The organism is Thermincola sp. GK-1 (assembly GCF_059412445.1).
This window is the reverse complement of sequence record NZ_JBSQAT010000011.1, coordinates 57672-103305: the sequence shown is the minus strand read 5'-3', so window position 1 is coordinate 103305 and position 45634 is coordinate 57672. Positions and strand designations below refer to the sequence as shown.

Here is a 45634-nt window from a genome sequence, read left to right as displayed (position 1 = left end):
GTGAGCCTTTAGGCTCAGCCTGTAACATGCCCTTATAGGGCTAGAGCAAACCACCCGCTGAGCGGGTGGTCATGATTGTGAATTTCTTATCAAATTGAAATAAGACAGTTTACTTTGCGGGTGGAACATGTTACCATAAACAAAAGGTCAAAGTAAAAAAGTGAAGGGGGAATCAGAATGAGTACAGAAAAAAATTTACAGGCAGCCTTTGCCGGTGAATCCCAGGCCAATCGTAAATACCTGGCTTTTGCCAAGAAAGCCGATGAAGAAGGTTATCCCGGCGTGGCCAAACTGTTCAGAGCTGCCGCTGAAGCAGAGACAATTCACGCCCACAGCCATCTGCGGGCTTTGGAGGGAATAAAATCTACTGCGGAAAACCTGCAGGCAGCCATTGACGGAGAAACTTACGAATTTACCGAAATGTATCCCGGTTTTATAAAAGAAGCTGATGCTGAAGGGGCCAAACAGGCAAAACGCTCCTTCGAACTGGCCAATGAAGCAGAAAAGGTACACGCTGAGCTTTATAAAAAGGCTTTGGCTTTGTTGGAGCAGAAGGCTGATACTGATTATTTTGTCTGTGAAGTTTGCGGCTATATTCATGAGGGCAGCGCTCCCGACAAATGCCCGGTATGCGGCGCTCCGTCAAATAAATTTAAAAATGTGGGTTAACGGGAAAAGCTTTACCGGCGCTTTGCGCCGGTAATTTAATGCTATTTAATTCGCATAAGGACTGATTTATTATGAGCTTTGTAAGGCGGACATTCCCGGTGTGGGTTGTCGGTGTTATTTTTCTTTTGTCTATTTGCAGGATTGGCTTAAATAAATACAGGGAATACGCTTGGCAGGAAGAAATGTATCACCGGGGAATAAAAAACAAGGTTATTGTAATTGACCCCGGCCATGGCGGGGCAGATCCCGGGGCCATGGTCGGCTCACTGAAGGAAGCAGATATTAACCTTAGCCTGGCCCGGGAACTGAAAAAGGAACTGGAAGGAATGGGAGCGAAAGCGGTACTGACAAGGGAGGAAAAGGGGCCGCTGGTGCCGGACAAGAAAATGAGTTACGTCCAGTGGATGGAAAACCTGCGGAGGAGAAGAGAATTTGCTCTTGAAGAGAAGGGCCATATATTAATAAGTATTCATAGCAACGCTAACAACAGCAAGCAGGCTTCGGGAGGCATAGTGTATTATACTCAATTCAACAAAAACAATATGAGACTGGCTTCCAATATCCAAGAGCAGTTGAACCTGTATTGGGGCGCTGATAACGACATGCTGGAAAAAGGATTGTCGGTCATAGCCTGGGACAAAATGCCCTCTGTTTTGGTGGAAACAGGCTTTCTGACGAACCCACGGGACCGGGAAGTACTGTCGAGTTATGCAGGAAGAAAAAAGTTAGCCCGGGCAATAGCAGTAGGAATAAAGCAGTATTGTGACGGATTACCGGAACAATAGCAAGAGCAGTAGGGAAATATAGCGGTGTTGCTTGAGGCATCGCTTTTTTTGCTGATTTTTCACAGGAGGAAGATGGATGGAAACAGAGAATATAAAAACGGCGGCAGATTTGAAATTATTCGGGGAGGGCTCAACTATTTACCTGGCTGATTATCACGTCCATCCCAATTATTCCATAGACGCAGACGACTATTCCATCGAAAACTATTGCGAAAAGGCCCTGGAAATAGGTTTAAAGGAAATATGTTTTACGACCCATTTTGAATGCGACCCGCAAAGGGCACATCTTGACTGGTTGGTCCGCTGCCGCGGTACCTTGGCGCCCATGACCGGGAACTGGCTGGACAGTTATTTTGAAGAAATTGTCCGGGCCCAGGATAAATATGCGCCGATGGGACTAAAGGTGAAGAACGGTTTGGAAGTGGGCTATGATTTGGGGTTGGAGGACGCCATAGCCAGGGTACTCAGGTATCCTTTTGATTTTGTTATCGGGTCTGTACATTGTGTAGATCACGTAGCCATTTCATCGGCCCGCGAGAGTTATAACTATTTTCCGGGAAAACAGTTGACAGATGTGGTGCGTAAGTATTTCACGACTTTACTGGAAGGGGTGAAGACAGGTCTTTTTGATGTTGTAGGGCACATGGACTTGTACAGGCGGCATGGATTGAAATTCTTCGGTATAGATGTGGAAAACGCCCACGAAGGTTTGGTGGAACCCGTGCTTGAGGAGATGGCTAAAAGAAATATTGGGATGGAAATAAATACGTCAAGCTTAAAGCATGGCCAGAATGAATTTTATCCGGGTAAAAAAATTCTTTTATTGGCAAAAGAATTCGGGGTTTCTGTATATACGACGGGCTCTGACAGTCATAGAATCAGTGAATTGGGCCGGGGTATTAAAGAGGCTGTGCTGCTGCTGGAGGGTATGGGATTAAAATTATCCACCTTTGAGCGGCGCTGTTCCAGTATTATCGAGTGATGTAACAAGATAAATGGCCACGGTAAATAATGTTTTAGAAAAAATCGGAATATTGGTACTTCTGAAAAGAATGGCAGGATTTTGCCACAACATGTAGAATTCAGTCATATTGGCAAAAGGTTTGTCAACTGTACATTGTTGGAGGGAAATCGATGAAACAATTAAAGGTTGACCAGTTAGAACCGGATATGATTCTTGCGGAATCGGTTTATTCTGCAAGTGGCAAAGTTCTGTTAGCGGAAGGCACCAAGTTGACCCCGGACCTTATAAAACGATTAATGGAAATGCAGGTTCCCCGGGTATGTGTCAATGATGAAAATACTATTCCTATTGACCCCAACGAAGTTTTAACCAACCGAGTACATACCCAGGCACTCAGAATTCTTGGAACTGTTATACCTGCCGACCTGTGTGGTTCCCGGCTGGAGGATGCGCAGTTTAGATACGAACTGGTAGCGGAGACAATTGCCAAGATAATGGAAACAAAAGAGGTACATGAGCTTTTTCTGGACTTGCGCACTATAGATGATGATACGCTGGACCATTCCATAACAGTATGCGTTTTGTCCCTTATCGTTGGCGCCGCGTTAAAATTTACGCCTGACCGGCTATATATGCTTGGCATTGGGGCAATGGTCCATGACATCGGGAAGAAAGCGGTTCCGCCTGAGATACTGGCCAAAAGAGAAGATTTGACGCCGCAGGAAACGCAAATGTTTCAGGCACACGTAAAAGAAGGCTACCGTATTTTGCGGGAACATGGGTTTGACGTACCCATAGCCAAGGTAGCATTATATCATCATGAAAGGTGGAACGGCAGCGGTTATGTAAACAGGCTGGCCGGCGATAATATCGACCTTTTTTCCCGGATAGTGCAAACAGCCGATGTTTATGATGATTTGATCAGAGGTCTCACGTACAAACAAAAGTACCTGCCTCATGAGGCCATGGAATATCTTTATGGCGCCGGAAATTTCTATTTTGATGTGCGGGTGGTAAAAGCCTTTACCAGCAGTATATCGGCCTATCCCCTGGGTAGTCTGGTCAAACTCAGCACCGGTGAAATCGGGGTAGTTGTGAACGTACAGAAAACTTCAGCGCCCAGGCCGATAGTCAAGATATGTTACGACAAAAACAATAACCGGCTCGACTATCCACGGCAGATAGACTTAAGCGAAGAAAAAACAATATTTATTACCAAGATTTTATAATTGTTAAATCGTTAAATAAATTTATGCGCTGGAAGGGAGTTTACATAGATGCGGTTAGGCGGAGAAAAAAAGGGGAACATTACTGCATCTTTCGGTAACGATCTGGTTTCCCAGGGTTATACGAGCATACCTAATTTGGTGTTAAAGTATTATTCCAAGATAGGCGTAACTGACAGCGAAATGATGCTGATTATTCAGCTTTTAAGGTTAAAATCCTTTGATAATAAGCCTTTTCCTTCCCTTGACCAGTTGGCGGAGTGTATGACCGGAGATTCCTTTAAATTAAAGAGCGACCTGGCCGGTTTGATAGAAAAAGAAATTATATCTGTCTGCTATTATTATGATGAAGAAACGGGCGACGTAATGTCTACCTATAGTTTGGAACCCTTATTTGAAAAGATCTCGGAGTTTTGGGCCTGTGAAAAAGTAAAAGGCCTGCAGCAGATGAAAAAGGCTTTAAAAGAAAAGGAATTAAAGGAGACAAGAAGTTCTACCACCATTGCCAAGACGGAATATGCCAAAGTCTGCAAGACCTTTGAAAAGGAGTTTGGCCGGCCTATGTCTCCTATGGAGCTGGAACAAATCGGTACCTGGTTGGAAGATTTTCACGGTTCTTCGGAATTGATTCTGGAGGCACTAAAAAGAGCCGTATTCATGGGCAAACATAATTTTAAATATATAGACAGTATTTTGCTGGAGTGGCAAAAAAATAATTTAAAAACTGTCAGAGCTGTTCTGGAATATGAAAATAACTTCCGGCAACGTCAGGCAAGTAAGGGAAAAAGGGGCAAACAGGGTGAAGCTGAGCAGAAAGCGAAGGATAAATTCCGTCTTTTATATCTTTGATTATGTCTCGCATGTTTCAATGCAAAAGAGAAATTTTTCACCAGTGTGTAGAATTGTCATTGTTTAAATAGGAGGATGTCAATGGACAAGGTTTATTCTGTCCTGGAGAATTTACGCAAACCTGGACAGGAAAAAAATATCAATCTACCAGGTAATGGAAGTGCTCCGGTCAACAATGTGCAGACAGGGGGGTGCCCCCTTTGCCATGACCGGGGTTTAATTATCTCTGAGAGCGGAGAGAGCGCTGTTCCCTGCCAGTGTATGAGACAGAGAAGTCTGCTGGCCAAAATTAAGAGCGCCAAGATAAGCCTTTCCATGCTGAAATGCAGCTTTAGCCAGTTCAACCCCAACTATTATGATAAAAATTCTTACGATAGTACCCGTGGGCGTTCTTATTACGAAAATGCGGCTATCGCTTATCGGCTGGCCAGGCAGTTTGTTGACAGGGCGCTGAAGGGGGAACGCCCGGACGGTATCATGTTTACCGGCAATGTGGGTAGTGGCAAGACATTCCTGGCCTGTTGTATCGCCAATGCTTTACTGGAGCATGGTGAAGAACTTTTATTTCTGGTTGTTCCGGACCTGCTTGATGAAATACGGGCAACTTATGACAATGGAGTTCACGATGTCACAGAACAGGAACTGCTGGACACGGCCCGGAAGGTAAAATATCTTATCCTGGATGACCTTGGTGCGCATAATTATACAGAATGGACCAGGAATAAACTTTACTCAATAATAAATTACAGGTTAAATAACCAACTCCCCACAGTTATAACAACTAATCTGGACCTGGCTGAACTGGAACAGCACCTGGGAGATCGGACCACTTCCCGCATAGTCCAATTGTGCCAGGTGGTGCGGTTGTTGGTTGATACTGATATCAGGATACAAAAGCGCAGGTCCAAAGACCAAAACACGGACAGAGAAATTTAGAATAAGAACAAAAGTTTCTGCCCAAACCTCAGGGATACTTTTGTTGATATCCGGAAATCATGCTTTGAGGTTATCCACAATTTTACCTCAAAGCATGTTTTCTTTGATATTCAAAAAATAATTACACTTTGGCAGGAATTTTTCTTTTGTGGTAGAACTTAATATTAAAATGTGTTTTCAATTTAATAGTCAGGAACAGGTGACTCTTTACGAGTTGAAAAGGGAAGTTTGGTGAGATTCCAACGCGGTCCCGCCACTGTAACAGGGAGAAACCTTGCATTTTGCCACTGAGCGGTTTGCCCGGGAAGGCGCAAGGGGACTATGAACTGTGAGCCAGGAGACCTGCCTGTTCCGGTCTGCCGTCAAACCTTCGAGTGAAAGGCTGGGAGACGAGATCAGAGTCTGTTTTTTTATCTGATCAGTTAATAACCTCAGTTGAAGGCTGGGGTTATTTTCGCTTATAGGGGGTGGGGGAAATAAGCAAAAAAAGCCACAACACCGCCCTGCGTTGCGGAATTACAACAGGAGCCTCGGCGGCTGCCGCGGCCGGCGCTGCAACAGCGCTGTTAAGCAGGGGAGAAAGGTTGGAGTTTTACAAGGTTGTAAACCCTACCGGCCAGGAATTGGTGGTTAAAATTAAATCGGTAAGGCTCGATGGGGACAAAGCTACTGGCATTGTGGTAAAAGACGGAGGAGATGATCCCGATACAACCCACGGGCTGGATATAGTGGCCGAAGTATCGTTTATCCCCGGCACCGGTGTGGAAATTACGTCCGGGCCAGGGGTAGGGACAGTGACAAAACCCGGGCTGCAGGTTCCGGTAGGACAGCCGGCCATCAATCCTGTGCCCAGGCAGATGATAACGGAGGCAGTAAAAAGGGAACTGCCGGAGGGCTTCGGAGCCAGGGTTTGCATTTCCATCCCTATGGGCGAGGAAGTAGCCAGAAGAACCCTTAACCCGAAACTTGGCATTGTCAATGGACTGTCTGTGCTGGGGACCACCGGGATTGTCGAACCCATGTCCGAAGACTCCTTTAAACGTTCATTGGCGCCCCAGATTTCCATAGCTAAAGCAAACGGTTTTAGAACGATATGCCTGACCCCTGGCCGGCTCGGCGAGAAGTGGGCTGTGGAAAAGCTGGGCTTGCCCGTTGACTGCGTGGCGCAGATGAGCAACTTTGTTGGCTACATGTTGGAAGTCTGCGTTAAAGAGGGAATTGAAGGCGTCATATTGGTTGGCCACCATAGCAAGCTTACCAAGATAGCGGCCGGCTGTTTTCATACCCATAACCGGGTGGCCGATGCCAGGCTGGAAACCCTGGCGGCTCATGCAGCTTTGATGGGAGCTTCCCGGCAGGTGGTGGATACATTGATGCGCAGTAACACGGCGGAGGAAGGTTACCAGGTATTGAAAGAAAACAATCTGCTGGGGGTTTTCAATTGCATCGCAGATGCTGCCAGCCGCCGGGCGGCAGAATATGTATACGGCGACCTGCAGGTGGGGACGGTTCTCTTTACCATGCAGGGTGATATTGTTGCTTATGATGCTAATGCCCGTGAATTAGGAAAGAAGTTGGGGTGGAAGATTTGTTAACGGTAGTTGGTGTGGGCCCGGGCAGCGAAAGCTATCTGACTCCCTTGGCCCGGCAGGTCATCGATGAGGCAGAGGTAATTGTTGCCGGAGAACGGTTGTTAGAAGCTTTTGCAGGCGAAGGGAAATCCACCTTTGTTATCAAAAACAATTTAGAGGATGTAGTGAACTTTATCAAGAAAAACTTAAAGGAAAAGAAAGTTGCCATTTTGGCTTCCGGCGACCCCGGCATGTACGGTATTCTAAATTTTCTGTTAAGGCATTTCTCTCCTGAACAGATGGAGGTCATTCCGGGTATTAGTTCTGTCCAGTTGGCCTGTGCTAGGCTGCGCATATCCTGGCATGATGCGGTGATTACCAGTGTGCATGGCCGGGAAATCAAGGGTCTGGTTGACCTGGTGCGCAACCACGATAAAGTTATTACCCTGACAGATTACCGGCTGACGCCGGCGGTGGTAGCGCAGGAACTGATAGTCGCCGGTGTGGTGGGCAAAAAGGTATGGGTGTGCCAAAACTTGTCATACAGTAATGAGTTTGTCCGTGAGTTTAGCCTGGAAAGCCTGGCCAAATCGCCGGGGTACCCGGGAAGTGTTATGGTGATAGTAAATTATGAGCATAAAGTTGGTGGTCCGGATGAATGAAAAAAGGTGGCCCTACAGTACGCCGGGAGTGGATGATGCACTTTTTGTCCGGGGCGATGTGCCGATGACAAAAAAAGAGGTCCGGGTTATTTCCTTGGCCCAGGCTAAAATACAACCAAACTCTATTATCTACGACATTGGGGCCGGTACCGGTTCTTTTACCGTAGAAGCGGCAATTTGTGCTCCGGAAGGCCGAGTTTATGCTATAGAAAAAGAGCAGGCCGGTATTGATTTGATTTCCCGCAATATAGATAAGTTTGGTTTAACAAATGTGGAAATAATCCACGGGACCGCTCCACAGGCACTGCACGGTCTGCCCAGGCCAGACGTGGTCTTTCTTGGCGGCAGCGGCGGAAACCTGCGGGAAATCTTAACAAGAATAACAGAGGTTTTGCTTCCCGGAGGCAGGTTAGTGGCTAATATACTGGTGTTGGAGCATTTGGCCGAATTGGTAAGTTTTTTGAAGGCCGGAAGTTTTACAGGAGTGGAAATTACCCAGGTTGCTGTTTCTAAGGCGGCTCCGCTGGGCATAAAACATATGTTCAAAGGCAGTAATCCAGTTTATGTGATTTCTGCCCGTAGGGATAGTTCCCAATAAAAACCGGAGAGGGGAAAACAATGGCAGGAAAACTTTACGGTTTGGGGGTAGGGCCGGGCGACCCCGAACTATTGACGCTCAAAGCCTGGCGGGTTTTACAAAGCGTCGATGTGCTGTGTGTACCGAAGTCAAGAGCTGAAAAAGAAAGCCTGGCATTATCCATTGTCAAAAAGGCTGTTGACAAACAGTTTGACATTCTGGAATTACTGTTTCCCATGTCTACCGACAATGAAGTTTTGGCCAGACACTGGGACCAAGCCGCCGTACAGGTAATAAGCGAACTGCGGAAAGGCAGGCAGGTAGCTTTTATTACTATTGGCGATCCCATGTTTTTCAGTACATACGCCTATTTATTGGAACGCATTAAAGGCAGCCACCCGGAAATCGAGGTAGAGACAATTCCGGGAGTGACGGCATTTGCCGCTTGTTCTGCCTTTATAAATGAAGCCCTAACGGAAGGCGAAGAAAAGCTAGCCGTTATTCCGGCAGCTTACGGCATAGAAGAGCTCAAAGAGATTGTCAAAAAATTTGAAAACATTGTTCTGATGAAGGTAAATAGAATTTATGATGAAGTGGTACAACTGCTGCGGGAGGAAAAACTGCTGGACAAAGCAGTTTTTGTAAGCAGGTGTGGTTATCCCGACCAGTTTTATACAACAGATTTGGAATCGTTAGTCGGCAAGGACAAGGACTATATGTCCATTATGATTATCAGGAAAGCAGGTTGGAGGAGATTATAATGAAAGTATATTTTATAGGCGCCGGGCCGGGCGACCCGGAACTGATTACTGTCAAAGGAGCTAAGGCCATAGAAAGCGCCGATGTAATCATCTACGCCGGTTCTCTTGTAAACAAGGAAATACTTAAATATGCGCGCCCGGAAGCCAAAATTTACAACAGCGCCCATATGAATCTCGACGAGGTTTTGGCGGTAATGAAAGAGGGCTGCCGCGAAGGAAAAATCATTGCCCGGGTGCACACCGGTGACCCCAGCATATACGGCGCAATACAGGAACAGATGGATGCTTTAAAGAATATGAATATACCTTACGAAGTGATCCCCGGCGTAAGTTCATTCGTCGCGGCAGCGGCTTCGTTGAAGCAGGAATACACGCTGCCCGATGTAACGCAAACAGTGATCCTGACCAGGCTGGAAGGAAGAACTGAAGTGCCGGAAAAAGAACGGCTGCGCAAATTAGCCCGTTACCGGGCGACAATGTGTATTTTCTTAAGCGTGCATGCTATTGAAGAGGTAGCAGAGGAATTAAAAGAAGGTTACCCGCCTGATACACCTGTAGTCGTAATTCAAAAGGCATCCTGGCCGGACGAGAGAATTGTCCGGGGGACCCTCGATGACATAGCCGGTAAGGTAAGGGAAGCCAATATCACCAAGACAGCCCTAATTATAGTCAGTGATGTCTTCCGGGGACAGTATGCCTTATCCAAATTGTATGACAAGAATTTCAGCCATGGTTACCGGGAGGGACAGAGTTGAAAGTTGCCGTAGTTGCATTGACCAAGCAAGGCATCCAAAAGGGGGCGGAAGTTGAAAAAGCCCTGACAAAACGCGGACACCAGGTTATGTTTTTCGTACCCGGTAAATACAGTCTTTTGAAGCTGCCCGGACACCGCAGCCCTTTCAGAAAACCGTTGCGTGACCTAATGGCTGAACTGATGCATGAATATGAAGCAATTGTTTGTATAATGGCCCTGGGCATCGTGGTGCGATTAATTGCTCCCCATCTGCAGGATAAGAGAACAGACCCGGCGGTAGTAGTGCTTGATGAAAAGGGATGCAATGTGATCAGCGTACTTTCGGGGCACTGGGGTGGGGCCAATGGCCTGACCAGCGAACTGGCGCGGGAAATGGGCGCTAACCCTGTTATCACAACGGCCACCGACGTTCAGGGGCTACCGGCTATTGAGATGATGGCCAAAGAAAAGGGATGGGCAGTGGGCGATTTTTCTCTTGTAAAAAAGGTCAATGCGGCTATAGTTAACTGTGCCCTTGTTCATCTCTATTGTGATGAAGAAATAAATACGTCCCTGCCGAAAAACGTCGTACAGTTTCCTGTGTATCAATTCAAACCCACTGAGGATGCGGGGGCACTCCGAGTGGTGGTAACCAACAGGTTTTTGCCGGGTAATTCAGATGATACATTGTTCCTGCGGCCAAAGAACCTGGTATTGGGCATCGGGTGCCGAAAAGGGGTCAGTAAAGCTGCTCTACGTGACGCGGTGATTGATGCGCTGGCAAAAGCCAATGTGGTTTTTGAAAGTGTGCGGGCCATTGCTTCGGTGGATTTGAAAGCGAAAGAACCGGCCTTGCTGGAACTGGCCGGGGAATGGAATATACCGGTGCAATTTTATTCCCCCGCTGAACTGCAGAAAGTCTTTAGTGGCAAGGAATCCGGGAAACTGACCAGGTCAGAATTTGTAAAAGAAAAGTTAGGAGTTGATGGAGTATGCGAACCGGCGGCTTTGTTGGAAACGGGCAATCAGGGCAAACTGATTTTGCCGAAAACCTCCGGGAAGGGTGTAACGGTGGCAATAGCAGAGGATATTTAGCAGTAATCGGTATCGGCCCCGGCGATTTGGATCAGATGAGTATAAAAGCATACCGCACACTGCAGCAAGTGGAAGTCATTGTCGGTTACAAGACTTATATAGACCTGGTAGCAGAACTGGTCAAAGGCAAGGAAGTAATAAGTTCCGGAATGATGAAAGAAGTAGACCGCTGCCAAAAGGCCATTGAAATAGCTTTGCAAAAACGGTCCGTGGCTGTTATTAGCAGCGGCGATCCCGGTATTTACGGTATGGCCGGCGTAGTCCTGGAATTAGCGCTGAAAATGGGTGTTCAGGAAGCAATTGATATTGAGATTATTCCCGGGATTACTTCTGCCAATGCTGCCGCGGCATCTTTGGGAGCGCCCTTAATGCATGATTTTGCCGTAATCAGTTTGAGCGACCTCTTGACACCCTGGAAGACAATAGTTCAGCGGCTGGAATATGCTGCTCAAGGAGATTTTGTTACGGTGTTATATAATCCCGTGAGTAAAAAGCGGACAGAACAGATTAAAGAGGCGCAGCGAATTTTTCTTAAATATAAACCGGGTAATACTCCTGTAGGCATTGTAAGAAATGCCAAACGGGGTAATGAAGAAGTAACCGTTTCTACCCTGGCCGAATTCCTCAAGCACCCTATCGATATGTTTACCGTTGTTTTAATTGGTAACAACAGAACCTTTAGCTCAGCAGAACTCATGATAACGCCCAGGGGCTACAGCTTATGATCTTACTGCTTGGGGGCACTCAGGAAGCGGGTGTACTGGCCGGAAGGCTTAAGGCTGCAGGCAAGCCTTTTATAACAACGGTTACATCCGATTACGGCATGCAATTAGCCAGGGAACAATCTGCGCAAGTGGTTCGGAAATGCCTGGACAGACAAAGCCTGGTGCAACTGATTAGAGATAAAGGGATTAATATCATCATTGACATCACCCATCCCTATGCCGAGGAAATATCCAAACTGGCTTCGGCTGTGGCCGAGGAAATGGGTATAGAGTATTACCGGTACGAAAGGCCCGCAGTGGTCGGCGGGGACCCTTTGGTGGAGAAAGTTGATTCTTATGAAGAAGCCGCTGTAAAGGCGGTTCAATTGGCTTTCAAGAACAAAGGAAACATTTTTCTAACTATCGGAAGTAAAAGACTTGTGCCTTTTGTGGCGGAAGCCCAAAAACTCGGGGTGCGGGTGGTAGCCCGGGTTTTACCCGATGCCGATGTTCTCAGACAGGTTTTTGCCCTGGGGTTGACGCCAAAAGATGTAATTGCCGTTTTAGGGCCTTTTAGCCATAGTTTAAATAAAGCCATGTTTGAGGATTACGGGGCCGGGGTGGTGGTTACAAAAGACGCCGGTTCCGTCGGAGGGGCTGACACAAAGATATCGGCCGCCCTGGAACTGGGTATTCCCGTTCTGGTAATAAAAAGGCCTGAAACGCTGGGGAAAAATGTTTTTACGGTGATTGATGAAATATTAAGGAGGGTAATTTAATGGACAGAGGGATTATCATCCTGGGCCACGGCAGCAAGGCCCCGGAAGCATTGGAGACCTTAAAGAAAATAGCGGAAATGGTCAGGGTAAGCCTGGGTGACGGTATTGTGGAAATAGCATCACTGCAGTTCAACAAGCCTGACCTGCCGGAAGCCATACAAACTGTGATAGCCAAAGGGGCGCGAAAAGTCATCATCTTACCGCTGTTTCTGTATAACGGAATACATATGCAGGAAGATATTCCGGCAGTAATTGCCGAACAAAAAGACAAGAACCCGGGCGTAGAAATAGTGCTTGCCAAAAACCTGGGCGCCGACGACCGGATTGTCGGTGTACTCCTGGACCGGATTAAGGAGGTATCCTGAGGTGGATTTTGTCAGGGACCCGATTGATATTGAAAAAACGAGCATGCAGATAATCGAAAACAGTCTCCCTTTTCTGAGGAAGATGCCGGAAGGAGAACGGGCAATTATCAGGCGTATTGTCCATACTACCGGCGATTTAAGCTGCCCTGAATTAATAAAGATAAGTCCCGATGCCGTTGAGGCCGGGCTTAAAGCTATCCGGGCCGGAAGGCCTGTAGTTACCGATGTGCATATGCTGCAGGCGGGAATAAATTCGCGGAAGCTGGCCCGGTTTAACATGACCACGTACTGTTTTATCAAAGACCCCATTGTCATTGAAGAGGCCAAAAGAACCGGTGAGACCAGGGCGATGGTGGCCATGAAAATGAAAGCGGAACTGCTTGACGGAGCGATTGTCGCCATAGGCAATGCACCTACAGCCTTGTTTACTTTATGCGAGATTATCAAGCAGGATAAAATAAAACCGGCCCTGGTAGTAGGTACGCCAGTTGGGTTCGTGGGGGCCAGGGAATCCAAGGAAGAACTGATGAACACCCCTGTTCCATATATTACCATGATCGGTACGAGGGGCGGCAGCACTATTGCTGTGGCGGCAATAAACGCGCTATTAAATCTGGCGGAAGAAATATTTTAAGGTCCTCGACCGGTTTAGAAATTGACTGCGGGGTTAAGAAAATGAAGGACCTAAGAAAATATAAATTAATAGTTTCCGATCTGGACGGCACAATTTTTGACCAAACTTACACCCTGGCTGCCGAATTGAAAGAAGCGGTTATAAAAGCGCGCGGCAGGGGCTGTGAGTTTACTTTTGCCACGGGCCGGCTCTATCCATCGGCAGTTCAGTATGCCAGGGAACTGGGGCTAAAGGTGCCTTTAATCACCTATAACGGCGCTTTGATCAGAAACCCCGTTACCGATGAAACGATGATGGAAGTACCTCTGCCGAAAGGCAAAGCGGGAGAAATTGTTGAATTAACTGAAGGGCAGCCTGTGATGCGGTTTATTTTCAGGGATGATATTGTTTTTACCGATACAGAAGAGGTTTTTACGCGGCCTTATGCTGACGCTTTGGGCGTGAAATTTGTTTATGTCAGGCGTCTTGCTTCCGTATTGGATAAGGACCCGATTATGATAACATTAAGAGCGGAGCCGGAAGAAATAAAAAAATGGACAACCATATTCAGGGACCGTTTTGCGGGCCAACTTTATTTAGCCAATTCCCGCCCTTTTTTCCTGGATGTAGCTCACCCCAAGGTTTCGAAGGGTTTTGCCGTGGCAGAACTGTGCCGGGTAATGGGGATAAGCCCCGCGGAGACTATAGCCATTGGTGATGAAGCAAATGACGTGGAGATGATGGAGCGGGCCGGGCTGGGAGTAGCAGTAGGCAATGCGGCGGCAGGGGCGAAAAGATATGCCGATTACGTGGCCAAGGGTAAATACTGGCGGGGAGTAATTGAGGTTATAGAAAAGTTCGTCCTGTAACCTGTACTTCCGGATTAGCAGTGCCCGTAAGGGCTTAAGGGGCATAATATTAAACAAAGAAAGGTAATCCGGAGGAACAGATATGATTATAAGGGTAATGACTTATAATGTTCATTCCTGTATAGGGTTGTCCAAAAAAGACTCTTTGCCGCAAATTAACAACCTTTTTGAGGTTTACAAGCCTTCCATAGTCGGCTTAAATGAAGTCGAAAAAATGAGCCCCCGTACACTGTTTGTGGACCAGGCCAAAAAGCTGGCCCAGAACGGGTTTCCATACTATGTTTTTGGCCCTGCCATCAAAATCGGGCCCTTCGGTTTTTTCGGTAACGCCATTTTGTCAAAATTTCCTATCATAGCCTGGGAATGTATAAAACTACATTCCAAAATAGAGTTCCGGGCCTGTATTAAGGCCAGGATACAACTGCCCGGTACTGAGCTGACAGTCGTGGTTACCCATTTAGGCTTAAACAAGGAAGAACGAGTCGGGCAGATAGAAACCCTGGCCGGTCTTATCAGGGGTGAACGTACACCGGTTATTTTAATGGGGGATTTTAACGCCTTTACTGATGAACTGAGACCTTTGGAAGGTTTGGTCAGAGATCTGGGCGTAAACAGCGGACCCACCTTTCCTGCCGACAACCCGACTGCCCGTATAGATTATATACTGGTTTCCGAGAATATTGTGGATTACAGTTTGGAAGTGATCAATTCCGATGCGTCAGACCATTTGCCGGTTTTAGCGACCCTGGAGGTATAAGTACCAGAAAAAAACAAAATGGTTAAAAACTCCCTGAATTGACCATAATAATACTGGGTACAATCATGCAAGGAGGTTGAATGATGAGAAGAATTACTGTTTTACTGATTGTTACCCTTATTATGGTTACCGTGACAGGGTCTGCGTATGCCGGTACTGGCTATAAAGTGAGATTTGGCGATAATTTGTATAAAATAAGTAGATTAATGGGGGTAAACCATCAGGAAATAATGGCCGCCAATGATTTGGGCACTACGGTAATTTATCCGGGCCAGGTACTGAAAATCCCTTCGCAAAGCCGGGTTTACGAAGTAAAAAAGGGTGATAATCTTTTTAGAATTGCCCGGAAATATAAGATTTCGTTGAATGAATTGATGTCCGTAAACGGAATGAATAATACTTTAATATTCCCGGGGCAAAATTTAATAATTCCCGGTAAAAAAAGAAATATGACGGAGCCGGCTATGGGCAATAAGGTCAATACCTATATTTCACAGGAAGATATAGAATTATTGGCCAGGTTGATCCACGCCGAAGCCCGGGGCGAGGATGATATAGGCAAACTGGCTGTAGGGGCCGTTATCCTGAACCGGCTGGCCAGCGACCGGTTTCCCGACAGCATACGGGAAATCATCTATCAGAAGACCAATGGGGTATATCAATTTACTCCCGTAAGTAATGGAACCATCAATATGGAGCCAAGTGAAGCAGCAATTAAGGCTGCTCAAGAGGCCATCGAAGGAAAAGACCCTACTTCAGGGGCTTTGTTCTTCTATAACCCGAAAACGAGTACGGATAATTGGATTAGGACCCTGCCGGTAACCAGGGTAATCGGAAATCACGTATTCGCCAAATAACTTGCTTAGAGAGGCCATTGTTGATGGCCTCTTTTGCCTTTTTACCAATTTTAAAAGAGGAAAAGTCCGATTAAAGCAGAATACTTTATTATTTAACAAATAGTAGCCAGCAAGCGAGGAGGGATCAAATGGCTGCCGATGTATATTTTACAGATATGAGAGCCAAAAATGGAGAAAGCCTGTTGGACAAAGTGGAAAAGTTATTTGACAGGGCTGGGTTTAAAAATATAATTCAGCCTAAAGACCTGGTAGCTGTTAAATTACATTTTGGCGAATCAGGAAACACCGCCTATATCAGGCCGCAGTTCTTCAGGCGATTAGTGAAAAAGGTAAAGGAATGTGAAGGAAGACCCTTTTTGACCGACGCCAATACTTTATATGTAGGGACTCGTTCAAACGCTGTAGACCATCTGCGGACAGCCATAGAAAACGGATTTGACTATGCTGTCGTGGATGCTCCCCTAATAATTGCCGATGGTTTAAACGGCAAAGACTACGTAAAAGTCAAGGTAAACGGCAAACATTTCAGCGAAGTTAATATTGCCAGCGCCGTTTACCATGCTGATTCAATGTTAGTGGTTTCACATTTTAAAGGACATGAAGCATCGGGTTTTGGCGGAGCAATCAAGAACCTGGGTATGGGTACGGGCAGCCGCAGTGGAAAGCAAATGATGCATTCCAGTGTCCTGCCTAAAGTTGATGCTGACAAATGTATTGGCTGCACCAAATGCACCCATTGGTGTCCTGCAGATGCCATTACGGTAAACGAAAAAGTTGCCCGTATCTCTGAAGAAAAATGTATTGGCTGTGGCGAATGCACCGTTACTTGTCCAGCTCATGCGATAGCAATTAACTGGAAAACGGACCCCGATGATTTTCAGGAAAAAATGGTTGAATACTGTATTGGTGCAATGGCTAACAAAAAAGGCAAAGTGGGGTTTATTACCTTTGTAATGAATGTTACGCCGGACTGCGATTGCTGTGGGTGGAGCGATGCGCCTATTGTAAATGATGTAGGTATTCTGGCCTCCATGGACCCTGTGGCTCTTGACCAGGCCTGTGTAGATCTGGTAAATAAACAAAAAGCCCTTCCCAATACCAGGCTGGACGGTTACCATTTCGATATAGACGATAAATTTGGCGGCGTACACCCCATGATTGACTGGGCCGTGCAACTGGCGTACGGTGCGGAAATTGGCCTGGGTACAAGGGAATATAATCTGATTAAAGTATAAAAAAGCGCCTGCACAGGCGCTTTTTTTGCGTGCACCCAAATTCGGGAAAATTTCTCATAAATCAACATTTATTTTAACCAAAATTTAAAGGAATTAAGGCATTGGAGGTAGAAAAAGATGTAAGTTTTTTTGAATCAGAGATACATGTAAAAGGTATAAAATGGAAAGAGAGGTTTTCGGTGATAATTATGGTGGGTACAGCAGACCGCATACTCAGTCAGAAATTAGCCACATCGATGGAAGGGAAAAAACACCAAATAGGACAAAAACAATGGGAAGAAATAATACTTGCTTTGGGGGAGGTTGCCGCCGGTATTGCTCACGAAATAAGGAATCCCTTGACCGGGATCAAAGGTTTTAGCCAATTACTAAGACAGCAATTCGAAAAAGGGTGCAAAGAATGGCAGTACATAAACAGAATATTGAAGGAAACAGAAATTATAGAAAACCTGATAGAGGAGTTTTTGTTACTGACAAAACCTACTTTTCCCAAAAAACAATGGGTACATTTAAGCAAACTTGTGGACGAAATACTGCCATTACTGGCTAAAGAGGCCGTTGATAACCGGGTTCAGGTTATAACAAAATTCGAAGATACCTTGGCCTATGCTAAGGTGGACCTTGACCAGATGAGAATTGCTTTATATCACCTGGGGAAAAATCTGATTAAGGCGATGGCCGAAGGAACTGTTTTGTTTATTACTGTTGAATCTAAAAAGGAAGCAGGCTATAATGAAATCATTTTTAAGGTTTGCAGCAATGAGAAAAAAGATTTCGAAAAAAAAATATTTAAGCATGGATTTGATGTTTTTGAATGCCATGACAGCCTCAGTATAAGGGTTATTAAACAGATTATAGAAAACCACCATGGAGACCTGATTATGGCTTTAAATGATGACAATTCCCGCGTAGTTGTTAAACTGCCTTTCAATGACTAAAGGTGTGCTAAAATATGCACACCTTTTAATTTATATTTCCATGGGTTTGCAAATAATTTGTTTGACTTGAGTATCAAAAAAATGGTTAGAATGAGCAGGTCTTACCACAATAGCCGTGTCAGCGCCGGTACCGCTGCCGCCGATGGCTATGATATCTTCGCCATGAGGAATAAGTCCTGCATCCAAAGCCATACCAGCTATTTCAACACATACTTTCACGCCCTGGCCGAACATACGCAGGGTTTGGGCCATAATTTCCGTGGGGTACACTCCCCCGAACTTGTTTCTGATAGCCCGGTCCAGCCCGGCAAATAGGTGGGTAGTGGTTAATACCTTGCATCCTGCATCAAGTAACTTTTTGCGCACTTCCGGAGTCATTTCATCGATTCCGGGACCCGAAAAACCTACATGGTGGGTGACACAGACAACTTGAACCCCCTTGTTCAACAGTTTTTCGGCTGTTTTGCCCCTGTGCGAAGCGACCACAAAATGCTTTATCTTTAGTTCAGCCGCCTTTTCCAGAGCTAACCTGATGGTTTCATCGGTATTTATTTCACCTTTTCTTGTAAAGTACATACCCATACCTCCATTTCTTGAAACAAATTTTACCATTGTTTGATTAGGAAGTCAAAGGGGTTCATGTACATTTTTGATCATCGCCCAGGTGATAATAAAGTAAAGGCAACTAAAGCAGCAAAAAGATTCCGGTTAAAATATGAAAAACAAAGAGGGTGGGTGTGGTATGCGGACCTTATGGAAGGGGGCCATCAGCTTCGGGCTGGTGCATGTGCCGGTAAAGATGTATACAGCAACAGAAGATAAGGATGTGAAGTTCAATTACCTGCATGAAAAATGCAAGACACCTATCAAATATGAAAGGGTATGCCCAACCTGTGAGACGACAGTTCCACCGGAAGAAATCGTACGAGGATATGAATACGAAAAGGGGCGCTATGTAATTTTGCGGGACGAGGATTTTGAGAAACTGCCTCTGGAGACAGCGAGGTCAATTGATATAATAGATTTTGTGGAGATGGAAGAAATAGACCCCATCTATTTTGACAAAAGCTATTACCTGGCTCCGGGTGACGGAGGGCAGAAAGCCTACGAATTATTAAAGAGCGCCATGAAGGAAGCCAATAAGATTGCTATAGCCAAAGTAGTGATAAGATCAAAGGAGGCCATTGTGGCATTACGAGTTTATAAGGACGCTATCTTGATGGCCACCATGCATTATCCCGATGAAATTCGTTCCGTGGATTTAATGCCGGAACTTAATTACCAAGTAAAAATAAACGAAACCGAGCGTAAAATGGCTTTACAACTTATCGGTAGTTTGTCAGAGCATTTCTACCCGGAAAAGTACACTAATGAGTACAGGCAAGCCTTGTTGGACCTGATCCAGGCTAAAATTGCCGGCGAGGAAATCGAAGTTGCGCCCAGACCCGAAACTGGGAAAGTTGTCGATTTAATGGAAGCCCTAAAGGAAAGTATAGAACTGGCCAAAACAGAAAAGGAAAGGCGGCAGGCCCAGAAGGAGCAAATAGAAGAAAAACCCAGGAAAAAAAGGGTCCGCAAAACGTCCTGAAAATGGTTTTTTTGTAAAAAAAGGAGGGGCACATGGAGTTTACACCGGTAGTTCCCTTTGAACCAGTCAGTGCAGTACAAATTCCGCACGGCGAACAATGGATAGCCCAGGTAAAATGGGATGGGGTCCGTGTTCTTACATATTATGACGGACATTCTGTCCGGTTATATAACCGGAGGCAACATGAAAGAACGGTACAGTTTCCCGAATTTGTTGAAATCAGGCGTTTTTGTACTGCTTCGTCAATAATTCTTGATGGTGAAATCATTGCTTTCCGCCGGGGAAAACCTTCTTTTCATGAAGTAATGAAAAGGGACGGCATAAGGCAGCCCGAAAAAGTGGGCCATGTCCGAAAAGCCATTCCTCTGGTTTATATGATTTTTGATGTTCTTTACTTTAATGGGGAATGGATTATTGGCCGTACTCTTGAAGAACGTCAGGAAATCCTGAACCGATGCATAGTTCCCCAAGAGGATGTGCAGTTAGTGGAAAATTTCCGCGAAGCGGAAATTTTGTTCGATGCCATAAAGGCCCAGGGCCTGGAGGGGATTGTCTGTAAGGATATCAGCAGCAGATATACCATCAAAGGTAAAGATGGCCGATGGCGTAAACTGAAAAACTATCGTGATTTGGTGGCCGTGATTGGAGGGGCAACCTATAGGGGTAATATCATTAACGCTGTTCTCCTGGGATTATACGACAGGGACGGTCAGTTATGGTACATAGGCCACGCCGGTACGGGTAAATTGACTAGGGCCGAATGGAGGGATTTGACTGAACGAATTAAACCCTTAGTAAGCGGTGAATGTCCTTTTGTCAATAAACCTGCACGGGTAAAAAATGTTACCTGGGTGAAACCGGAATTAACGGCTAAAATCAGGTATATTGAATGGACAGAGGGGCATACACTCAGGCAGCCAAGCATTCAGGCTTTTGTCGAAATTCCTCCGGCTCAATGTATTTTTGAGCAAAGTTAACTGAACTCATATTTTGTGGGAGTGATTGTTTTTGACCTGTCAGATCGTACAAATAGAAGAGAAAGAAGTGCGCTTAACAAATTTGGAAAAGGAAATGTGGCCCGATGGTTATACAAAAGCTGATTTGATAAAGTATTATGTAGATATGTCCCCTTACATTCTTCCTTATATCAAAAACAGGCTCTTTATTATGAGCCGTTACCCTGACGGAATCACCGGAAAAATGTTTTACCAAAAAGACGCTCCTGAATACACGCCCGAATGGGTGCAAACCTATCCGCTGGTTTCGGAACGTGAGAATAAAGTAGTCAATTACATTGTTTGTGATGACTTGCCTACCTTAGTATGGCTTGCGAACCAGGCCTGTATAGAACTGCATATTTGGATGGCTCAGAAGGAAAGGCTGGACTACCCGGACATTGTGGTGTTTGATTTAGATCCTTTTCCCCCGGCTACTTTTAAGGATACATTGGATGTGGCTATGTTGGTTAAAGAAGCCCTGGACCGGTTTGGTCTCCAAGGGTATCCGAAAACATCAGGTTCTACGGGACTGCATATTTTTCTTCCTGTGCGGCCTGAATTTACTTATGCCCAGGTAAGAGAAGGGGTCAGGTTTTTATTTGAACACATACATGCTGTTTACCCGGAAAAAACAACGCTCGAACGGTCTATAGACAAACGGGCAGGTAAAGTATATCTGGATTACGGTCAGAATACCAGGGGCCACACTATGACCTTTCATTACAGCCTGCGGCCGCACCCCGGAGCGCCGGTTTCCACTCCGTTGACGTGGGATGAGGTCCGGGCCGGTGATATTGAACCAGAAGATTTTAACATCAAAACTATTTTTCCACGGATTAAAAAGGTGGGTGATTTGTATCGTCCTATACTGCACCGGGAACAGTCCTTCGCAGGGCTTCTGACATTAGTCACGTAACAAAATTTTGCCTGCCAGGCAGGAAAAGTATAAATCATCCCGAAAAACAGTTAGCATGAGTTTTATGCTTACTGATTTTTAGAGGTGGATGATGGATAACCGGAAATTTTTATTTGGCCTGAGCAGATTACCGGGTATTGGCCCGCGCAGGCTGGAGCTGCTGATTTCCTATTTCGGGTCGGCGAAAGAAGTATGGCAAGCCAAACCAAGCTTGCTTTACTGTATTAAAGAAATTCCTACCAAGACAATTGATGAATTGATTAGTTTGCGTGAGAGGACCGACCTGGAGAAAGAGATTAATATTCTTGCAGAACAGGGTATATCGGTATATACTATTGAAGATGACTGCTACCCGGCCAGGCTAAAAAATATTGCCACTCCTCCCTACGTATTGTATGTTCGGGGCCAATTGCCTGATGACGACTGTTTAAACATTGCCATTGTAGGGGCGAGGAGGTGTACTCCTTATGGACTTAAAATGGCAGAAGAAATAGCCAGGGAATTGGCCGGAGCAGGGGTAACAGTAATAAGCGGTATGGCCCGGGGAATTGATTCTGCTGCTCACAAAGGCTGCCTCGAAGGCGGCGGGCGCACTGTTGCTGTACTGGGTACAGGGGTAGATATTGTTTACCCGAGGGAAAACAGAAGGTTAATGGATAATATAATCACTCATGGCGCCGTAGTTTCTGAGTTTCCCCCGGGGACAAAGGCACAACCGAGTCATTTTCCCATGAGAAACCGAATTATCAGTGGGATGGCCGACGGAGTTCTGGTAGTGGAGGCAGCTCAGAACAGTGGGTCCTTAATTACGACCGACCTGGCTTTGGAGCAGGGAAGGGATGTCTTTGCCGTGCCCGGCCCGGCAACGAGCCTCTTGAGCAAAGGCACCAACAGTTTAATAAAGCAGGGGGCCAAACTGGTTGAAAGTGCCCGGGACATTCTTGAAGAATACGGATTGGACAGGGGAAGGCAGGAAAAAAGGGAGGAGTTTGATCTAAATCCCGCTGAGCAAAGGATTTTAGCCTGTTTAACCTTGGAACCGGTCAATATAGAAGAGATAGTGGAAAAAGCCGGGATAAATCCCGCGGAGGTAAGCGCTGCGTTGACCTTTCTGGAACTGAAGGGACTTGTCAAACGAATTGACGGACAGTTATTTGTAAGCAACGTATAATTTATTTTTCAAATGATAATGGAGTTCTAAACCATTGATTCATTCTATATATGTTAAAAAAAAGGGTTAGTGGCTATAATAGCTATCAGATGAGGTGATTACGTTTTGTCCAAGGTTCTGGTTATTGTCGAGTCACCGGCCAAAGCAAAAACTATTGGCAAGTTTTTGGGATCACGATATAGGGTGAAGGCTTCTATGGGCCATATCCGGGATCTACCCAAAAGCCAGGTTGGCGTCGATGTTGAACATGATTTTGCTCCCAAATACATAACTATTCGGGGAAAAGGAGAAATACTTAAGGATTTAAAGCAGGCGGCCCAGAAGTCTTCCAAGGTTCTTCTAGCACCGGACCCGGACCGTGAAGGTGAAGCCATTGCCTGGCATTTGATGCATTACCTGGATATAAACGAAAAAGATAAATGCAGGATAGAATTCAATGAAATTACCAAGGATGCTATCGTCAATGCCATCAAAGAGCCCAGGACTATTGACCGGCACCGGGTAGATGCTCAGCAGGCGAGGAGAATTCTGGACCGCTTGGTGGGATATAACCTGAGTCCGCTGTTATGGCGGAAAGTAAAAAAGGGTCTCAGCGCCGGCCGGGTACAATCTGTGGCCGTACGGCTGATCTGTGACCGCGAAGAGGAAATCAAAGCCTTTGTTCCGGAAGAGTACTGGGATATTACCGGAGTTTTTACCGGGACAGATAAAAAATGGACCATAGAGGCAAAATTGCTGCAAAAAGGCAAAGAAAAGATCCACATCGGCAGTGAAGCGGAAGCCCAGGCAATACTGGACGATTTAAAAGATGCTTCTTTCCTTCTTACTAAATTAAGGAAAAAGGAAAAAAAGAGAAATCCGGTAGCGCCCTTTATTACCAGCAGCCTGCAACAGGAAGCCTACCGCAAGCTTAATTTCCCTGCGCGGAAAACCATGCAGGTTGCACAACAGTTATATGAAGGCCTGGATTTAGGGCCTGAGGGAACCGTTGGTTTGGTGACCTACATCAGAACAGATTCCACCAGGGTTGCTGAAACGGCCCAGGCGGAAGCACGAGAATATATAAAAGGGAAATTCGGTACTGCGTATGTACCGGAGAAAACGAGGCAGTTTACAACTAAGGGTAAGATACAAAACGCTCATGAGGCTATCCGCCCCACATCTGTTTTTAGGGAGCCGGACCAGATAAAGAATTTTTTAAGCCGAGACCAATATAAGCTCTACAAGCTTATCTGGGAACGATTTGTCAGTAGCCAGATGAGTCCTGCCGTCCTCGATACAACCAGTATTGATATAGAAGCAGGGGATTATACATTCCGGGCCCATGGTTCAATTATCAAGTTTCCGGGATATATGAAGATTTATACTGAGGGCAAAGATGAAGATGACAATGAGGAAGAAAAAACACTGCCGGAAAATTTGGAAGAAGGATTAAGGCTGATTGCCAAATCACTGGTGCCGAAGCAGCATTTTACCCAGCCTCCGCCCAGGTATACCGACGCAACTCTAATCAAGGCTCTGGAAGAACATGGTATAGGACGGCCAAGTACATATGCGCCTATCGTGGAGACAATTCAGAAAAGAGGGTATGTTGTCAAAGAACAGAAACAGTTTCATCCTACTGAATTAGGCATGGTTGTAGTCGAGTTGCTAAAAGAGCACTTTACTGATATTATTGATATCCAGTTTACGGCTGCCATGGAGGAAAAACTTGATTTAATCGAAGAAGGCGATATGGACTGGGTCCAAGTACTGAAAGACTTTTATCTGCCTTTCAAGGATACATTGGAAAGAGCTGAAAAGGTTATCGGCCAGGTAGAACTGGAAGACAAAGTGACAGAAGAAATTTGTGAATTATGCGGCCGCAACATGGTGGTGAAAATGGGCCGTTACGGCAAGTTCCTGGCCTGTCCCGGTTTTCCTGCATGCAGAAATACCAAACCTTTGTTGGAAGAAACGGGGGTCAAGTGCCCGCACTGCGATGGCCGACTGGTATTGCGCAGAAGCAAAAAAGGTCGTAAATTTTATGGGTGCAGTAATTATCCCGACTGCGATTTCGTTACCTGGGACCTGCCGACCGAAAAGAAGTGCCCGAAATGTGAAAGTATGCTGGTACAAAAGAAATTCAAGAATAAAGGCGCTGTTTACCAATGCATAAGCGAAAACTGCAACTATAAAGAAAAAGCCGAGACCATAACGATATAGGAAGTGATTCCAATGGAAACGGAATTAGTAATTATCGGAGCAGGACTGGCGGGGTCGGAAGCGGCTTGGCAGGCAGTTAACCGTGGTGTAAGAGTAAAATTATACGAGATGCGGCCTCAAAAAATGGCGCCGGCCCATACAACTGCATACTTTGCTGAATTGGTATGCAGCAATTCCCTACGGGCGGCAGGTATGGAAAATGCTGTCGGGCTGTTAAAGGAAGAAATGCGCATAATGAATTCGTTGATCATGAAGTGTGCCGATGCCAATAGGGTGCCTGCAGGCGGCGCCTTGGCCGTGGACCGGCAGAAATTCGCGGCCCAGGTTACTGCTGAATTGGAAAACCACCCCTTAGTGGAAATAGTCCGGGAAGAGGTCACATCGGTACCGAATGATGGTCCGGCAATTATAGCAACCGGCCCCTTGACTTCCGAAGCAATGGCGGCTAGCATTAAAGAGTTAACCGGCGAAGATTATTTGTATTTTTATGATGCGGCAGCTCCGATAGTCACCTATGAATCCCTCAACCACGACGTTATTTACCGGGCTTCTCGGTATGGCAAAGGTGATGCCGATTACCTGAACTGTCCGATGACCAAGGAACAATATGAAAGTTTTTGGCATGAATTGACTTCAGCCGAAACAGTCCCTTTAAAAACCTTTGAAAAGGAAATATTTTTTGAAGGCTGTATGCCCATTGAAGCCATGGCGGCAAGGGGGATGAAAACCCTTCTCTTCGGACCGATGAAACCGGTTGGCTTGGAAAATCCCAAAACAGGGGAGCGACCATACGCCGTTGTCCAGTTGCGCCAGGATGATATGGAAGGAACGCTTTACAATATAGTCGGTTTTCAAACCCACCTAAAATGGGGGGAGCAGCAGCGGGTGTTCCGCATGATACCGGGATTGGAGAAGGCGGAATTTGTTCGATACGGCGTGATGCACAGGAACACATTTATTAATTCACCTACAGTGCTGGAGCCAACTTTTCAGTTTCGCAAAAGAAAAGACCTGTTCTTTGCCGGACAGATTACCGGTGTTGAAGGTTATGTTGAATCTGCTGCAGCCGGATTGATGGCCGGAATCAATGCCGCCCGACTGGTAAAAGGGCAGGAACCGGTGGTGTTTCCCCCGGCCACGGCCCATGGAGCATTGAGCCATTACATTACTACGGCTAATCCGGCCAGTTTTCAGCCTATGAACATAAATTTTGGCCTTTTACCGCCTCTGGAAGAAAGAATCAAAGATAAAAAGATGAAGAACCGTTTGATTTCTGAAAGAGCAGTGATAACATTGGAAAATTTTAAAAATAATTTATAATAGTCCCCCTGAAAAAACGTACACCTTCAGTATCATGTTTATTAAGGGGTGACGAAATATGTACAATTATGTTGATGATTTTATGGTCTATTTACAGGTCGAAAAAAATGCTTCCGAAAAAACACTGCAGAGCTATCAGACTGACTTATTCCAGATGGTGGACTTTATAAGTGCTGAAATTAATATAACTCCGGAAAATCTGCAACCGGACCGGGTTGACCACCTGGTAATCAGAAAATTCCTGGCTGAACTACAGAGAAGAGGACTGTCCAGAAGTACCATAGCTCGAAAACTGGCAGCCATGCGGACTTTTTTCAGGTTTTTATGCCGGGAAGAAGTAATTACGTGGAACCCGTTGATTGAAGTTGCTACCCCGAAAGTGGAAAAACGACTGCCGCAATTTTTATACCAGGACGACATAAGAAATCTGATTGAAGCGCCGGAGAGAAACACTCCCAGGGGATTGCGAGACAGGGCCATTCTGGAAACCCTTTACGCATCCGGAATCAGGGTCAGTGAACTGGTCAATCTGGATATGACCGATATCGACCTGAACACGGGTTATGTGCGTGTAATGGGCAAAGGCGCCAAAGAACGAGTTGTTCCACTGGGTCAGTTTGCCATAAACGCCTTGAAAGCCTATCTTACTCACGGCAGAACCAGGCTGGCCTGCAGGTCAAAAGAACCTTCGGAGGCTGTTTTCCTGAACAAAGCGGGACAACGTATTTCCGTACGCAGTATTCGCGATATCGTTAATAAATACGTGCGTAAAATCAGCATCAGGCAGAGGGTAAGCCCCCATATTATCCGTCATTCCTTTGCCACCCATTTATTGGATGCTGGGGCAGATCTTAGAACAGTACAGGAATTATTGGGGCACGTTAAAATGTCTACGACACAAATTTATACCCATGTAACCAGAGAACATTTAAAAGAAGTTTACAAGAAAGCACATCCGCGGGCTTGAATAGGAGGTAATTAAATGTTCAAGGGAACCACTATTGTTGCGGTGAAAAAGGGCAGCCAAACAGCAATAGCCGGCGACGGTCAGGTAACTTTTGGCGGAAATGTAGTGTTAAAACATCAGGCCAGAAAGGTAAGACGGTTATACAACGATAAGGTTTTGGCCGGCTTTGCCGGTTCAGTGGCCGACGCATTTACCTTATTCGAAAAGTTTGAAGGCAAACTTGAGGAGTATAGGGGAAATTTACAGAGAGCCGCCGTTGAACTGGCTAAGGAATGGAGGATGGACAAAATTCTCCGCCGGCTGGAGGCGCTACTGATTGTTGCCGATTCAAAACATCTGTTAATCATTTCGGGCAACGGCGAAGTAATTGAACCTGACGATGATGTGGCGGCCATAGGTTCGGGGGGATCCTACGCACTGGCTGCCGCGAGGGCGCTTATAAAGTTTACTGAGCTGGATGCTGCGAAGATAGCCAGGGAGGCGCTGACGATAGCCGCCTCTATTTGTGTTTTTACCAATGATAACATTGTTGTGGAGGAATTAAACGGCCCTAACTAAGTAAACTGCCGGGCACCAACAGGCGTTCAGTCGTTGATGAAAAACTAGTTTTAGGAGGGATTTTGGTGCAGGATTTGACACCAAAACAAATTGTCGAGGAACTGGATAAGTTTATTGTTGGCCAGCATAAAGCAAAACGGTCTGTTGCGGTAGCGTTGCGAAACAGGTACCGCCGAAAAAAACTCCCCCCGGAATTAAGAGATGAAGTTGTTCCCAAAAACATAATAATGATTGGCCCTACCGGTGTAGGAAAGACGGAAATTGCCAGGCGCCTGGCCAAACTGGTAAATGCCCCCTTTGTCAAGGTAGAAGCAACAAAATTTACCGAAGTGGGATACGTGGGCAGGGATGTGGAATCTATGGTCAGGGATCTGGTGGAGACTTCCATCAGGATGGTTAAACAGGAGAAAATGGCCGAAGTGGAAGAAAAGGCCAAGGTTATGGCTGAAAAAAGAATTCTGGACATCTTGGCCCCCCTGCCGGAAAGGGAAATGGGATTAAAAAACCCCTTTGAAGCCCTTTTCGGCGGTGGACAAAGAAATGATGACCAGGCACAGGAACAGGCATTTACTGAGAGAGTGAACCAGGTCCAGCGGGAGCGGGACATACTCTGGGAAAAGCTGCAGAAGGGTGAATTGGAACAGGAGTACATAGAAATAGAAGTTGAAGATACCAACGTGCCTACAGTAGAAGTTTTTTCCGGGGCCGGAGTCGAAGAAATGGGCATCAACATCCAGGATATTCTCGGCGGCATACTCCCCAAAAGAAAGAAAAAACGTAAAACTACTGTAGAAGAGGCCCGAAAAATATTAACCAACCAGGAAGCCCAGAAGTTAATCGATATGGATGAAGTTATTTCTCAGGCCATAGAAAGGGCCGAGCAATCAGGCATTATTTTTTTGGATGAAATTGATAAAATTGCTGCCCGGGACGGCGGTGCCGGGCCAGATGTTTCCAGAGGCGGGGTGCAGAGAGATATATTGCCCATAGTAGAAGGTTCAACAGTTATGACAAAATATGGGGCAGTAAAAACTGACCACATTTTATTTATTGCTGCCGGGGCTTTTCATATAGCCAAACCGTCCGATTTAATTCCTGAGTTACAGGGCCGATTTCCCATTAGGGTTGAATTAGAAAGTTTGACCGAAGAAGACTTTAAACAAATCCTCATCGCCCCCCAAAATGCTATAATTAAGCAATATAAGGCTTTGTTGGAAACAGAAGGAATCATGTTGAAATTTACAGAAAATTCTCTTGATGAAATTGCAAAAATAGCTTATACTGTTAATGAACAGACAGAAAACATCGGGGCTCGACGTCTTCATACAATTTTAGAGAAATTACTTGAAGACATTGCCTATGAGGCGCCTGATACCGATCAAAAAGTCGTCGTAATTGATGAAAAGTATGTTCAGGAAAAACTTAGTGAAGTAATACACAATCGTGATTTGAGCAGGTACATTTTGTAGTATTTATACAATACGCTGTCAATTTTACCTTTAAGGGGGACAAGTAATGAGGAATTTGTTAGAAAAAACCAGATGTATTAACAAACTTCTTCAAAAAGCCGCAGGACATCCGGTAGACTTTCAGGAAATGGCTGACGTTTTGACTGAAAACATAAGGGCAAATACTTATATTATAGGCCGCCGCGGTAAAATTCTGGGCTGTGCTTTCATGGATAACTTTGCGTGTCAAACCATGAAAGACTTGATCGAGAGTTCGGACCGGTTCCCGGAAGCCTATAATGAGTCGCTGCTCCGGGTGAACGAAACCAGGGCCAATTTTCAGCAGAAAGACAATGTTTGTGTATTTGACGATGCCCAAGAATGTGTATTTACTGAAAAGGTAATGACGATTGTTCCCGTTGTCGGCGGCGGTGAAAGGTTAGGCACTCTTTTATTGGCCAAAAGTGACGAAAACTTTACTGACGAAGACTTGGTTTTGGCTGAATATGGCGCTACCGTTGTTGGCATGGAAATTTTGCGCATTAAAGCTGAAAGGGTCGAGGAAGAAGCTCGCAAGAAGGCTGCTGTGCAAATTGCACTGGGTACCTTGTCTTATTCCGAATTAGAAGCAATTGAACATATTTTCGATGAGCTTGAAGGCGATGAGGGATTGCTTGTGGCGAGTAAAATTGCCGACCGGGTAGGAATCACCAGATCGGTAATTGTTAACGCTCTCAGGAAGTTTGAAAGCGCTGGAGTGATCGAGTCTAAATCCCTCGGCATGAAAGGCACCTATATAAGGATTTTGAACGAACGTTTATTGGACGAATTGCAAAAGCTTAAGCATTGATTGGTCCATATTGTTGATTGACTATAAACCATAGATCTTCTATGGTTTATTTTTTTGCCAACAGATTTGCTAAAAAAAGGATTTTAAGTAAATATGACGAAATATAAAAAACAGTCAGTGATGTTGTATAAACTTCAGATAGATTAGCGAAAAAAGTCTAAAAATCTACAACTTAAAGTAGGAATTCACAAAAATATGACGAAATATAGGATTAATGCTTTGTAAAGTTTTCCTCACATAGTGTATCGTTACCATGAACAAAAGCAGTACCTAACTTTGATAAAGGCAACTTTATCGAAAGATAAAGGCGCAAAACTACGGGCCTAAAGCGACATAACGCAATGGTTGCCGGGTTGCCGAAGGAGGGTTTGCGTTTAGTAGAACCAAACTGCGGTTTCCCTCAGTTTGGATTTTATTTTGTAGGAGGCGTTTAAAGGTGATAGAGAAACTTATCACATCCGATACTATGGGTCTGCTACAGCGGGCTTTAGATGCCGCCAGTATGAGAAATGAAGCTATTGCTAATAACATGGCCAATGTCGATACTCCCGGCTATAAGCGCGTGGACGTGGCTTTTGAAGAAGAGTTGAAGAAAGCTATGGCTGCAAATGGCAGGTTACAAGGATTGACCTCAGACCCCAGGCATATACCCATCGGCGGTAAAAAACCAATAGAAATTAATCCCCGATTTGTTTGGGACACCGATACGACCATGAGAAACGATGATAACAACGTAGACATAGATAAAGAAACTGCTGCTTTGGCCAAAAATCAGATCATGTATGAGTTCCTGATTAACGGTATTAATGGAGATTTCAAAAAACTTAGGATGGCCATCAACGGAAGGGGGTAAATAAAACATGGGAATGTTTGATTCCTTTGATATCAGCGCTTCCGGTTTAACAGCACAAAGGTTGAGAATGGACCTGATTTCTGAAAATATTGCCAATGTTAATACTACCCGGACGGCTTCCGGGGGGCCATACAGGAGAAAGTTAGCTGTTTTTGAGGCAAAAAACGGTGATTTTGATAAGGTATTTCAAGAGCGGTTAGACAGTGTATCGCCGGGTAAGGGAGTCAGGGTGACGAAAATTATTGAAGACCAGTCACCTTTAAAACTTGTCTATAACCCGAACCATCCTGATGCCAACGCACAGGGATATGTGGAAATGCCCAATGTGAACATAGTTACGGAGATGGTGGATATGATTTCCGCTACCCGTGCCTATGAAGCAAATGTAGCATCCATTAGAGCTACAAAGGAAATGTTTGCGAAAGCTATGGAAATCGGACGTTAGGAGGTTTTTAAATGAAAATAGATCAGCTTCTTACCGCGCAGCCGGTTGTATTGACTGATTCCCGGCCGACTAATGAGGATAATTCAGAAACGGTATCTTTTGGTGAATTTTTGAAAAAAGCTCTCAACGAAGTTAACAACCTGCAGGTTCAATCAGAGGAAATGAAGCAGAAGCTGGTTACAGGGCAAATCGAAAATGTTCATGATGTTATGATAGCGGCTGAAAAAGCAAATTTGGCATTCGAGCTTACTTTACAGGTAAGGAATAAAATAGTGGAAGCATATCAGGAAATTATGCGCATGCAAGTATAATCTTAGTTAGAACAACATTCCTTATCGAGTGAGACGAGGTGGACCAGCTGTAATGGGAGAGTATTTGCTGCAACTCAAAACGAAAATAGTAGGGCTGTGGAACAATATGACCAGGAACCAAAAGATTGTCATTATTGTCTCAGCCCTCTTTCTGGTCGGAACCCTGGCTGTGTTAGTGAGGGGCGCTACCAGACCCGATTATGCGCCTTTATTCACTCAACTGGACCCGCAAGATGCTGGAAAAACCGTGGAATGGTTGAAAGAAAATAAAATACCCTACCAGTTAGCCGATGGCGGAACTACTATCCTGGTCCCAAGTAAGGATGTGGACCAAACGCGGATCTCCCTCTCCAGTGAGGGGTATCCGACAGGGGGGGTTGTCGGCTTTGAGGCTTTTGACCAAACCAAGTTCGGGGAGACAGATACTGATCGCCGGGCCAGATTCATACGCGCTTTACAGGGGGAATTGACCCGTACCATTGAGCGCTTTTCCGAAGTGGATAAGGCTCGCGTCCACATAGTCCTACCCGAACCTTCTCTTTTTTTGGAAGAACAGAAAAATGCCACAGCTGCAGTATGGTTGCAGTTAAAACCTACCAAAACCTTAGATGAAAACCAGGTCAAAGGATTAGTAAAGCTAGTGGCTAACAGTGTTGAGGGCCTTTCGCCCGAAAATGTCACAGTAGTGGATATGAACGGCAATATTCTCAGTGAATCGCTGGATTTTAGCAAAGAGGCCCAACAGCAAAAACTTTCCATGACCCAACTGGAAATACAGAAAACCTTCCAGGCAGATTTACAGCGTTCCTTGCAGTCGATGCTGGAGAAAGTGGTCGGTATTGGCAAGGTTGTTTGCCGCGTCAGGGCAGAACTTGACTTTGACCAGATACAAAAGAAAACGGAAAACTATGGAGACAAGCATGTTTTAAGCGAACAAAAAACTGAACAGAGTTCCAGCAGCTCAAACACTGCCACCCCACAAAATACGCCGGGAACAGCCGGTAACATTCCCGGATATGTGGCAACGGGAGGAAACAGCAACAGCCAAAGTTCCAGCAGCGATGTGATCAGAAACTATGTCCATGATAAGGAAGAAACGGTTCAAACGGTTGCACCGGGCAGTGTAAAGAGACTCTCGGTTTCCGTAATGATAGATAAGGCCATAAACCAGCAGCAGCAGAAAGCCATTGAAGAGGCTGTTGTGAACGCAGCAGGAATCAACAAAGCCAGGGGAGATCAGGTTTCGGTCATCGGTATGCCCTTTAATACCGAATATCAGCAGGAAATGGCCAGAGAGATGGCTCAGGCAGACCGGAAACAGACCATTATCCTCTTCGGGTCGTTGGGCGCTGTACTGTTGTTGATTATAGTTGCTGTAATTTTAAGAGTGAGAATGTTGAAGAAAGAACAACTGGAAGAACTGGGAGAAATAGCTACTACGCCATTGCCGCTGAAGGCGATGGAAGAGATAATTGAAATCGAAGAGAAAGAACTTACGCCGGAAGAAAAAGAGAAGATCAGGATTAAGGAGCAGGTAGAGAAAGTTGCCGGGGAGAATCCGGCAGATGTGGCGCAACTCTTAAAAACCTGGTTGGCTGAAGAATAGAGGTGGAATAAATGGCGAAAGGCTTAACGGGAAAGCAAAAAGCTGCAATTTTACTCATTTCCCTAGGCCCTGAAATATCAGCGCAAATATTTAAGCATTTAAGGGACGAGGATATAGAGCAGTTAACTTTGGAAATAGCCAACATACGTAAGGTACCTACAGAAGTGAAAGAGGAAATTATTAACGAGTTTCACGAGCTGTTGGTAGCAAAGGAGTATATTGCCTCCGGGGGCATAGATTATGCCAAAGAAGTCTTGGAAAAGGCCCTGGGCAACCAGAAAGCCCTGGAGATAATTAACCGGTTAACAGCCACCCTGCAAGTAAAACCCTTTGATTTTGTAAGAAAAACGGATCCTTCCCAGTTATTAAACTTCATCCAGTCGGAAAACCCGCAGACCATTGCATTGATTATTGCTTATCTAGAGCCTGAACAGGCGGCGGCTATTTTGGGAGCACTACCGGCAGAAAGACAGGCCGATGTGGCCCGTCGGATCGCTATTATGGACCGTACTTCGCCGGAAATAATCAGGGAAATAGAACGCGTGCTGGAACGCAAGCTTTCTTCCGTTGTATCCGAGGACTTTACCAGCGCCGGGGGTGTGCAGAATGTGGTAGACATTCTGAACAGGGTGGACCGAACTACGGAAAAAACCATTATGGAATCCCTGGAGATACAGGATCCCGAACTGGCGGAAGAAATCAAGAAAAGGATGTTTGTCTTTGAGGACATTGTGCAGCTTGATGACAGGGCTATTCAACAAGTTCTCCGCGAGGTCGACAGCAAAGACTTGGCGCTGGCTCTCAAAGGTTCCAGTGAAGAAGTGGCCGCCAAGGTCAGCCGGAATATGTCCAAGCGAGCTGCCGACATGCTCAGGGAAGATATGGAATATATGGGTCCGGTGCGTTTAAGAGATGTGGAAGAAGCCCAGCAGCGTATTGTTAATGTAATCAGGAAACTTGAAGAAGCCGGTGAAATAGTTATTGCCAGAGGCGGGGGAGATGAGATAATTGTCTAAGGTAATCAAGTCCGGACATTTGAAACTTGAGAGTCCGCGGCTGATTAGCCATACCTATTCTCATCCCGAGGAAACTGCAGCCATAAATGGGAAAGCTGCTTTGGAATTGGCGGCTTCCCGAGCGGATGAAACAAATGCAGCGGCTGGGGGAGAAACCTCCGGAGCTATAGACCTCCAGGAAGTTACCAGACAGGCAGAAGAAATTATCAGGGAAACGGAGGAAATGGTTAAAGAACTGCTCGAGACAGCACGGCAGGAGGCTGAAAAAATAGTAAAAAAAGCGAAAGAAGAAGCGGAAAACCTCGTTAAGGAGGGGCAGGAAAAGTTTAAGGAGATCAGGGAACAGGGCTATAACGATGGTTGGCAGGTTGGCCATGCAGAAGGGACCAAAAAAGCAGAAGAAGAAATGAAAGGGACCTTATTGGCAGCTCAAAAGACCCTGGAGGATGCCATTGAAGAAAGAAAAAAAATTATTCTTGGGGCTGAAGATGAGATTATACAATTGGCTGTCGCTATAGCCAAAAAGATCATTGGTCACGAGATAAGTACGAATCAGGACCTTATTGTCGGGATGGTGCAAAAAGCCCTGGAGAAAGTGCGGGACAGAGAGGAAATATCCCTGCGTGTCAATCCGCAAAATCTGGAGCAAGTTCTAAACGACCAGGAACAGATCATGTCCTCTGCTAAAGGAATAAAAAAAATGAAAGTTCTCGCGGACCCCGATATTCTTCCGGGCGGCTGCGTTATAGAGACGTCCAACGGAACCGTTGACGCGCGGGTGGAACGCCAGCTTCGGGAAATAGAACAGTCTTTACTGGAAGTGAATTCCAATGGTTGATTTAAATAAATATATTTCCGCTCTTGCTAATCTGGACCCCATTAAAATTAATGGGCAGGTTACGCGGATAATAGGTTTGGTAGTGGAATCACAGGGTCCGTCAGCTAATCTGGGAGAACTTTGCTACATATACCCCAATGTGGGTGATTGCAAGTTAAAGGCAGAAGTCGTTGGTTTTAAAGAAAACAGGATACTGCTCATGCCTTTGGGCGACCTTACCGGTATCGGACCAGGTTGCGAAGTTGTAGCCACCGGGCATTCATTTAAAATTGGCGTAAGCAATAAAATGCTCGGCCGGGTAATTGATGGATTGGGCAATCCTATTGACGGCCTGGGGCCAATAGAATGGGAGACAGAATACCCGGTAAGCGGACCGCCGCCAAATCCCCTGGAACGGAAGAGAATTACCGAACCATTATCAGTAGGAGTTAAAGCAGTTGATGGATTGCTGACCTGCGGAAAAGGCCAGCGGGTAGGCATTTTTTCAGGTAGTGGCGTTGGTAAGAGTACTTTATTGGGGATGATCGCCAGAAATACTGCCGCTGATATAAATGTGATTGCCCTCATTGGCGAACGAGGTCGTGAAGTCAGAGAATTTCTGGAAAAAGATTTGGGTGAAGAAGGATTGCGCCGGTCTGTTGTGGTTGTAGCTACTTCGGACCAACCTGCATTGGTCAGGTTAAAGGGCGCGCTGGTAGCCACCAGTATAGCCGAGTATTTCCGTGACCAGGGCAAGGATGTCATGCTGATGATGGATTCGGTCACTAGGTTTGCCATGGCGCAAAGGGAGGTCGGTCTGGCGGTGGGTGAACCACCTGCTACCAGGGGATATACTCCTTCAGTTTTTGCCATGTTGCCTAAACTGTTGGAAAGGTCAGGTACTTCCCGCCACGGGACAATTACCGGATTGTATACGGTCCTGGTTGACGGAGATGACCATAACGAACCAATTGCTGATGCAGTCCGGGGAATACTTGACGGGCACATAGTGTTATCCAGGGATTTGGCCATGCAAAACCAGTATCCTGCCATAGATATACTGGCCAGTGTAAGCCGGGTAATGCCGGACATAGTCAGCGAGGAACATAGGAAAGCGGCTCAGGAAATAAAAAGTATCCTGGCTACATACCGGGATGCTAAAGACCTAATTGATATAGGCGCCTATCACAAGGGAAGTAATCCCAAAATTGATTATGCATTATCAAAGCTGGATGATACCTTAAATTTTCTAAAGCAGGACGTAAAGGAACAATATGGTTTTAATGAAGCCTTGGAGTTGTTGCTGTCTATAACAGGCATGGCAAAAACAGCGTGAAAAGGGATGATATGGCATGAAACCTTTTAATTTCAGGCTGCAAACGGCTCTTGATATTAAGTTACGACAGGAAGAACTGGCCAGGGAAGCTTTGCAACGGGCTATAAGCAGTTACGAAAACAGTGTGGAAGTGCTAAACAGCTTTTATAAACAGATGGAATGGGTACAGGAACAGGTCAGGCGTAGCCAGGAAAAAACTGTGAACCTGGAAGACGTGAAAAGGTGTCAAGATTTTATTCCGGTACTTATACAAAAAATTGAAATTCAGAAGGCTGAAGTAGAAGAAAGAAGATCTGAGGTGGATCGAGTCAGAACTCAATTAGTCGCGGTGATGAGAGAACGTAAGGTAATGGAGAAAATAAAAGCCCGCTACTATCACCGGTACATAAGAGAAGTTCTTCTGGAAGAACAGAAGCTGATTGACGAGATGGCCACGAACAGGTTCATACTTAAAGATAATCCCATTTAGGAGGCCTTTATATAGATGCCAAAGTTTCTGCACAGTAAGCCCTTTCGCATACTAAAAAAAATACTGTTGATTCTGTTCCTCCTTGCTCTGATTTTTGGATTCATTGCAGCAGTCTTGTGGGCTTTGGACTTTACCGGCGTGTTAAATGTTCAGAAAATGGGCCAAAAGATACCGGTAGTCGGAAAATACATTGCTGATGACAATAATAAGCAATCTGAAAAATCCCCGCTACAACTGGAAAATGAGCAGTTGCGCATGGAAAACAGGCAACTGAAAGAGCAACTCGACAGACAAAAAAGACAGTTATCAGGGGAAATAGAGGATATTAAACACAAACTTGCTGTTGCCGAGGAGAAAAATAAAAAACTGGCAAAAGATAAGCAGTCTTTGCAGAATACGGTAGACTCCTTACAGGAATGGAAAGCCCAGCAGGAAGGGCAGACCCTTAGTTACGAAAGCCTGGGCAGGTATTATGCAGAAATGAAACCGGACAAAGCGGCCCAAATCATGAACAACCTGCCTGATGATGTAACGATAGGGATCCTGCTAAATTTAGAGGACGAACAGGTTACAGCCATATTGAGCGCCATGGACCCCAAGAAAGCAGCAAGTATTGTGGATCAGATGCGCAAATAAAGGTTGTAAAACTGTTCGCTATCCCTCGTGAAAGGAGGTGAGAAAATGCAAGCAGTAGGAACTTTTATGATTAATCCCACCGATGGAGCCGGGTGTGGAATCGGCAGTCAACTGAATAAGGTACGGAGCAACAAAGGGCCTTGCGGATTTGGCATGCTGTTGCAAAACCTGTTGGGCCAGGTAGAGGCCGGAGATATTACTTCCGTTTCTGCTGATGTGCCGGTAAATCCTGAAACCAGAGAAATTATATTGACAAAAGACAAACTGACCGATGCGATAATGGAGCTGTTGAAAATGTTGGAATCTGACGGCATTGCATATGCAGTATCATTTGATAAGGTGCCCAATGCAGCCGAGTTTAAACAAACATTAAATGAACTAATGGATATTATCCGGGATATTGCAGAAAAGCTGGTTCTCTTGTGCCCTTCGGCCAATCAATTAAATATTGCAGATCAGGCCATTGACGCATATTCCCGTGGCGCCGATACCGGTACCAATGTGGGCAGGTTGGTTGTCTACCTGGGGTGGGAAATAACCAATTTGTTGCGGCATATTAAAACACTGAATGGGGAACTGCAGGCCATCGTTAACAGGACTGGTAATAATGCTGTTCATTCCGATGGTGGCATGGCCAATATCCTGCGGGAATTTGACAGTATGTTCAGGGAAAACACTGCAGCCCTCGCCAAAGACCTAAAACAAATAGGCGCTTTATTGGCAGGGTTACACCTAAAACAGCAGGATCCAGTTGAAGGCATACCCGCGCAAAAAGTTAATGCCGAAGGTATGCCCCCGCAAGAAATCAATAAGACCGGAAACCTGCTGAGGGCAGAAATCAAAGGATTAATCGCCAATCCAGGGCAAGGGATTGCCGAAGATGCCGGAAAACCTGATAATTCGGTGCCCCAAAATCCGGAAATCGTTTTGGACAACCTGCGCCGTTCGGTAGGGAAGATAACCAATATTTTTGACAAACTTATCAAAAATATTGAAGCAAATTTAGCCGGTGGAATACAGGGTGAAACATGGGTTGTCCAGGCGGCAGGGAATAATTTTTCCATGTATGCTGCAAATCCGGTATTCTTTAACGGCCAACAGGATGCCGTACAGGTTTTCCATTCACTCATGAACATGATTGCCGAGAAGGCCAAGTTGGTTCAGATACCGGGACACTCAGAATTTACCATCCAACTTAAACCGGAAACCCTGGGGAAACTACAGATGAAGATTACAGTTGAGAACGGTCTGATCACGGCAAAATTCACCGCCGATACGCAACAGGTGAAAGAACTGCTGGAATCCAACCTGGCGAATTTACGGCAAAACCTGACCGACCAGGGGATTAAGGTAGACCAGCTTGAAGTTGCCCTGAATTCAGAAAGGGACTACAACTTGTTTGAAAGGGAATCCCAATGGAAACAAAAACAGGGGCACAGAAAATTCCATGTTGCTTCTGTAACCGACCGGCCGGCCGGCAGTATTCTGGATAACTCCTATTTAATGTATGATGACAACACCATTGACTATACCGTTTAAAGGAGGTGCGTAAAGAATGACCACAGTAAATAATGTATCTGATGCGGGTTCAACACAGAACCAGGAAGCGGTATCTAGGACGGTAAAAAATGTACTGGGGAAAGACGATTTTCTCAAACTGCTGTTGACCCAGTTAAAATACCAGGACCCATTGGAACCCACAGATAACAAGGACTTCATTGCCCAGATGGCCCAGTTCAGCGCCCTGGAACAAATGACCAATATGAGCGATGGTTTTGCCAAATTAGCGCAATTTCAGGAAACCCTTTTCAGGGAATCTACTATCAGCCAGGCTATCGGTCTAATAGGAAAACAGGTGGAGGCTACGCTGCCCGACCAGAATGAACCGCTGACCGGGTTTGTAACGGCAATGAAGATAGTTGATGGGGAACCAAAGGTAGTTGTAAACGGCAAGGAAATTGGCCTGGGATATATTTCTATGGTATTAGGCTCGTAATTACTTGCGCTGAAAAGGAGGGATTACAGTGGTAGACAAATTGTACTTCAATCAACCAATATTGCCTGTCAACCCTTCGCACAAAAAACAGCAGCCTGATCCGCGCGGCAGAGCTGAAGCGCCGCAGTCCTTCCAAAACATTCTGCTGCAGCAGATGGCCAAAGAGCCGGTGAAGTTTTCCCAGCATGCCCTGCAGCGGCTAAGCACCAGGAATATTCAACTAAGTCCGGCCGATATGCAAAAGCTTAATGATGCGGTTCAGCGGGCAGCTCAGAAGGGAGCAAGGGATTCGCTGGTTTTGATGAACAATATGGCTTTTATAGTCAGTGTGACGAACCGAACAGTCATTACGGCCGTGGATGACGCCAGCATGAAGGAAAATGTCTTTACGAATATAGACAGTGCAGTTATTGTTTAACGGGCCGGACCTCTATGAGGAAGCCCTGGGCCGCCGAACGACAGAGGCGGCCGGTGAAGTGCAGACTAATTAAGTAATGAATAGCTTATATGGAGGTCGATTGCATTATGATGCGTTCCATGTTTGCCGGAGTATCCGGATTGCGAAATCACCAGACCAGGATGGATGTTATTGGCAATAACATCGCCAATGTTAATACTATCGGCTATAAGAAATCCAGGGTTACTTTCCAGGATATGTTGAGCCAGAATATCCGCGGCGCCTCTTCCCCGACAACTACCAGGGGGGGTACCAACCCCATGCAGGTTGGTCTCGGTATGACCATCAATACCATAGATACTATTCATACCCAGGGCAGTTCGGAAACCACCGGCAAGGTTACTGATATGATGGTAGATGGAGACGGGTTCTTTATCGTAGGAGACGGCATGAACAGGTATTACACCAGGGCCGGCAATTTTGATTTTGATGCTCTGGGAAATTTAGTATACCCGAACGGTTTAAAAGTACAGGGGTGGCTGGCAGATAATACTGGCAAGATTGATACCTCGACAGCTATACAGGGAATTACCATTCCAAAAGGACAGTCTATCCAGCCTAAACAGACCGCCAACATTGATTTCATAAATAATCTTGATGCCGGTGCAGCAATAGGTACAGTACGGAATGTTTCTATTGAGGTTTACGATTCGCTGGGGAACTTATACACTATACCGGCAACTTTTACCAAAAGTAATACCAATGAATGGACCTTTGACTTGGGCACACTTCCATCGGGAATTACCAGTTTTACACTGACAAATAATGTTATTACGTTTAATCCTGATGGCACTTACAATAGCCCCGCTCCCGGCACATCCACACTTAACTTAAATTTAAACGGTTCTGTGGGCGCGAGTACGCCAATAACAGTTAAAATTGACTTTACAAAATTAACTCAGTTCAATGGTTCATCCAATGCTGACATGAATAGTCAAGACGGATATCCTTCAGGAGTTTTAAACGGATATGCCATCGATAAATCAGGTATAATTACCGGAAGATTTTCCAATGGTTTAACCAAACCTTTGGCTCAAGTAGCGCTGGCAAACTTTAATAACCCGGCAGGTCTGATGAAAGCTGGAGAAAACTTATACGTTCAGTCTAACAACTCCGGTAATGCACAAATTGGCGCTGCCGGCTCCGGCGGCCGGGGTAATATCTCGCCCGGCCAGTTGGAAATGTCCAATGTGGACCTGTCCCAGGAATTTACCGATATGATTATTACCCAGAGAGGTTTTCAGGCCAATTCCCGCATAATTACCGTGTCCGACGAAATGCTCCAGGAACTGGTTAACCTGAAGAGATAATTCATCTGGAGGGTTGGGGTAAGGGGTTACCCCTTACCCCAACCAATCTATATGGAAGCGAGGTTATGGAGATGGTTAAGGTAACCAGGATGAACGGCAGGGAAATTGTGGTAAACGCGGAACTTATTGAATTTGTGGAGGCCACTCCAGATACAGTGTTGACTCTTTCCACAGGCCGGAAACTGGTGCTGCAGGATACTGTCGATGAGGTTATAGAAAAAGTCCTCGAGTACCGGCGTTCCATTGGCACCAGGTTTATAGTTTGCGGCCCGGAACAAAAAAAAGAATGGCTGCCTGAAATTCTGAGCGAAGACGCTGATACAGCAAAAGAATAAGAAAGAAAACCATGGTTAGATCGGGGGGACGAAAATGGCTGAAGAAGATTTAAAAGAGGAACAGGAACCGCAGGGCAAGAACTCGTCAGCCGGCACCATCAAGTTAATTATTGCCGGTATTGCCATTATCATTCTGGCGGCCGGGATATCCTTCGCGGTGGCACGTTTTGCTGCCGTATCTGCGCCGCAGCATGGGTCTACTTATAACGCCAATGCCAAGATAAAAACCGATAACATTGGCACCACCTTTGACGCCGGTGAATATTTGACTAATTTGGCCGGCGGGTCCAGGTATATTAAGGTGAAAATCGTTTTCTCCTTTGCCAACAAAGAACTGGAAACGGAAATCACCAACAAGTTACCTGCTATCCAGAATACCATCAACAAGGTGCTGCGGGAACAATCAGCCGATGCGTTAAATGAACCCAAGAGTATGGATAAGCTGGCTGACAGGTTGAAAAAAAGTATCAACGAACTCCTGGTTACCGGAAATATCGATGAGATATACTTTACATACTTTGTTATTCAGTAGTCAGCGGCGACAGGAGGTGAACTGAGTGAGCGAGATTCTGTCCCAGGAAGAAATTGATGCGCTGCTCGGCGCGCTGTCTGCGGGCGAAGTCGGCGGCTCTTCCGAAACACAGAGCAAAAAAGAAGACCACAAAAAAATCAGGGTATACGATTTTAAAAGGCCCAACAAATTTTCCAAAGAACAGATTCATACCCTGCAGGCTATTCACGAGAACTTTGCCCGTTTGCTGTCAACGTTCCTGTCCGCCCATTTAAGAACTGTTGTCACCATGAACGTTCATTCAGTTGAACAGATTACTTATGATGAATTCATTCGTTCACTGCCCAATCCGACGCTTTTAAACATTTTTATGATGGAACCCCTTGCGGGTAATGCTATTTTGGAGGTTAACCCCAATGTGACCTTCACCATTTTGGATCGCTTGTTTGGCGGTCCCGGTCAGGCGCCCGAAAAAATGCGCGGCCTTACCGACATTGAGCGGACCGTCATTGAGAAGGTCATTATCCGTTGTTTGCAGATATTAAAAGAGGCGTGGGAAAATATCATCGAATTTGACCCGAAACTGGAAGTCATAGAGACTAACCCATTGTTTACTCAGATAGTGTCACCCACGGAAATGGTGGTCTTAATCTCCATCCATGCCACCATCGGGGAAACCGAAGGGATTATGAACCTTTGTATTCCGTTTATTGTGTTGGAACCAATAATCAGCAAATTGACTGCGCATTTTTGGTTTGCCGGTACAGCTAAAACAGTAACCGCAGAGCACATTCAAAATACCCAGAGAAGGTTGGAGAAAGCGAAAATCACCCTATCCGCAGTTTTGGGTGAAACCACAATTAAGTTGGGTGAATTGCTCGAATTACAGCCCGGAGATGTAATCCAGCTTGATAACAGGGCTACTGACGAATTGAAAATAATGGTGGGCGAGCGTAAAAAGTTCTATGGACGCCCTGGAACGGTTGGCAGCAGGTTGGCTGTACAGATAACCAGGCTTGTAAAGGAAGGAGATGAAGATAATGAGTGACGGGGTACTCTCCCAAGAGGAAATAGATGCTTTGCTTAGGTCAGATGCTTTTCAGGAGGCGATCAATGCCAGCGAACCGGAAACACATCAAGCTGCCGCCGGACCTACCGGTGACGAACTGACCAATATGGAGAAAGACGCTGTGGGAGAAGTTGCCAATATGGTTATGGGTTCGGCAGCTACAGCGTTGTCAACACTACTCGGTAAGAAAGTAGAAATTACCACTCCGGTTGTGGAAATTACTACCCCGGCCAGGTTACGCCACGATTATCCTTTACCGTATTTGTTGGTGAATGTGGAATATGTGACCGGTATTAAGGGATCCAATGTTTTGATCATCAAAGACGGAGATGCCGGTGTAATCGTGGACTTAATGATGATGGGTGATGGGACTTCACCGCCCGCTCAATTGGAAGAAATGCATTTAAGCGCCATAGCGGAAGCCATGAACCAGATGATGGGTTCTGCTTCAACGGCTTTTTCCACTATTATCAAGGAAAGGGTGGAAATCTCGCCGCCTACCGTGGATTTGATCAATCTGGCCACCGATGAACTTAAGGGCCGTCTGGCCAATCCTGACGAACCCATAGTAAAGGTTTCCTTTAAAATGACCATTGAGGATCTGGTAAACAGCGAAATGATGCAGTTGATACCTCTGGATTTTGCCAGGGAACTGGTGGGCAGATTGATGGATGATATGAAGGCTCCCCATGCAGAAGCGGCGGCAACTGCTGCGGCCAAAACTCAGACCCCGACCAATGCGGGATATACGGAGCAGTTGGCTGCAGCTCCACAGCCAAACGCACCGTTTCAATCAATAGCACAGGATACCGGTAATGCCCAATACCAATTGGGAGGGTTTACCGGCGGGGGAAATGTTAAGCCTGCCAATTCAGTACCAGTGCAACCGGCCCAATTTGCTCCCTTAAATATGGGTTTTGAGCCAAAAACTCCGTCCACTATCGATTTAATCATGGACGTACCCCTGCAAATTACTGTAGAACTGGGTAAAGCCAAGAAAACTATAAGGGAAATCCTCAACCTGGCGCCAGGTTCTGTTGTCGAGCTGGACAAACTGGCCGGTGAACCTGTTGACCTGATGGTAAACGGCAAGCTTTTGGCTAAAGGAGAGGTCGTTGTTATAGATGAGAATTTTGGGATAAGAATTACCGATATCGTAAGTCCGATGGAAAGGGTAACCAATCTACAATAACAGTTAAGGAGGAAACCTATGGGAACGCGCATTCTCATTGTAGACGACGCAGCTTTTATGCGCATGATGATTAGAGATATTCTGAGCAAGAACGGGTACGAAATCGTGGGTGAAGCAGAAAACGGACAGGTAGCAGTGGAAAAGTATCAAGAACTGAAGCCGGATTTGGTTACTATGGACATCACTATGCCGGAAATGGATGGCATTACGGCAGTAAAGGAGATAAAAAAAATCGATCCCAATGCAAATATAATTATGTGCAGCGCCATGGGGCAACAGCCAATGGTCATTGACGCCATCCAGGCCGGAGCCAGGGACTTTATTGTGAAGCCCTTTCAACCTGACAGAGTATTGGAAGCTGTCCGAAAGGCCCTTAGCTAAATTGAATCCGGAAGGGTGTGGGCCATGTTCTTGTCCAAAGTATTGAATGCGGCTAAGACTTTGTTTTTCGGTATCCTGTTTTGTTTGCTGAACGGCAATATAGTTTGGGCAGCATCGGAGAAGCTTAATTTAGACACCGAAATTGACCCCGTTCCTACTCCCATGCCCAGCATGTTTTCACTGCTGGTAAAACTGATGCTTAGCCTGATTATAGTTGGTGGATTAGCTTACTTGACTATTCGTTTTCTGAAGAAAAATGCCCAAATAACGGGCAGCAGTGAAAATATTTCCGTACTTGACCAGTTTGCTTTGGGCATGAACAAGGGGTTGTTTATCGTTGACGTGGCCGATAAGGTCCTGGTCCTGGGAGTAACCGATCACAACATTAATTTTTTATATGAAATTAAGGACAGCAAAATAATCGAGGAACTCAGGACCAGGGCAGCGGAACGTGAAAGCCAACCTATTATACCACCCAGGTTTTGGGAAGTTATATTATCCAAAACCGGGGTCGGTAATTTACCTGCGGCGAATTTCAGCAGTCACATCCAGGAACAGATCAAGAAACTACAAAACCTGGCAGACAGTACAAAAAACAAACCTACCGGAAAGGATGACCAGAATGGATAGTGTGGGCGCTAGAAAAATATTAATCTTTTCAGCGCTGACAATAGCAGTTTTGGGGTTATCGTTTTTTAGCGCTCCGGTTGTAAAAGTATTTGCTGCTCCGGCGGTGCCGGTGCCCAATGTGGACATAAATATAAATTCTTCTTCCAATCCGCAGGAAGTAAGTAAGAGCTTGCAGATACTTTTTCTTATCACAATCCTTTCTTTGGCTCCGGCTATATTAATCATGACTACAGCTTTTACAAGGGTCGTAGTGGTACTGTCTTTTGTCCGCAGCGCATTGTCTACTCATACTACGCCA

At 45.6% G+C, this 45634-nt stretch carries 52 protein-coding genes and 2 riboswitches (1 of these 54 running past the window's edge); of the genes, 51 read left to right on the top strand and 1 reads right to left on the bottom strand.

Going from position 1 to position 45634, the window contains the following annotated elements:
* Positions 1 to 177 precede the first annotated feature (177 nt).
* The 21 genes from ACSNJE_RS11485 (at position 178) to ACSNJE_RS11385 (ending at position 17945) form a co-directional block, all read left to right on the top strand.
* The gene (locus ACSNJE_RS11485; RefSeq protein WP_052216807.1) at positions 178 to 669 is read left to right on the top strand and encodes a rubrerythrin family protein; all 492 of its coding nucleotides are present in this window, start codon (positions 178 to 180) and stop codon (positions 667 to 669) included.
* A 98-nt stretch (positions 670 to 767) separates the two neighbouring features.
* Positions 768 to 1454 carry an N-acetylmuramoyl-L-alanine amidase family protein gene (locus ACSNJE_RS11480; protein ID WP_495252705.1) on the top strand — a complete coding sequence of 229 codons (687 nt, stop codon included), beginning with the start codon at positions 768 to 770 and terminating at the stop codon, positions 1452 to 1454.
* A gap of 76 nt (positions 1455 to 1530) precedes the next feature.
* Positions 1531 to 2436: a histidinol-phosphatase gene (locus ACSNJE_RS11475; RefSeq protein ID WP_083436739.1), complete on the top strand. Its 906-nt coding sequence runs from the start codon at positions 1531 to 1533 to the stop codon at positions 2434 to 2436.
* Positions 2437 to 2588: 152 nt separating this feature from the next.
* Complete coding sequence (locus tag ACSNJE_RS11470; protein WP_052216805.1) at positions 2589 to 3647, top strand: HD-GYP domain-containing protein; 1059 nt, start codon at positions 2589 to 2591, stop codon at positions 3645 to 3647.
* Positions 3648 to 3695: 48 nt separating this feature from the next.
* Positions 3696 to 4493, top strand: coding sequence for a DnaD domain-containing protein (locus ACSNJE_RS11465; RefSeq protein ID WP_052216804.1), 798 nt, complete (start codon positions 3696 to 3698; stop codon positions 4491 to 4493).
* A gap of 81 nt (positions 4494 to 4574) precedes the next feature.
* Positions 4575 to 5429: an ATP-binding protein gene (locus ACSNJE_RS11460; RefSeq protein ID WP_474773012.1), complete on the top strand. Its 855-nt coding sequence runs from the start codon at positions 4575 to 4577 to the stop codon at positions 5427 to 5429.
* Between the two features lie 180 nt (positions 5430 to 5609).
* Positions 5610 to 5793, top strand: a riboswitch (cobalamin riboswitch).
* A gap of 103 nt (positions 5794 to 5896) precedes the next feature.
* A complete protein-coding gene (gene cbiD, locus ACSNJE_RS11455) occupies positions 5897 to 7024 on the top strand; it encodes a cobalt-precorrin-5B (C(1))-methyltransferase CbiD (RefSeq protein WP_495252704.1) in 1128 nt (375 codons plus the stop codon).
* Positions 7009 to 7662 (top strand): precorrin-6y C5,15-methyltransferase (decarboxylating) subunit CbiE, encoded by a 654-nt coding sequence (gene cbiE / locus ACSNJE_RS11450; RefSeq protein WP_474773014.1) that lies wholly within the window; start codon positions 7009 to 7011, stop codon positions 7660 to 7662. Before cbiD ends, cbiE begins: the two co-directional genes overlap by 16 nt.
* On the top strand, positions 7655 to 8260 hold the full coding sequence (gene cbiT, locus ACSNJE_RS11445; protein ID WP_495252703.1) for a precorrin-6Y C5,15-methyltransferase (decarboxylating) subunit CbiT: 606 nt from the start codon (positions 7655 to 7657) through the stop codon (positions 8258 to 8260). The genes cbiE and cbiT overlap by 8 nt, the downstream gene beginning before the upstream one ends.
* A gap of 20 nt (positions 8261 to 8280) precedes the next feature.
* Positions 8281 to 9000 carry a precorrin-2 C(20)-methyltransferase gene (cobI, locus tag ACSNJE_RS11440; RefSeq protein WP_495252702.1) on the top strand — a complete coding sequence of 240 codons (720 nt, stop codon included), beginning with the start codon at positions 8281 to 8283 and terminating at the stop codon, positions 8998 to 9000.
* Complete coding sequence (gene cobM, locus ACSNJE_RS11435) at positions 9000 to 9755, top strand: precorrin-4 C(11)-methyltransferase (RefSeq protein WP_495252701.1); 756 nt, start codon at positions 9000 to 9002, stop codon at positions 9753 to 9755. The genes cobI and cobM overlap by 1 nt, the downstream gene beginning before the upstream one ends.
* Positions 9752 to 10828, top strand: coding sequence for a cobalt-precorrin 5A hydrolase (locus tag ACSNJE_RS11430; RefSeq protein WP_495252700.1), 1077 nt, complete (start codon positions 9752 to 9754; stop codon positions 10826 to 10828). Before cobM ends, ACSNJE_RS11430 begins: the two co-directional genes overlap by 4 nt.
* Before the next feature lie 35 nt (positions 10829 to 10863).
* On the top strand, positions 10864 to 11553 hold the full coding sequence (gene cobJ, locus ACSNJE_RS11425) for a precorrin-3B C(17)-methyltransferase (RefSeq protein WP_052216830.1): 690 nt from the start codon (positions 10864 to 10866) through the stop codon (positions 11551 to 11553).
* Positions 11550 to 12311, top strand: coding sequence for a precorrin-6A reductase (gene cobK / locus ACSNJE_RS11420; protein ID WP_052216798.1), 762 nt, complete (start codon positions 11550 to 11552; stop codon positions 12309 to 12311). The genes cobJ and cobK overlap by 4 nt, the downstream gene beginning before the upstream one ends.
* On the top strand, positions 12311 to 12676 hold the full coding sequence (locus ACSNJE_RS11415) for a sirohydrochlorin chelatase (RefSeq protein ID WP_474773020.1): 366 nt from the start codon (positions 12311 to 12313) through the stop codon (positions 12674 to 12676). Before cobK ends, ACSNJE_RS11415 begins: the two co-directional genes overlap by 1 nt.
* A gap of 1 nt (position 12677) precedes the next feature.
* A complete protein-coding gene (locus ACSNJE_RS11410; RefSeq protein ID WP_495252699.1) occupies positions 12678 to 13310 on the top strand; it encodes a precorrin-8X methylmutase in 633 nt (210 codons plus the stop codon).
* A gap of 41 nt (positions 13311 to 13351) precedes the next feature.
* Positions 13352 to 14158: a Cof-type HAD-IIB family hydrolase gene (locus ACSNJE_RS11405; RefSeq protein WP_052216795.1), complete on the top strand. Its 807-nt coding sequence runs from the start codon at positions 13352 to 13354 to the stop codon at positions 14156 to 14158.
* 82 nt (positions 14159 to 14240) lie between these two features.
* Entirely contained in the window at positions 14241 to 14915 is a 675-nt protein-coding gene (locus ACSNJE_RS11400) for an endonuclease/exonuclease/phosphatase family protein (protein WP_474773021.1), read from the top strand.
* Between the two features lie 83 nt (positions 14916 to 14998).
* Positions 14999 to 15772, top strand: a complete 774-nt coding sequence (locus ACSNJE_RS11395; RefSeq protein ID WP_495252698.1) for a cell wall hydrolase — start codon at positions 14999 to 15001, stop codon at positions 15770 to 15772.
* 128 nt (positions 15773 to 15900) lie between these two features.
* A complete protein-coding gene (locus ACSNJE_RS11390) occupies positions 15901 to 17007 on the top strand; it encodes a DUF362 domain-containing protein (protein WP_052216792.1) in 1107 nt (368 codons plus the stop codon).
* A 101-nt stretch (positions 17008 to 17108) separates the two neighbouring features.
* A complete protein-coding gene (locus tag ACSNJE_RS11385) occupies positions 17109 to 17945 on the top strand; it encodes a histidine kinase dimerization/phospho-acceptor domain-containing protein (protein WP_474773024.1) in 837 nt (278 codons plus the stop codon).
* A 30-nt stretch (positions 17946 to 17975) separates the two neighbouring features.
* Here the strand turns inward: ACSNJE_RS11385 and ACSNJE_RS11380 are convergent, their stop codons facing one another.
* The gene (locus ACSNJE_RS11380) at positions 17976 to 18521 is read right to left on the bottom strand and encodes a pyruvate kinase alpha/beta domain-containing protein (protein ID WP_052216790.1); all 546 of its coding nucleotides are present in this window, start codon (positions 18519 to 18521) and stop codon (positions 17976 to 17978) included.
* A gap of 166 nt (positions 18522 to 18687) precedes the next feature.
* Between ACSNJE_RS11380 and ku the strand changes: the two genes are divergently transcribed.
* From ku to fliP, 30 genes are all read left to right on the top strand, one after another.
* Entirely contained in the window at positions 18688 to 19533 is an 846-nt protein-coding gene (gene ku / locus ACSNJE_RS11375) for a non-homologous end joining protein Ku (protein WP_052216789.1), read from the top strand.
* A 32-nt stretch (positions 19534 to 19565) separates the two neighbouring features.
* A complete protein-coding gene (locus tag ACSNJE_RS11370; protein WP_052216788.1) occupies positions 19566 to 20510 on the top strand; it encodes an ATP-dependent DNA ligase in 945 nt (314 codons plus the stop codon).
* A 31-nt stretch (positions 20511 to 20541) separates the two neighbouring features.
* Positions 20542 to 21447, top strand: coding sequence for a non-homologous end-joining DNA ligase (gene ligD / locus ACSNJE_RS11365; protein ID WP_495252697.1), 906 nt, complete (start codon positions 20542 to 20544; stop codon positions 21445 to 21447).
* A gap of 91 nt (positions 21448 to 21538) precedes the next feature.
* Positions 21539 to 22618: a DNA-processing protein DprA gene (dprA, locus tag ACSNJE_RS11360; protein WP_495252696.1), complete on the top strand. Its 1080-nt coding sequence runs from the start codon at positions 21539 to 21541 to the stop codon at positions 22616 to 22618.
* Positions 22619 to 22723: 105 nt separating this feature from the next.
* Positions 22724 to 24823 carry a type I DNA topoisomerase gene (gene topA / locus ACSNJE_RS11355; RefSeq protein ID WP_495252695.1) on the top strand — a complete coding sequence of 700 codons (2100 nt, stop codon included), beginning with the start codon at positions 22724 to 22726 and terminating at the stop codon, positions 24821 to 24823.
* 12 nt (positions 24824 to 24835) lie between these two features.
* Positions 24836 to 26143 (top strand): methylenetetrahydrofolate--tRNA-(uracil(54)-C(5))-methyltransferase (FADH(2)-oxidizing) TrmFO, encoded by a 1308-nt coding sequence (gene trmFO / locus ACSNJE_RS11350; RefSeq protein ID WP_495252694.1) that lies wholly within the window; start codon positions 24836 to 24838, stop codon positions 26141 to 26143.
* Positions 26144 to 26201: 58 nt separating this feature from the next.
* Entirely contained in the window at positions 26202 to 27110 is a 909-nt protein-coding gene (gene xerC, locus ACSNJE_RS11345; protein WP_495252693.1) for a tyrosine recombinase XerC, read from the top strand.
* Between the two features lie 15 nt (positions 27111 to 27125).
* Positions 27126 to 27668, top strand: a complete 543-nt coding sequence (hslV, locus tag ACSNJE_RS11340) for an ATP-dependent protease subunit HslV (protein WP_495252692.1) — start codon at positions 27126 to 27128, stop codon at positions 27666 to 27668.
* A gap of 65 nt (positions 27669 to 27733) precedes the next feature.
* A complete protein-coding gene (gene hslU / locus ACSNJE_RS11335; protein WP_474658840.1) occupies positions 27734 to 29137 on the top strand; it encodes an ATP-dependent protease ATPase subunit HslU in 1404 nt (467 codons plus the stop codon).
* 46 nt (positions 29138 to 29183) lie between these two features.
* On the top strand, positions 29184 to 29966 hold the full coding sequence (gene codY / locus ACSNJE_RS11330) for a GTP-sensing pleiotropic transcriptional regulator CodY (RefSeq protein WP_013120414.1): 783 nt from the start codon (positions 29184 to 29186) through the stop codon (positions 29964 to 29966).
* Between the two features lie 274 nt (positions 29967 to 30240).
* A riboswitch (cyclic di-GMP riboswitch) is annotated at positions 30241 to 30327 on the top strand.
* A 75-nt stretch (positions 30328 to 30402) separates the two neighbouring features.
* Positions 30403 to 30819, top strand: a complete 417-nt coding sequence (gene flgB, locus ACSNJE_RS11325; RefSeq protein WP_495252691.1) for a flagellar basal body rod protein FlgB — start codon at positions 30403 to 30405, stop codon at positions 30817 to 30819.
* A 7-nt stretch (positions 30820 to 30826) separates the two neighbouring features.
* The gene (gene flgC, locus ACSNJE_RS11320; protein ID WP_013120412.1) at positions 30827 to 31264 is read left to right on the top strand and encodes a flagellar basal body rod protein FlgC; all 438 of its coding nucleotides are present in this window, start codon (positions 30827 to 30829) and stop codon (positions 31262 to 31264) included.
* Between the two features lie 11 nt (positions 31265 to 31275).
* A complete protein-coding gene (gene fliE / locus ACSNJE_RS11315) occupies positions 31276 to 31575 on the top strand; it encodes a flagellar hook-basal body complex protein FliE (RefSeq protein ID WP_013120411.1) in 300 nt (99 codons plus the stop codon).
* Between the two features lie 52 nt (positions 31576 to 31627).
* Complete coding sequence (gene fliF, locus ACSNJE_RS11310) at positions 31628 to 33181, top strand: flagellar basal-body MS-ring/collar protein FliF (protein ID WP_052216781.1); 1554 nt, start codon at positions 31628 to 31630, stop codon at positions 33179 to 33181.
* An 11-nt stretch (positions 33182 to 33192) separates the two neighbouring features.
* The gene (gene fliG, locus ACSNJE_RS11305; RefSeq protein ID WP_013120409.1) at positions 33193 to 34197 is read left to right on the top strand and encodes a flagellar motor switch protein FliG; all 1005 of its coding nucleotides are present in this window, start codon (positions 33193 to 33195) and stop codon (positions 34195 to 34197) included.
* On the top strand, positions 34190 to 35035 hold the full coding sequence (locus ACSNJE_RS11300; protein ID WP_474773030.1) for a FliH/SctL family protein: 846 nt from the start codon (positions 34190 to 34192) through the stop codon (positions 35033 to 35035). The genes fliG and ACSNJE_RS11300 overlap by 8 nt, the downstream gene beginning before the upstream one ends.
* Positions 35028 to 36350 (top strand): flagellar protein export ATPase FliI, encoded by a 1323-nt coding sequence (gene fliI / locus ACSNJE_RS11295; protein ID WP_474773031.1) that lies wholly within the window; start codon positions 35028 to 35030, stop codon positions 36348 to 36350. The genes ACSNJE_RS11300 and fliI overlap by 8 nt, the downstream gene beginning before the upstream one ends.
* A 16-nt stretch (positions 36351 to 36366) precedes the next feature.
* Positions 36367 to 36819 carry a flagellar export protein FliJ gene (gene fliJ, locus ACSNJE_RS11290; protein ID WP_495252690.1) on the top strand — a complete coding sequence of 151 codons (453 nt, stop codon included), beginning with the start codon at positions 36367 to 36369 and terminating at the stop codon, positions 36817 to 36819.
* A gap of 15 nt (positions 36820 to 36834) precedes the next feature.
* The gene (locus tag ACSNJE_RS11285) at positions 36835 to 37455 is read left to right on the top strand and encodes a MotE family protein (protein ID WP_474773033.1); all 621 of its coding nucleotides are present in this window, start codon (positions 36835 to 36837) and stop codon (positions 37453 to 37455) included.
* Positions 37456 to 37500: 45 nt separating this feature from the next.
* Positions 37501 to 38994: a flagellar hook-length control protein FliK gene (locus ACSNJE_RS11280; protein WP_495252689.1), complete on the top strand. Its 1494-nt coding sequence runs from the start codon at positions 37501 to 37503 to the stop codon at positions 38992 to 38994.
* A gap of 16 nt (positions 38995 to 39010) precedes the next feature.
* Positions 39011 to 39451, top strand: coding sequence for a flagellar hook capping FlgD N-terminal domain-containing protein (locus ACSNJE_RS11275; RefSeq protein WP_474773035.1), 441 nt, complete (start codon positions 39011 to 39013; stop codon positions 39449 to 39451).
* Between the two features lie 28 nt (positions 39452 to 39479).
* Positions 39480 to 39869, top strand: a complete 390-nt coding sequence (locus ACSNJE_RS11270) for a TIGR02530 family flagellar biosynthesis protein (protein WP_052216773.1) — start codon at positions 39480 to 39482, stop codon at positions 39867 to 39869.
* A gap of 107 nt (positions 39870 to 39976) precedes the next feature.
* Positions 39977 to 41218: a flagellar hook protein FlgE gene (locus tag ACSNJE_RS11265; protein ID WP_052216772.1), complete on the top strand. Its 1242-nt coding sequence runs from the start codon at positions 39977 to 39979 to the stop codon at positions 41216 to 41218.
* A 65-nt stretch (positions 41219 to 41283) separates the two neighbouring features.
* Entirely contained in the window at positions 41284 to 41553 is a 270-nt protein-coding gene (locus tag ACSNJE_RS11260; RefSeq protein WP_242843540.1) for a flagellar FlbD family protein, read from the top strand.
* A 34-nt stretch (positions 41554 to 41587) separates the two neighbouring features.
* A complete protein-coding gene (locus ACSNJE_RS11255; protein WP_474773036.1) occupies positions 41588 to 42085 on the top strand; it encodes a flagellar basal body-associated FliL family protein in 498 nt (165 codons plus the stop codon).
* A 25-nt stretch (positions 42086 to 42110) separates the two neighbouring features.
* Positions 42111 to 43112 (top strand): flagellar motor switch protein FliM, encoded by a 1002-nt coding sequence (gene fliM / locus ACSNJE_RS11250; protein ID WP_495252688.1) that lies wholly within the window; start codon positions 42111 to 42113, stop codon positions 43110 to 43112.
* Positions 43105 to 44325, top strand: coding sequence for a flagellar motor switch phosphatase FliY (fliY, locus tag ACSNJE_RS11245; protein WP_495252687.1), 1221 nt, complete (start codon positions 43105 to 43107; stop codon positions 44323 to 44325). The genes fliM and fliY overlap by 8 nt, the downstream gene beginning before the upstream one ends.
* Before the next feature lie 18 nt (positions 44326 to 44343).
* Positions 44344 to 44706, top strand: a complete 363-nt coding sequence (locus ACSNJE_RS11240) for a response regulator (protein WP_013120396.1) — start codon at positions 44344 to 44346, stop codon at positions 44704 to 44706.
* Positions 44707 to 44730: 24 nt separating this feature from the next.
* Complete coding sequence (gene fliO / locus ACSNJE_RS11235) at positions 44731 to 45336, top strand: flagellar biosynthetic protein FliO (protein WP_052216767.1); 606 nt, start codon at positions 44731 to 44733, stop codon at positions 45334 to 45336.
* Positions 45329 to 45634 carry the beginning of a flagellar type III secretion system pore protein FliP gene (gene fliP, locus ACSNJE_RS11230; RefSeq protein ID WP_052216766.1) on the top strand. 483 nt of this gene lie beyond the right edge of the window, so 306 of the gene's 789 nt are visible here — the first part of the coding sequence; it begins with the start codon at positions 45329 to 45331; the stop codon falls past the right edge of the window. The genes fliO and fliP overlap by 8 nt, the downstream gene beginning before the upstream one ends.

Coding starts and splice junctions, on each gene's coding strand:
- ACSNJE_RS11260 (WP_242843540.1), top strand. CDS start 41,284: ATGGAGATGGTTAAGGTAACCAGGATGAACGGCAGGGAAATTGTGGTA.
- hslV (WP_495252692.1), top strand. CDS start 27,126: ATGTTCAAGGGAACCACTATTGTTGCGGTGAAAAAGGGCAGCCAAACA.
- fliE (WP_013120411.1), top strand. CDS start 31,276: ATGAAAATAGATCAGCTTCTTACCGCGCAGCCGGTTGTATTGACTGAT.
- ACSNJE_RS11415 (WP_474773020.1), top strand. CDS start 12,311: ATGGACAGAGGGATTATCATCCTGGGCCACGGCAGCAAGGCCCCGGAA.
- cbiT (WP_495252703.1), top strand. CDS start 7,655: ATGAATGAAAAAAGGTGGCCCTACAGTACGCCGGGAGTGGATGATGCA.
- cobK (WP_052216798.1), top strand. CDS start 11,550: ATGATCTTACTGCTTGGGGGCACTCAGGAAGCGGGTGTACTGGCCGGA.
- ACSNJE_RS11470 (WP_052216805.1), top strand. CDS start 2,589: ATGAAACAATTAAAGGTTGACCAGTTAGAACCGGATATGATTCTTGCG.
- fliI (WP_474773031.1), top strand. CDS start 35,028: ATGGTTGATTTAAATAAATATATTTCCGCTCTTGCTAATCTGGACCCC.
- codY (WP_013120414.1), top strand. CDS start 29,184: ATGAGGAATTTGTTAGAAAAAACCAGATGTATTAACAAACTTCTTCAA.
- ACSNJE_RS11285 (WP_474773033.1), top strand. CDS start 36,835: ATGCCAAAGTTTCTGCACAGTAAGCCCTTTCGCATACTAAAAAAAATA.
- fliO (WP_052216767.1), top strand. CDS start 44,731: ATGTTCTTGTCCAAAGTATTGAATGCGGCTAAGACTTTGTTTTTCGGT.
- fliF (WP_052216781.1), top strand. CDS start 31,628: ATGGGAGAGTATTTGCTGCAACTCAAAACGAAAATAGTAGGGCTGTGG.
- fliY (WP_495252687.1), top strand. CDS start 43,105: ATGAGTGACGGGGTACTCTCCCAAGAGGAAATAGATGCTTTGCTTAGG.
- ACSNJE_RS11405 (WP_052216795.1), top strand. CDS start 13,352: ATGAAGGACCTAAGAAAATATAAATTAATAGTTTCCGATCTGGACGGC.
- cobI (WP_495252702.1), top strand. CDS start 8,281: ATGGCAGGAAAACTTTACGGTTTGGGGGTAGGGCCGGGCGACCCCGAA.
- flgC (WP_013120412.1), top strand. CDS start 30,827: ATGGGAATGTTTGATTCCTTTGATATCAGCGCTTCCGGTTTAACAGCA.
- xerC (WP_495252693.1), top strand. CDS start 26,202: ATGTACAATTATGTTGATGATTTTATGGTCTATTTACAGGTCGAAAAA.
- ACSNJE_RS11275 (WP_474773035.1), top strand. CDS start 39,011: ATGACCACAGTAAATAATGTATCTGATGCGGGTTCAACACAGAACCAG.
- ku (WP_052216789.1), top strand. CDS start 18,688: ATGCGGACCTTATGGAAGGGGGCCATCAGCTTCGGGCTGGTGCATGTG.
- ACSNJE_RS11265 (WP_052216772.1), top strand. CDS start 39,977: ATGATGCGTTCCATGTTTGCCGGAGTATCCGGATTGCGAAATCACCAG.
- ACSNJE_RS11485 (WP_052216807.1), top strand. CDS start 178: ATGAGTACAGAAAAAAATTTACAGGCAGCCTTTGCCGGTGAATCCCAG.
- ACSNJE_RS11465 (WP_052216804.1), top strand. CDS start 3,696: ATGCGGTTAGGCGGAGAAAAAAAGGGGAACATTACTGCATCTTTCGGT.
- dprA (WP_495252696.1), top strand. CDS start 21,539: ATGGATAACCGGAAATTTTTATTTGGCCTGAGCAGATTACCGGGTATT.
- ACSNJE_RS11280 (WP_495252689.1), top strand. CDS start 37,501: ATGCAAGCAGTAGGAACTTTTATGATTAATCCCACCGATGGAGCCGGG.
- cobM (WP_495252701.1), top strand. CDS start 9,000: ATGAAAGTATATTTTATAGGCGCCGGGCCGGGCGACCCGGAACTGATT.
- ACSNJE_RS11475 (WP_083436739.1), top strand. CDS start 1,531: ATGGAAACAGAGAATATAAAAACGGCGGCAGATTTGAAATTATTCGGG.
- ACSNJE_RS11460 (WP_474773012.1), top strand. CDS start 4,575: ATGGACAAGGTTTATTCTGTCCTGGAGAATTTACGCAAACCTGGACAG.
- fliG (WP_013120409.1), top strand. CDS start 33,193: ATGGCGAAAGGCTTAACGGGAAAGCAAAAAGCTGCAATTTTACTCATT.
- cobJ (WP_052216830.1), top strand. CDS start 10,864: ATGAGTATAAAAGCATACCGCACACTGCAGCAAGTGGAAGTCATTGTC.
- trmFO (WP_495252694.1), top strand. CDS start 24,836: ATGGAAACGGAATTAGTAATTATCGGAGCAGGACTGGCGGGGTCGGAA.
- ACSNJE_RS11400 (WP_474773021.1), top strand. CDS start 14,241: ATGATTATAAGGGTAATGACTTATAATGTTCATTCCTGTATAGGGTTG.
- ACSNJE_RS11240 (WP_013120396.1), top strand. CDS start 44,344: ATGGGAACGCGCATTCTCATTGTAGACGACGCAGCTTTTATGCGCATG.
- ACSNJE_RS11390 (WP_052216792.1), top strand. CDS start 15,901: ATGGCTGCCGATGTATATTTTACAGATATGAGAGCCAAAAATGGAGAA.
- fliJ (WP_495252690.1), top strand. CDS start 36,367: ATGAAACCTTTTAATTTCAGGCTGCAAACGGCTCTTGATATTAAGTTA.
- ACSNJE_RS11380 (WP_052216790.1), bottom strand. CDS start 18,521: ATGTACTTTACAAGAAAAGGTGAAATAAATACCGATGAAACCATCAGG.
- ACSNJE_RS11370 (WP_052216788.1), top strand. CDS start 19,566: ATGGAGTTTACACCGGTAGTTCCCTTTGAACCAGTCAGTGCAGTACAA.
- ACSNJE_RS11395 (WP_495252698.1), top strand. CDS start 14,999: ATGAGAAGAATTACTGTTTTACTGATTGTTACCCTTATTATGGTTACC.
- ACSNJE_RS11255 (WP_474773036.1), top strand. CDS start 41,588: ATGGCTGAAGAAGATTTAAAAGAGGAACAGGAACCGCAGGGCAAGAAC.